Source organism: Marinobacter sp. V34 (assembly GCF_055524115.1).
The window spans coordinates 114,336-170,903 of record NZ_JBUPZY010000002.1 but is presented as its reverse complement, the minus strand read 5'-3'; the positions used below and the strand labels follow the sequence as shown (position 1 = coordinate 170,903).

Annotated in this window: 52 protein-coding genes and 1 pseudogene (2 of these 53 running past the window's edge); 30 read left to right on the top strand and 23 right to left on the bottom strand. The window is 57.6% G+C overall.

Features of this window, described 5'->3' with window-relative positions:
• A protein-coding gene (locus tag AC0B60_RS03910; protein WP_465084192.1) for a winged helix-turn-helix transcriptional regulator crosses the window boundary here: on the bottom strand, positions 1-325 show its 5' portion. 164 nt of this gene lie to the left of the window's left edge; the window shows 325 of its 489 coding nt (coding positions 1-325); its start codon is at positions 323-325; its stop codon lies beyond the left edge, outside the window.
• 62 nt (positions 326-387) lie between these two features.
• Between AC0B60_RS03910 and AC0B60_RS03905 the strand changes: the two genes are divergently transcribed.
• From AC0B60_RS03905 to AC0B60_RS03890, 4 genes are all read left to right on the top strand, one after another.
• Positions 388-1,500: an NADH:flavin oxidoreductase gene (locus tag AC0B60_RS03905; RefSeq protein ID WP_465084190.1), complete on the top strand. Its 1,113-nt coding sequence runs from the start codon at positions 388-390 to the stop codon at positions 1,498-1,500.
• A 129-nt stretch (positions 1,501-1,629) separates the two neighbouring features.
• Positions 1,630-1,941 carry an outer membrane protein assembly factor BamE domain-containing protein gene (gene bamE, locus AC0B60_RS03900; protein ID WP_465084189.1) on the top strand — a complete coding sequence of 104 codons (312 nt, stop codon included), beginning with the start codon at positions 1,630-1,632 and terminating at the stop codon, positions 1,939-1,941.
• Positions 1,942-2,051: 110 nt separating this feature from the next.
• Positions 2,052-2,594: a hypothetical protein gene (locus AC0B60_RS03895; RefSeq protein ID WP_465084187.1), complete on the top strand. Its 543-nt coding sequence runs from the start codon at positions 2,052-2,054 to the stop codon at positions 2,592-2,594.
• A 31-nt stretch (positions 2,595-2,625) separates the two neighbouring features.
• Positions 2,626-3,777, top strand: coding sequence for a patatin-like phospholipase family protein (locus AC0B60_RS03890; protein WP_465084186.1), 1,152 nt, complete (start codon positions 2,626-2,628; stop codon positions 3,775-3,777).
• Here the strand turns inward: AC0B60_RS03890 and pntB are convergent.
• The 3 genes from pntB to AC0B60_RS03875 all read right to left on the bottom strand — a co-directional run bounded on the left by pntB (position 3,766) and on the right by AC0B60_RS03875 (position 7,524).
• Positions 3,766-5,157, bottom strand: coding sequence for a Re/Si-specific NAD(P)(+) transhydrogenase subunit beta (pntB, locus tag AC0B60_RS03885; protein WP_465084184.1), 1,392 nt, complete (start codon positions 5,155-5,157; stop codon positions 3,766-3,768). The genes AC0B60_RS03890 and pntB overlap by 12 nt on opposite strands.
• A gap of 12 nt (positions 5,158-5,169) precedes the next feature.
• Positions 5,170-6,747, bottom strand: a complete 1,578-nt coding sequence (locus AC0B60_RS03880; protein WP_465084183.1) for a Re/Si-specific NAD(P)(+) transhydrogenase subunit alpha — start codon at positions 6,745-6,747, stop codon at positions 5,170-5,172.
• A gap of 144 nt (positions 6,748-6,891) precedes the next feature.
• On the bottom strand, positions 6,892-7,524 hold the full coding sequence (locus tag AC0B60_RS03875; protein WP_465084182.1) for a TetR family transcriptional regulator: 633 nt from the start codon (positions 7,522-7,524) through the stop codon (positions 6,892-6,894).
• Positions 7,525-7,726: 202 nt separating this feature from the next.
• Here AC0B60_RS03875 and AC0B60_RS03870 point away from each other — a divergent pair, with 202 nt between their 5' ends.
• Entirely contained in the window at positions 7,727-9,304 is a 1,578-nt protein-coding gene (locus tag AC0B60_RS03870) for a flavin-containing monooxygenase (RefSeq protein WP_465084181.1), read from the top strand.
• A 45-nt stretch (positions 9,305-9,349) separates the two neighbouring features.
• On the opposite strand, the pseudogene AC0B60_RS03865 reads toward AC0B60_RS03870, so the two are convergent.
• Together AC0B60_RS03865 and AC0B60_RS03860 are read right to left on the bottom strand one after the other, a co-directional pair.
• Positions 9,350-9,726: pseudogene (locus tag AC0B60_RS03865) on the bottom strand (transposase); the annotation flags it as partial.
• Between the two features lie 221 nt (positions 9,727-9,947).
• Positions 9,948-11,093: an NADH:flavin oxidoreductase/NADH oxidase gene (locus tag AC0B60_RS03860; RefSeq protein WP_465084179.1), complete on the bottom strand. Its 1,146-nt coding sequence runs from the start codon at positions 11,091-11,093 to the stop codon at positions 9,948-9,950.
• Between the two features lie 593 nt (positions 11,094-11,686).
• Here AC0B60_RS03860 and AC0B60_RS03855 point away from each other — a divergent pair.
• The 15 genes from AC0B60_RS03855 (at position 11,687) to AC0B60_RS03785 (ending at position 28,904) form a co-directional block, all read left to right on the top strand.
• Entirely contained in the window at positions 11,687-12,856 is a 1,170-nt protein-coding gene (locus AC0B60_RS03855; protein ID WP_465084178.1) for an iron-containing alcohol dehydrogenase, read from the top strand.
• Between the two features lie 237 nt (positions 12,857-13,093).
• Positions 13,094-14,065, top strand: coding sequence for a thiamine pyrophosphate-dependent dehydrogenase E1 component subunit alpha (locus tag AC0B60_RS03850; RefSeq protein WP_465084176.1), 972 nt, complete (start codon positions 13,094-13,096; stop codon positions 14,063-14,065).
• A gap of 1 nt (position 14,066) precedes the next feature.
• Positions 14,067-15,038 carry an alpha-ketoacid dehydrogenase subunit beta gene (locus tag AC0B60_RS03845; RefSeq protein WP_465084175.1) on the top strand — a complete coding sequence of 324 codons (972 nt, stop codon included), beginning with the start codon at positions 14,067-14,069 and terminating at the stop codon, positions 15,036-15,038.
• A gap of 13 nt (positions 15,039-15,051) precedes the next feature.
• The gene (locus tag AC0B60_RS03840) at positions 15,052-15,837 is read left to right on the top strand and encodes an enoyl-CoA hydratase/isomerase family protein (RefSeq protein WP_465084173.1); all 786 of its coding nucleotides are present in this window, start codon (positions 15,052-15,054) and stop codon (positions 15,835-15,837) included.
• A gap of 3 nt (positions 15,838-15,840) precedes the next feature.
• On the top strand, positions 15,841-17,076 hold the full coding sequence (locus AC0B60_RS03835; RefSeq protein ID WP_465084171.1) for a dihydrolipoamide acetyltransferase family protein: 1,236 nt from the start codon (positions 15,841-15,843) through the stop codon (positions 17,074-17,076).
• A gap of 2 nt (positions 17,077-17,078) precedes the next feature.
• Entirely contained in the window at positions 17,079-18,251 is a 1,173-nt protein-coding gene (locus AC0B60_RS03830) for an acyl-CoA dehydrogenase family protein (RefSeq protein WP_465084170.1), read from the top strand.
• A 77-nt stretch (positions 18,252-18,328) separates the two neighbouring features.
• Positions 18,329-19,828 carry an AMP-binding protein gene (locus tag AC0B60_RS03825; RefSeq protein WP_465084168.1) on the top strand — a complete coding sequence of 500 codons (1,500 nt, stop codon included), beginning with the start codon at positions 18,329-18,331 and terminating at the stop codon, positions 19,826-19,828.
• A gap of 25 nt (positions 19,829-19,853) precedes the next feature.
• Positions 19,854-21,197, top strand: coding sequence for an MmgE/PrpD family protein (locus AC0B60_RS03820; RefSeq protein WP_465084166.1), 1,344 nt, complete (start codon positions 19,854-19,856; stop codon positions 21,195-21,197).
• 62 nt (positions 21,198-21,259) lie between these two features.
• A complete protein-coding gene (locus tag AC0B60_RS03815) occupies positions 21,260-22,489 on the top strand; it encodes an ABC transporter substrate-binding protein (protein ID WP_465084164.1) in 1,230 nt (409 codons plus the stop codon).
• A gap of 52 nt (positions 22,490-22,541) precedes the next feature.
• Positions 22,542-23,447 (top strand): branched-chain amino acid ABC transporter permease, encoded by a 906-nt coding sequence (locus AC0B60_RS03810; RefSeq protein ID WP_465084162.1) that lies wholly within the window; start codon positions 22,542-22,544, stop codon positions 23,445-23,447.
• Complete coding sequence (locus AC0B60_RS03805) at positions 23,444-25,249, top strand: branched-chain amino acid ABC transporter ATP-binding protein/permease (RefSeq protein WP_465084160.1); 1,806 nt, start codon at positions 23,444-23,446, stop codon at positions 25,247-25,249. The genes AC0B60_RS03810 and AC0B60_RS03805 overlap by 4 nt, the downstream gene beginning before the upstream one ends.
• Positions 25,242-25,943 carry an ABC transporter ATP-binding protein gene (locus AC0B60_RS03800; protein ID WP_465084158.1) on the top strand — a complete coding sequence of 234 codons (702 nt, stop codon included), beginning with the start codon at positions 25,242-25,244 and terminating at the stop codon, positions 25,941-25,943. Before AC0B60_RS03805 ends, AC0B60_RS03800 begins: the two co-directional genes overlap by 8 nt.
• Before the next feature lie 9 nt (positions 25,944-25,952).
• On the top strand, positions 25,953-27,386 hold the full coding sequence (gene lpdA / locus AC0B60_RS03795; RefSeq protein ID WP_465084156.1) for a dihydrolipoyl dehydrogenase: 1,434 nt from the start codon (positions 25,953-25,955) through the stop codon (positions 27,384-27,386).
• Positions 27,387-27,399: 13 nt separating this feature from the next.
• A complete protein-coding gene (locus AC0B60_RS03790) occupies positions 27,400-28,134 on the top strand; it encodes an SDR family oxidoreductase (RefSeq protein ID WP_465084154.1) in 735 nt (244 codons plus the stop codon).
• Between the two features lie 125 nt (positions 28,135-28,259).
• Positions 28,260-28,904 (top strand): TetR/AcrR family transcriptional regulator, encoded by a 645-nt coding sequence (locus AC0B60_RS03785; protein ID WP_465084152.1) that lies wholly within the window; start codon positions 28,260-28,262, stop codon positions 28,902-28,904.
• Positions 28,905-29,054: 150 nt separating this feature from the next.
• On the opposite strand, the gene AC0B60_RS03780 is transcribed toward AC0B60_RS03785, so the two are convergent.
• From AC0B60_RS03780 to AC0B60_RS03760, 5 genes are all read right to left on the bottom strand, one after another.
• Complete coding sequence (locus AC0B60_RS03780; RefSeq protein WP_465084151.1) at positions 29,055-29,180, bottom strand: hypothetical protein; 126 nt, start codon at positions 29,178-29,180, stop codon at positions 29,055-29,057.
• 19 nt (positions 29,181-29,199) lie between these two features.
• Entirely contained in the window at positions 29,200-30,348 is a 1,149-nt protein-coding gene (locus AC0B60_RS03775; RefSeq protein WP_465084149.1) for an acyl-CoA dehydrogenase family protein, read from the bottom strand.
• A 13-nt stretch (positions 30,349-30,361) separates the two neighbouring features.
• Positions 30,362-31,549 carry an acyl-CoA dehydrogenase family protein gene (locus AC0B60_RS03770; protein ID WP_465084147.1) on the bottom strand — a complete coding sequence of 396 codons (1,188 nt, stop codon included), beginning with the start codon at positions 31,547-31,549 and terminating at the stop codon, positions 30,362-30,364.
• A 251-nt stretch (positions 31,550-31,800) separates the two neighbouring features.
• On the bottom strand, positions 31,801-32,982 hold the full coding sequence (locus AC0B60_RS03765) for an acetyl-CoA C-acyltransferase (protein WP_465084145.1): 1,182 nt from the start codon (positions 32,980-32,982) through the stop codon (positions 31,801-31,803).
• 73 nt (positions 32,983-33,055) lie between these two features.
• A complete protein-coding gene (locus AC0B60_RS03760) occupies positions 33,056-35,152 on the bottom strand; it encodes a 3-hydroxyacyl-CoA dehydrogenase NAD-binding domain-containing protein (protein ID WP_465084143.1) in 2,097 nt (698 codons plus the stop codon).
• Between the two features lie 192 nt (positions 35,153-35,344).
• Between AC0B60_RS03760 and AC0B60_RS03755 the strand changes: the two genes are divergently transcribed.
• Positions 35,345-35,965 carry a TetR/AcrR family transcriptional regulator gene (locus AC0B60_RS03755; protein WP_465084141.1) on the top strand — a complete coding sequence of 207 codons (621 nt, stop codon included), beginning with the start codon at positions 35,345-35,347 and terminating at the stop codon, positions 35,963-35,965.
• On the top strand, positions 35,955-36,764 hold the full coding sequence (locus AC0B60_RS03750) for a hypothetical protein (RefSeq protein ID WP_465084139.1): 810 nt from the start codon (positions 35,955-35,957) through the stop codon (positions 36,762-36,764). Before AC0B60_RS03755 ends, AC0B60_RS03750 begins: the two co-directional genes overlap by 11 nt.
• 4 nt (positions 36,765-36,768) lie before the next feature.
• Here the strand turns inward: AC0B60_RS03750 and AC0B60_RS03745 are convergent, their stop codons facing one another.
• Positions 36,769-37,641, bottom strand: a complete 873-nt coding sequence (locus AC0B60_RS03745) for an alpha/beta fold hydrolase (RefSeq protein WP_465084138.1) — start codon at positions 37,639-37,641, stop codon at positions 36,769-36,771.
• Positions 37,642-37,707: 66 nt separating this feature from the next.
• A complete protein-coding gene (locus AC0B60_RS03740; RefSeq protein WP_465084136.1) occupies positions 37,708-38,616 on the bottom strand; it encodes an alpha/beta hydrolase in 909 nt (302 codons plus the stop codon).
• Positions 38,617-38,726: 110 nt separating this feature from the next.
• On the opposite strand from AC0B60_RS03740, the gene AC0B60_RS03735 reads away from it, so the two are divergent.
• The 5 genes from AC0B60_RS03735 to AC0B60_RS03715 all read left to right on the top strand — a co-directional run bounded on the left by AC0B60_RS03735 (position 38,727) and on the right by AC0B60_RS03715 (position 42,594).
• Positions 38,727-39,731: a GlxA family transcriptional regulator gene (locus AC0B60_RS03735; RefSeq protein WP_465084134.1), complete on the top strand. Its 1,005-nt coding sequence runs from the start codon at positions 38,727-38,729 to the stop codon at positions 39,729-39,731.
• 21 nt (positions 39,732-39,752) lie between these two features.
• Complete coding sequence (gene rluF, locus AC0B60_RS03730; RefSeq protein WP_465084132.1) at positions 39,753-40,709, top strand: 23S rRNA pseudouridine(2604) synthase RluF; 957 nt, start codon at positions 39,753-39,755, stop codon at positions 40,707-40,709.
• A gap of 79 nt (positions 40,710-40,788) precedes the next feature.
• Positions 40,789-41,421: a MarC family protein gene (locus AC0B60_RS03725; protein WP_465084130.1), complete on the top strand. Its 633-nt coding sequence runs from the start codon at positions 40,789-40,791 to the stop codon at positions 41,419-41,421.
• Positions 41,421-41,975: a gamma-glutamylcyclotransferase gene (locus AC0B60_RS03720; protein ID WP_465084128.1), complete on the top strand. Its 555-nt coding sequence runs from the start codon at positions 41,421-41,423 to the stop codon at positions 41,973-41,975. Before AC0B60_RS03725 ends, AC0B60_RS03720 begins: the two co-directional genes overlap by 1 nt.
• A 184-nt stretch (positions 41,976-42,159) precedes the next feature.
• Entirely contained in the window at positions 42,160-42,594 is a 435-nt protein-coding gene (locus tag AC0B60_RS03715; protein ID WP_465084126.1) for a hypothetical protein, read from the top strand.
• Here AC0B60_RS03715 and AC0B60_RS03710 read toward each other — a convergent pair.
• Positions 42,567-43,472, bottom strand: a complete 906-nt coding sequence (locus tag AC0B60_RS03710; RefSeq protein ID WP_465084124.1) for a DMT family transporter — start codon at positions 43,470-43,472, stop codon at positions 42,567-42,569. The genes AC0B60_RS03715 and AC0B60_RS03710 overlap by 28 nt on opposite strands.
• Before the next feature lie 237 nt (positions 43,473-43,709).
• Between AC0B60_RS03710 and AC0B60_RS03705 the strand changes: the two genes are divergently transcribed.
• Positions 43,710-44,657 (top strand): LysR family transcriptional regulator, encoded by a 948-nt coding sequence (locus AC0B60_RS03705; protein WP_465084122.1) that lies wholly within the window; start codon positions 43,710-43,712, stop codon positions 44,655-44,657.
• 14 nt (positions 44,658-44,671) lie between these two features.
• Here AC0B60_RS03705 and AC0B60_RS03700 read toward each other — a convergent pair whose 3' ends face one another.
• The 7 genes from AC0B60_RS03700 to AC0B60_RS03670 all read right to left on the bottom strand — a co-directional run bounded on the left by AC0B60_RS03700 (position 44,672) and on the right by AC0B60_RS03670 (position 53,024).
• Positions 44,672-45,598 carry a branched-chain amino acid ABC transporter permease gene (locus tag AC0B60_RS03700; RefSeq protein ID WP_036211493.1) on the bottom strand — a complete coding sequence of 309 codons (927 nt, stop codon included), beginning with the start codon at positions 45,596-45,598 and terminating at the stop codon, positions 44,672-44,674.
• 4 nt (positions 45,599-45,602) lie between these two features.
• Positions 45,603-46,493, bottom strand: a complete 891-nt coding sequence (locus tag AC0B60_RS03695; RefSeq protein WP_465084686.1) for a branched-chain amino acid ABC transporter permease — start codon at positions 46,491-46,493, stop codon at positions 45,603-45,605.
• Between the two features lie 45 nt (positions 46,494-46,538).
• A complete protein-coding gene (locus AC0B60_RS03690) occupies positions 46,539-47,756 on the bottom strand; it encodes an ABC transporter substrate-binding protein (protein ID WP_465084120.1) in 1,218 nt (405 codons plus the stop codon).
• A 31-nt stretch (positions 47,757-47,787) separates the two neighbouring features.
• The gene (locus AC0B60_RS03685) at positions 47,788-48,507 is read right to left on the bottom strand and encodes an ABC transporter ATP-binding protein (RefSeq protein WP_465084118.1); all 720 of its coding nucleotides are present in this window, start codon (positions 48,505-48,507) and stop codon (positions 47,788-47,790) included.
• A complete protein-coding gene (locus AC0B60_RS03680) occupies positions 48,497-49,285 on the bottom strand; it encodes an ABC transporter ATP-binding protein (protein ID WP_007155128.1) in 789 nt (262 codons plus the stop codon). The genes AC0B60_RS03685 and AC0B60_RS03680 overlap by 11 nt, the downstream gene beginning before the upstream one ends.
• A 204-nt stretch (positions 49,286-49,489) precedes the next feature.
• Positions 49,490-51,997, bottom strand: coding sequence for an acyl-CoA dehydrogenase (locus tag AC0B60_RS03675; RefSeq protein WP_465084116.1), 2,508 nt, complete (start codon positions 51,995-51,997; stop codon positions 49,490-49,492).
• 139 nt (positions 51,998-52,136) lie between these two features.
• On the bottom strand, positions 52,137-53,024 hold the full coding sequence (locus AC0B60_RS03670) for an AEC family transporter (RefSeq protein ID WP_465084115.1): 888 nt from the start codon (positions 53,022-53,024) through the stop codon (positions 52,137-52,139).
• A 206-nt stretch (positions 53,025-53,230) separates the two neighbouring features.
• Between AC0B60_RS03670 and AC0B60_RS03665 the strand changes: the two genes are divergently transcribed.
• Complete coding sequence (locus AC0B60_RS03665; protein WP_465084113.1) at positions 53,231-54,403, top strand: MalY/PatB family protein; 1,173 nt, start codon at positions 53,231-53,233, stop codon at positions 54,401-54,403.
• Between the two features lie 5 nt (positions 54,404-54,408).
• Here AC0B60_RS03665 and AC0B60_RS03660 read toward each other — a convergent pair whose 3' ends face one another.
• Together AC0B60_RS03660 and AC0B60_RS03655 are read right to left on the bottom strand one after the other, a co-directional pair.
• Entirely contained in the window at positions 54,409-54,948 is a 540-nt protein-coding gene (locus AC0B60_RS03660) for a carbohydrate-binding protein (protein ID WP_465084111.1), read from the bottom strand.
• Between the two features lie 47 nt (positions 54,949-54,995).
• The gene (locus tag AC0B60_RS03655; protein ID WP_465084109.1) at positions 54,996-55,919 is read right to left on the bottom strand and encodes a DMT family transporter; all 924 of its coding nucleotides are present in this window, start codon (positions 55,917-55,919) and stop codon (positions 54,996-54,998) included.
• Positions 55,920-56,168: 249 nt separating this feature from the next.
• Between AC0B60_RS03655 and AC0B60_RS03650 the strand changes: the two genes are divergently transcribed.
• A protein-coding gene (locus AC0B60_RS03650; RefSeq protein WP_465084107.1) for a PEP-CTERM sorting domain-containing protein crosses the window boundary here: on the top strand, positions 56,169-56,568 show its 5' portion. It continues 206 nt past the right edge of the window; only the first 400 of its 606 coding nucleotides appear in the window; its start codon is at positions 56,169-56,171; the stop codon falls past the right edge of the window.

Here is a 56,568-nt window from a genome sequence, read left to right as displayed (position 1 = left end):
GATCTGGCGCGGGGTTCCATTTGTCGCCCCACTGGCGAAGGGCGATAACGATCGGAAACAGGTCCCGGCCTTTTTCGGTTAGCCGGTACTCGAATCGTGAGCCATGCTCGCCCACATCCACCTTCTTCAATACCTCGTTGTCCACCAGCCTTGCCAGCCGGTCGCAAAGAATGTTGCGGGCAATACCCAGCTCCTGCTGGAAGTCCACAAAGCGGCGGGTGCCATACATCGCGTGCAGCACGACAAGCAGAGACCACCAGTCACCTACCTCATTGAGGGCGCGGGCGACGGAGCAGTTGGAATCATCAAAACGTTTTCTGGCCATGTTTCGGAGTGTACCTAATAGGGTTGCATTTTAAAACCAGATTAGTAAGGTTGCGATCTACCATGAGCATGAATCTTGGCCCTTTGTTTGAACCCTTTGAACTCCACAACCTGACCCTGCGCAATCGCGTGGCGATGGCCCCGATGACCCGAAATTTCTCGCCGGGTAATGCCCCAAGCCAGGAGGTGGTGGACTATTACCGCCGCCGTGCCGAAGGTGGCGTTGGTTTGCTGATTACTGAAGGCACCACCGTGAATCACCCCGGTGCCAATGGCTATCCGAATGTGCCGTTCTTCCATGGGGACACAGCCCTTGCCGGGTGGAAAGAGGTTGTCGATGCGGTTCATGAGGCTGGCGGCGCCATCTTCCCTCAGTTGTGGCACGTCGGTGCCGTGCGTAAGGAAGGCACGGAGCCAGACCCATCGGTCCCCGGTTACAGTCCGTCCGGCCTGTTTGCCCCCGGCAAGCCTAACGGCAAGGCGATGAGCAAGGACGATATTGACGACGTCATCACGGCGTTTGCGGATGGTGCCCAGGATGCCAAGGCATTGGGCTTTGACGGTGTAGAGATTCACGGCGCCCACGGCTATTTGTTGGATCAGTTTCTGTGGGAAGGCACCAATCAGCGTGATGACGAGTACGGCGGCAGCATGGAAAACCGCCTGCGTTTCGTCGTCGAGATCGTTGAGGCGGTCCGTCATCGTGTAGGCCCGGACTTCCCCATCATGCTGCGTTTCTCTCAGTGGAAACAGCAGGATTACGAAGCGAAGCTGGTGAATACACCCGAGGAACTGGAACAGTTCCTGAAACCGCTGGTGGACGCCGGAGTGGATATTTTTCACGCCTCCACGCGCCGTTTCTGGGAGCCGGAATTCGAGGGCTCGAACCTGAATTTGGCAGGCTGGACCCAGAAGCTGTCCGGCAAACCGACCATGTCGGTTGGCAGCGTAGGCCTGACCGAGGACTTTATCAGCGGCACCTTTGCCAGCAAGAAGGAAGCCGTGGAGCAGTCCGGCATCGACGAACTGGTTGAGCGTATGAACAACAACGAGTTCGAGCTGATTGCCGTGGGCCGGGCGCTGCTGCAGGACCCGGAGTGGCTGGTGAAAGTGAAGGACGGCCGTATCGGAGAGGTGGAGCCATTTGCAAAGAAATCGCTGGCAAAGCTGTTCTGATCAGGCAAGGCGTTGACGATGAGCCCCGGCAAAGTACCGGGGCTTTTTTGTGTCTGTCCGGGCTGTAATTTAACCTGTTACCAAAACCCGTATGATTGATGGTCTTGTTCTCAACAGAAGGGATACACCATGAAGCCTGTTAGTTCTCTTTCAGCCATTGTCCTGCTCGCGGTGACTCTGGTTATGGCTGGCTGCGCTACCGTCGGCCAGGAATTTGCTACCCATAACGTTGACCAGATCGAGATCGGCGACACCACCCGCGCTGATATCCAGGAGATGTTTGGCGAGCCTTGGCGCACCGGTATCGAAGATGGCAAGCGCACTTGGACCTACGGTAAGTATCGTTGGTCTGCTTTCGGTGAAGCCGAAACAACGGACCTGGTGGTACGATTCAACGAAGATGGCACGGTGTCTTCCTACGTCTACAACACCACCGAGTAAAAAGCCGGTTGAAGCACAGGGTAGAGGGCCAGATTACGTAAAGTCGGGGATTTTGAACTAAATTGTCAGTAGAAGAACGCCTCATTCACAGGCGAAAGAGGAGAAACACCATGATACGTTTATTCTATCTGGTATCTTCGATTGACAGTGCAAAAGAAATCTCCGACGACCTTCACGAGCACGACGTCACTGACTGGCGCTTCCACATTGTCAGCAAGGACGAAGCCGGCTTGTACACCCACCAGTTGCACACCGCGTCCATTCTGGACCGAACGGATCTGCCCAGGTATGTGGAGCGTGGCGCCATTGCCGGCTTTGTGCTGGCTTTGGCTTTCCTCGTTCCAATGGCCTTACTGGAGGTTCTGAGCATGCCGGCGGCCGCCTGGATTGCCCTGTTCATCTTTGTGGTGGTAGCGGGCGCCTGGGTCGGTGGCTTTGGTGGTATCCAGAGTGAAAACTACCGTATCGAGCCGTTCCATCATGATATTGAGGCAGGGAAGTACCTGATCATGGTGGACGCCCCGAAGGACCACATTCCCAAGGTCAAGGAATTGATGGTGAAGAACCACCCCGAAGCCAAGTTGCAGGGCAAGGATTCCAGTATTAACAATCCGTTTGCCGGCCGGCGTCGGCATAAGATCAAACAGGCCTGATGAGAGGCACTGTTCATAACGGAATGGCTTCATGACTAAAAACGGTGTGATTCTCACCGGAGGTGGCGCGCGGGCGGCGTATCAGGTCGGCGTGCTTCGCGCTATTGCTGACATGTATCCGGACTGGAGCCACCCGTTCAACGTCATTATCGGAACCTCTGCCGGGGCGATCAATGCCATGGCTCTCGCCGGTAACCGGGGGCTGTTCCGCCATAATATTGATCATCTCGATAAAGTCTGGTCGGAACTGACCATGGATCGGGTGTTCCGGGCCGATACTTTTAGCCTGATGCGCAGCTTCAGCGCCATCGCCCGCAAGATGATCAGTCGCCCCATTGAGAGCGGGCCGGTTTCCTTTCTGGATAATTCACCACTGCGGGAATTACTGGAGCGGGAGATCGACCTGCAGAGCATTCGGCTAACGATCCAGGAGGGGCACATCGATGCAGTGGGCCTGAATGCCTGCGGTTACGCGACGGGCCAGAATGTCTGTTTCTTTGAAGGGGTTGAAGGGCTGCAAGGCTGGTCGGTCGGACAGCGTGGCGGCACCCGTACAGAGCTGGCAGTGGACCACATCATGGCGTCTGCGGCTATTCCCACTCTGTTTGCGCCGGTGAAGATCAACCGCGAGTACTTCGGTGACGGTGTGACCCGCCAGATGGCTCACATCAGTCCGGCATTGCGACTGGGTGCGCGCAAGGTGCTGGTGATCGGGGTTAGTGCCAACGTGATGTGTCCATCCAAGCGTCCTGAAAAACCTGGTATGCCAACGCTGACCCAGGTACTGGCCCACGTATTCAACGGCATGTTCCTGGATACACTGGACTACGACATCGATCGCTCGCGGCTGATCAACCAGTTGCTGGAACTGATCCCCGAGAAGAAACTGAAGGAATCCGGGCTGGACCTGAACCCGGTGGATATTCTGGAAATTTCCCCGTCCGAGCCGATCAATGAAATCGCCATGAAATACATTGATGCCATGCCGCTGGTGTTGCGACGATTGACTGGTGCTTCAGACAGAGCACCTATATCCAGCGCCAACCTCGCCAGTTTCCTGCTGTTCGACAAACGTTTCTGTCGCGATTTGATTGAGCTGGGCTACCGGGACGGTCAGAGCCAGTCCCGGCAGATTGAGCGGTTTTTTGCTAAGGAATCCGGGGCTGAAGAATCAGCCCCTTAACCCACCAACCAGCTTGTCGATGCTTTCCTTGGCATCGCCAAACAGCATGCGGGTGTTGTCTTTGAAGAACAGCGGGTTCTCCACCCCTGAATAACCCGTGGCCATGCCCCGTTTGAGGACAACCACCTGTCGTGCTTTCCACACCTCCAGTACCGGCATACCTGCGATGGGGCTGCCAGGGTCTTCGGCGGCGGCCGGGTTCACGGTGTCGTTGGCACCGATTACCAGCACCACGTCGGTACTTGGAAAGTCGTCATTGATTTCGTCCATTTCCAGCACGATGTCATAGGGCACATGGGCTTCTGCCAGCAACACATTCATGTGTCCGGGCAGGCGACCGGCCACCGGATGAATGCCGAAACGTACGTTGACGCCACGGTCCCGCAGGATTTTCGTCATTTCGCTGACGCCGTTCTGGGCCTGCGCGACCGCCATACCGTATCCCGGCACGATGATTACTGACTCCGCGTTGCGAAGCTCGTCGCACACGTCGTCGGCACTGGACTCGTAGACCGTCTGGTCAGGGTCTGCCGCGCTGGCGCTGCTGGTGGTTTGCCCGAATCCACCCAGAATGACGCTAATGAAGGAGCGGTTCATGGCCTTGCACATGATGTAGCTTAGGATGGCACCGCTGCTGCCTACCAGAGCACCAACCACAATCAGCAGGTCGTTACCCAGCATGAACCCGATGGAGGCCGCCGCCCAACCAGAGTAGCTGTTGAGCATGGACACCACTACCGGCATGTCGGCGCCGCCAATGGCCATGATCAGGTGAATGCCGAGCACCGAAGCAATGACCGTCATGATGACAAGGGAAATCAGCCCCAGTGCCATGCTGTCGGTGCCGAGGAACCAGGCACCCAGCAGAACGCAGGCAATGATGGCCACCAGGTTCATCAGGTGTCGGCCCGGCAGGGTCAATGCCTTGCTGTCGATGCGGCCATCCAGTTTGCCGCAGGCCACCAGCGACCCGGTGAAGGTCACGGCGCCAATAAAGATACCGACAAACACTTCCACCAGTTTGATGGTGTGTTCGGCGCCAGTGGTGGCTACTAGAGGCTCAATATAGCCTGAGAAGCCGACCAGCACCGCCGCCAGGCCCACGAAACTGTGCAACAGGGCCACCAGCTGCGGCATCTGGGTCATTTCCACCTTGTTGGCGATGGGGATGCCGATGCCGGCGCCCAGTAGCACCGCAATCACAATGGCCGTAACGCCACCGTCCACACTGGCAAGAGTGGCACCAACGGCGATGATGATGCCGGCGACCCCAAAGAGGTTGCCCCGCCGGGCGGATTCCTGATGGCTAAGGCCACCCAGACTAAGGATAAAACAGATACTTGCGACCACGTAGGCCACGCTCACCAATCCTGTGCTCATATCGGGCGCCTCCTACTTGCGAAACATTTTGAGCATACGATGGGTGACCCGAAAGCCGCCCCCCACGTTGATGCTGGCAATCAGCACCGCGAAAAAGGCCATGATGCCAACGGCAAGGTTCTCCGCCTGGGCCAGATGCAGAATGGCACCGATAACGATAATGCCGCTGATGGCATTGGTTACGCTCATTAGGGGCGTGTGCAGGGACGGGGTCACGTTCCAGATAACCTGCCAACCGATAAAGCAGGACAGCACAAACACCGTGAAGTGCTGCAGGAAGCTTTCTGGTGCGTGGGCACCAACACCATAGAGCGCCAGTGCGGTCACTACTAGCAATGCGCCTTTACCGAACAGGCTGCGGCGCTCGGCGTCTTGCCTTGCCGCCTCCTTATCGGCAGCCGTGGGTTCTTCAGTGCCAGGGGCCGGCTTGGGGCTGACTGGTGCTTCCGGTTGCGGTGGTGGCCAGGTAACGTCGTTCTCTCGTACCACCGTCAGGCCACGGATAACATCGTCTTCCATATTGACCTGGGGTTGGCCGTCTTTCTCCGGAGTCAGTTCAGTAAGCAGGTGCACCAGGTTAGTGGCGTAGAGATCGCTGGCCACCTTGGCCATGCGGCTGGGCAGGTCGGTATAACCGATCAGCGTGACACCGTGCTGATGGGAAACCTTGCCCGGCTCCGTCAGTTCGCAGTTGCCCCCACGCTCTGAGGCCAGATCCACGATCACGCTGCCGGGCTTCATGGATTTCACCATGTCGGCGGTAATAAGCTTGGGCGCGGGCTTGCCAGGAATTAGGGCGGTGGTGATGATAATGTCCACCTCCTTCGCCTGCTCTGCGAACAGCGCCATCTCCGCCTTGATGAACTCGTCGCTCATCTGCTTGGCGTAGCCGCCGCCGCCACTGCCGTCCTCGTCGTCGAAATCCAGCACCAGGAACTCGGCGCCCATGCTTTCAACCTGTTCTTTCACTTCCAGACGGGTGTCAAACGCCCGCACGATGGCACCCATGCTGTTCGCGGCGCCAATCGCAGCGAGGCCTGCGACGCCGGCCCCGATCACCATGATCTTAGCGGGTGGCACTTTGCCGGCTGCTGTGACTTGCCCAGTGAAAAAACGCCCGAAATTGTTGGCGGCTTCAATAACAGAGCGGTAGCCGGCAATGTTGGCCATTGCGCTCAACGCATCCATCTTCTGGGCGCGACTGATACGGGGCAGGCTATCGATGGCAAAGGAGGTAATCTTTTTGGCCGCCAGCTTCTCCAACAACTCGGGATTCTGCGCTGGCCACAGATAGCTGACCAGGAACGCCCCCTCCTTCATCAGGTCCACTTCGTGTTTCTTGAGCGAAGGGTGTTTCATCGGTGCACGGACCTTGAGGATAAAATCCGCGTCCTGCCAGAGTGCTTGAGTGTCCGCCGCAATGGTGGCGCCCACTTTTTCGTAGGCGTCGTCCGTGTAATTCGCGGCCTCACCCGCGCCAGCTTCAACCATCACCTCATAGCCAAGGCCGACGAGCTTATGCACCGAGGGCGGCGTTGCCGCTACCCGTCGTTCATCCTCGAAAATCTCCCTGGGGATACCGATCTTCATTGTAAGTACGTCCTCCGGAATGACCGATTCGCTGAAAGTCTCGGTTTTTACTTATAGGTAGACGCTAACAGATTTACAAAGGTTTTCCTAAAAACGAACAAAGCGAAAAAACGGAAAGGTAAAACGAAAAAAATAATAAGCCCGTTAGAGGTCCTTCTCTAACAGTGCCTGTACCTCACTTTCGGCCAGCCCATCCAGCATCGCTCCCCGAAACTGGCGGTTGATAAACCGCTCGGTTTCATGTTGGATCATTGCCCGCTGCGACGGTTTCTCGATGTAATCCATTGCCCTGAAAAGGATATAGCGAATGGTCATGCGGGAAATCTCATGAATCGTCTCCGGCGGCACGGAACTGACCAGCTGGCGCTCGATAATGTCCTCTGCCATCTCCCGCGCGCTGGCGTCCAACTGCGCCTCAAGCGCCCTGCGCAACAAAGCCGACGGCCCGTGAAGCTCCCGCACCGCCACAGTAGTTGCCGCCGGATTGGCCAGAAAGTAGTGGTAAACAAACGTCACCGTATCGTGGGACGCCTGCTCCGACGACTCCGCCATCCGCCGCAACTCCCGCACGCCAGCTTTCATGTCCTCGGCAATGTACCCAAGTACCTGCAGACCGAACTCGTCCAGATTCTTGAAGTGCCGATAAAAAGTATTGGGATTCAGTCCGGCCTCACGGGCCAGTTCCCGGAGACCGAGAGAAGTCAGGCTGCGGCTCTGGGTAATCAACCTGAGCGCCGCCTGAATCAGCTTCAGTTTTCCACCGGTAATCATGTTCATTGAGCGTGCACCTAAAATATGCGGACAAGTTTGGTATGAGGGACAGTTGCTTATCAAACCAGGCCAAACGGTCAAATTCTGCAGATCAAAAGTATACAGCTGTCTACTTTGTTGGGTATACATGTGTATACCGTCAGTCATCATGGCGAAACAGACAACAACAGGCAAGGCCAGAAGGCCAGCGAACAACGAGGTGGAAAACATGAGCCAGACAGCAAAAATTGCCATCATCGGCACCGGATTCTCCGGCCTGGGCATGGGCATCAAACTCAAAGAAGCCGGATACGACAACTTCGTTATCCTCGAACAAAGCGACGACGTCGGCGGCACCTGGCACGAAAACCACTACCCCGGCTGCGCATGCGACGTCCAATCCGCCCTCTACTCCTTCTCGTTCGAACAGAATCCCAATTGGACCCGCATGTTCGCCCGGCAGAAAGAAATCCAGGCCTACCTGCGAAGCTGCGCCGAAAAATACGACCTCATGAAACACGTGCGACTGAACACCCACGTGGCGGGTGCCCGCTTTGATGAGAAGACCCAAAGCTGGACCGTCGAAACCTGCGACAGCCCCAAGCTCTGGGCCTACATGCAGAAAAAAGGCCTGAACCCCGGCGACAAGCTCAACCGTAGCGACAAGGAACTGCCAGAATTCAGCGCCTTCAAGGCGGATGTCGTTGTCTCCGGCATGGGCGGCCTGAGCACGCCGGCCTACCCCAACATCAAGGGCATCGACACCTTCACCGGCAAAAGCTTCCACTCCCAGGACTGGGACCATGACTATGACTTCAAAGGCAAGCGCGTTGCCGTGATCGGTACCGGCGCCTCAGCCATCCAGTTCGTCCCGGAAGTGGCCAAAGAGGCGGGCCACCTGGACCTGTACCAACGCACCCCGCCCTGGATCGTCCCCAAGCCGGACCGTGAGATCCGCCCGCTGGAAAGCATGATGTTCCGTAAGTTCCCGCAAAGCCTCAACGCTTTCCGCCAGAGCATCTATTGGATGCTGGAAGCACGGGTTCTGGGTTTTGTGGGCAACCCGCGCATCCTCAAAATCGGAGAGCTGCAGGCTCGTCGCCATATCCGCAACCAGATCAAGGACAAGGAGCTGCGTAAGAAGGTGACCCCGGATTTCCACTTCGGCTGCAAGCGGGTACTGATCTCTAACAACTATTACCCGGCCCTGGCGCAGGACAACGTCGACGTGCTCACTGACGGCATCCGCGAAGTGCGCGGCAACGTTATTATCGATAATAACGGCAATGAGCGGGAAGTGGACTGCATCATCTACGGCACCGGCTTCAAGGCCCAGGACCCGGTGCCTGCAGGCATGGTCCGTGGTCGTAACGGACAGGATCTTCTGGATGCCTGGAGAGACGGCGCGGAAGCCTACAAGGGCAGCGCCATAGCCGGCTTCCCCAACTTCTTCATGCTCATGGGCCCCAACACCGGCCTGGGGCACAGCTCCATGGTTTACATGATCGAAAGCCAGATCATTTACGTGCTGGACGCCTTGAAGAAGATGGACAAGCATGGCTGGAAGAGTGTGGAAGTGAAGGAAGATGCCCTGAGCAAATACAACGCTTCCATCCACGCCAAGCTCGGCGACTCCGTGTGGCAGACGGGCTGCAAGAGCTGGTATGTGAATGAGAGCGGTAAAAACACTACGCTTTGGCCGGGCTTCACTTGGCAGTTCCGTCAGCAGACAAAGCGGTTTGATGCGGGGCAGTATGTGTGTGTGCCGGGTGCTATGGGACTAGGCGAAGCTGCAGCCACGACTTGATAGCTGAGCCAAGTGGAGCCATGGTGTGGTTATGTCAGTGGCGCCCTGAAGCGCCGCAATCACCGGTTCGTCCCGGGAGGGATCCGGTCGATACCGGTACACTGAGCCACTGAGGCTAGCGATTCGGCAGGCTCTAAGGATACTGACACCGTGAGCCTGCTTGAGGTAATCCACCAGTTCTCGTTGAACGGCCGGCTTTACAGTTTTTTTTCGATCACGTCCTTTAGCAGTTTGTGATCCAGGCTCAGCTCCGCGTACATCTGCTTCAGGCGGCGGTTTTCTTCTTCCAGTTCCTTCAGGCACTTCACATCAGAGGCTTCCATGCCGCCGTACTCCCGGCAGACTTCCTTGACCAGGCGACCGCCCTCAAGCTCCTTCAGAATCTTGACGATCTGGGACTCGCTGTACCGTGACTTTTTCATGTCGCTCTCCGTTTGCCTCATTGTAGGCCGGAGAACTCTAATTACGCATGCACCGATTTTAGGGGATGGTTACATCTCGTGACGCGGGCAACGTTTGGGTTATTGATCACTAGACATGATGTTTTGACCCGCCCTCCTCAACGTGGCTCTGTTCAGGTGTTGTTTGTCCATTCCCAACAATAACTCACGATCATTGAGGAGGGCGGGTCAAAACATCATGTCTAGGATTTGGTAAGTTTTTTTAGTGTACGAGCGCGATTGGCGAGCCACCAACCGACCTGCTCAGGCCATTGATTGAAGTCAGCTTCGGCGCGCAAAGCCTGCTCCGCGTGCAATGCCCAGTTCGGGTTATTAAGGGCCTCGCGCGCGATAGCAATCAGATCCGCCTGTCCTCGGCGAAGAATCATCTCAGCTTGCCGCGCCTCAACGATCAAGCCCACGGCCAAAGTCGGTATGTCGGCCTGTCGGCGGATAGTCTCAGCGTAGGGAACTTGAAAACCGAACCCTCGAGGAACGCCGCTGGCGGTTGCAGCCCCGCCTAGCCCGCCGCTGGAACAGTCGATTAAATCTACACCTCGATCTTTCAGCTCCCCGGCGAAATACAAGCTGTCCTCCAAGCTCCAGCCATCCTCCAGCCCGTCCACCGCGGAGATTCGAACCAACAATGGCTTGTCTTCGGGAATTGCTGCGCGCAAGGCCTCTACCACCTCTAGCGGATAGCGACAACGTGACTCCCGATTGCGACCGTAACAGTCCTCGCGCTTGTTGCTTAGGGGGGAGAGAAATTGGTGAAGTAGATAACCGTGGGCACAGTGCAGTTCGATTACATCGAAGCCCGCGTCCAGGGCACGTTGGGCGGCAGCCACGAAGGCTTGCTTTAGAGACTGCATTGCGGTCGTGTCTAGGGCCTCCGGAGCCGGAGCGTCGTCACGCAGGGGCAGTGCGCTGGCCGATACGGTAGGCCAAGCACTTTCCTTACAGGATGGGTCGTGGTCGAGCGGGGCGCCGCCGTGCCACGGGCGTTGAGCGCTACCCTTGCGCCCGGCGTGATTGAGTTGGATACCGGCCACGGCACCGTGGGTGCGGAGAAATTCGGCCAGCCGCCGTAAACCGGGGATATGTTCATCGGACCAAATGCCCAAGTCCCCGTGGGTAATGCGGCCTTCACGACTTACCGCAGTGGCTTCGGCAAAAACCAGGCCGGCCCCGCCAAGGGCGTAACGCCCAAGTTGTACTAGGTGCCAGTCGTTGACTAGGCCATCGTCATCGGCCGAGTACTGGCACATGGGCGATATGACCACGCGGTTGCGCGCCTTCACACTTCGCAGTTGGAAGGGACTGAACAGCTTTGGGTTGGCGTCGATCACGGCGTAATTCCTTTGATTTTCTTTTCAGGCAACTCGGGCAGCCGTTGTCTAGCATGATTAAGTCGCATTTCATGGGCTCGCCCTAGCTCGACTCTACCAATCCAGGCCCTCTTTGGCCGTCTCGATCCTGGCAGCAGATTTGGAAAATGGGAGAAAACCGACTATACAGTAAGTAAATTAACCGTACAGTAATAAGGCAGCAAATCCGGAACTCTCAGATTGTCCCGCATTTGGTCGAAATACATGCGAGGTGAGCATGAAAATTGTGGTCGCCTTGGATATTTACAGGAATAAGCAGGTGGGGCCGCGATTGGTCATATCTTTGGCTCCCAACTCTAAATTGCTGACTATATCGTTGGTGCCATTCAGCAGTTGGTGGGAATGACTGACGTCAATGCCATCGTTGACGCTAATTGGGAGGAGGGTACGCCTAACTTTGAGGTTGTCGACTAGAGGCTTATGTAGACCCTGTTCAAATCCGTGCAGATTTATTTCAGGCGCAGGATAAACCAAGGTGAACGTTTAGCTATTCATAATGAACTCCGGGCGGTAGACATATAACGTTTCCGGGGCCGTACAAGAGGAGAGTAATAATGAGTATAGCAGGGCAATATGAGTTCCTGGCCCAGGATCGGGTAGTGTTCGGTGTCCCTGCGGCACGGGCCGTGGCGGAGCAAGCCGAGCGGATGGGCGCGAATAGGGTTTTTCTGGTTTCTAGCCAAACGCTGAGTCGCAAAACTGACGAAATCGACCGTATTAAGGACGCGTTGGGCGAGCGATTTGTTGGTCTGTTCGATGAATGCGTGCCCCATGTGCCTCGGGATAGTGTTCTGTGTGCTGCCGCTGCAGTGCGAAAAGCGGAGCCAGATCTCATCGTTACTGTGGGGGGAGGCACCCCAGTCGATACGGTGAAGGTTTTACTGATCTGCCTCGCTCATGACCTGCAAACCTCCGAAGAGCTAGACAGCTACCGGGTTAGGGTCAGCGAGGACGGCGCGAAGGTGGTACCGGAGGTGGGGACTCCGCCGTTGCGCCAGATTATCGTGCCCACCACACTCTCCGGTGCGGAGTTCAGCAAAATTGGCGGTGCGACCGATCCGGTGCGTGAGGTCAAGGATCTCTACATTGGGCGGGAGATAGGCGGTCAGGCGGTGATTTTGGACGCTTCGATCACCGTGCATACCCCTGATTGGTTATGGCTCTCGACCGGGCTGCGGGCGATCGATCACGCTGTCGAGACCATTTGCTCCCGCGGACCTCAACCCTTCACTGATGCCACTTGCCTACATGGTTTGCGCATGCTTAATGAATCGTTGCGCATAAACCAGGAGCGACCGGAGGACCTGGATGCGCGCTTGCAAAGTCAACTAGGTGTTTGGTTGGCTTCAACTGGCCTGGGGCGGGTAGATTGGGGCGCAAGCCACGGAATCGGTCATCAGCTGGGTGCTGTAGCCGAGGTGCCACACGGTTATTGTTCCTGCGTGATGCTACCCAGCGTGCTTCGCTATAACCAAAAGGTGAATGCGGACCGACAGCGTTTAATCAGTGAGTCTTTGGGGCAGTCGGAAGTTTCGGCGGCGGATCTGGTGGCGGGGCTGATCAAGAATCTGGGTCTCCCAAGCAGGCTGAGGGATGTGGGGGTGAAGCGGGAGCATTTCGAAGCTATTGCTCTGGGAGGTATGCAGAACATGATGGTTCGCAGCAATCCGCGTCCTGTGGATCGCCCTGAGGACATACTCGAGATTCTCGAACTCGCTTGGTAGGCCCTTATTTGTTAATCGATGCCATCTTCTGATGGCGCTGAGAGTCTGAGAAATCCAGCTTTCCAGAACCTCTCTGGGCCACCGCATATCTGGTGAAAATTTCAGTTTAGGTGGGTTCGTGGTTGACATAAGCGAAGGCCTATTCTAAATTCTACTGAACGGTTAGTTAAATAAACCACCAACCATTCAAGCTAGGCTTTCTGTGGCGCTTGCCCAGTTAGCGGAAGGAGTAACAGTGTGACGACGCGCAAGACCGCCAAACTGCTTGAGCTCTATGAACAGATGTATCTGATCCGGCAAGTAGAGCTTCGCCTCGGTCGCCTGTTCGCTGATGGCGAAGTGCCCGGTTTCATACACCTGAGCATTGGTCAGGAGGCGGTCGCCACTGGCGTCGCTAGTGTCCTGCGCCCCGAAGATAGCGTGGCATCGACCCATCGCGGTCATGGTCATGCACTGGCTAAGGGTGTGGATGTTGAGCGGTTCTTCCTCGAGTTGATGGCGAAGGAGGAAGGTATTTGCAAGGGCCGGGGCGGCTCCATGCATGTGGCGGACCTGTCCATCGGCATGCTGGGGGCGAACGCCATAGTCGGTGCCAGCATTCCCATTGCCCTGGGTAGTGCGCTCGCACACCAAGTGCGCGGTTCCGACGCGCTGGCGGTAGCTTTCTTCGGTGACGGGGCAATGGCCGAGGGTACTCTCCACGAGAGCCTTAACATGGCTGCCCTCTGGCAGTTACCGCTGATTTTCGTTTGTGAGAACAACGGCTGGGCGGAGTTTTCCCCTACCTCTCGACAGTTCGTGGCCTCCCTGGAAAAGCTCGCTGGCGCCTTCGATATTCCCTACGCCAAGGCGGACGGCCGTGACGTGCAAGCTGTTGCCAAGGCTAGCGATCGGGCTGTGGTTGCCGTGCGTGCCGGCAAGGGCCCGCGGGTACTGGAGTTCAGTACCCATCGCTTTCGCGGCCATTATGAGGGAGACCCGCAGAAGTACCGCGATGCCGATGAGTTATCAGGCCTGGGTGAGCATGATCCTTTAATCCTGTTAGAGCCGCGGCTTGCCAAGGCGGGCGTCGCCGATGCGCAGCTGCGAAGCCTGCAGGAAGCGGTGGGTGCGCGGGTAGATGCCGCGGTGGATCGTGCCCGAAAGGGCAGTGCGCCGGACTTCGAAGCCGGGCGTGCGGATGTGTACACACAGACAGGAGTTGCCTGAGATGGCGGAAATACGGTTCGGGAAGGCAATCAATCTAGCATTGGCAGATGCGTTGGAACAGGATCCAGCTGTATTCCTGTTCGGTGAGGACATCGCCGACGCAGGCGGACCCTTCGGTGCCACGCGTGGCCTGAAGGAGCGTTTCGGTGATCGGGTACGGGATACGCCGATCTCCGAGGCGAGTATGGCGCATGCTGCGGTAGGTGCGGCTCTCTCCGGGCTCAAGCCGGTGCTCGAGATCATGTTCATGGACTTCATGACCCTGACCATGGACGCTCTGGTCAATCAGGCCGCCAAGGCCCGCTATATGTTTGGTGGCCAAGCCTCGGTGCCCATGGTAGTGCGGACACCACATGGCGGCGGAATAAGCGCCGGACCCCAGCATTCTCAGTGCCTGGAAGCGTGGTTCGCCCATGTACCGGGGCTTAAGGTCATCTGTCCGAGCAATCCCGCCGACGCATACGGTTTGCTGCGAGCAGCTATCGCTGATCCGGACCCAGTGGTATTCGTGGAGAACAAGACGCTGTACACCATGAAGGGCGAGCTGGACGAAGGCGCTGGACCAGAGAGTATTGGCAAGGCGCGCTTGGTGCGTACCGGCCGCGATGCCACAGTGGTGGCGTACGGGGCGGCCGTACACACAGCTGAGCGGGCAGCCAGACAGCTTGCCGAACAGGGGCTGGAAGTAGAGGTTTTGGATCTGCGCAGCATTCAGCCCTGGGACGAGGCATCGGTGATGGAGTCACTGGCTCGAACCCACCGTTTGCTGGTTGTGCATGAAGCAGTAGAAGCCTTCGGCGTGGGCGCAGAAATTGCCGCGCGCATCGGACAAATCGGCTTCGATGAGCTGGATGCACCGATTATGCGAGTCGCCTCGCCCTTTGTGCCGGTGCCATTCGCTCCCAGCTTGGAAAAGGAATATCAACCTGATGCGGAGGCCGTAATAGCAGCCGTTCGCAAACTTTGTGCTTAGGAGAAACAGGCCGATGAACGATAATGCAATACTCAGTGAGGTGCGCGGTCATGTGGGTCTGCTCACCGTCAACAGGCCCAAGGTCCACAATTCTCTGAGCACTCCAGTGCTACTTGAACTGGAGCAAGCCTTCATCGAGCTCGAGAACAATCCCGAGGTGAGGGTGATCGTGTTTACCGGTGCTGGCGACAAAGCTTTTGTGGCTGGCGGGGATTTGTCGGAAATGGCGAGCAGGGACGGTATCGCCCACTATCAGGAGTTTGCCGAGGACATCCATCGAGTGTTCCGCCGATTCGAGGTCAGCGACAAGCCGACCATCGCTGCGGTAAACGGCTATGCTCTCGGCGGAGGGACCGAGTTGCTTCTGAGTTTGGATATACGCTTGCTGGCCGATAGCGCCAGCCTAGCACTGCCCGAGATCGGCTTGGGGGTGTTTCCCGGTGCCGGTGGTACCCAGCGCATGATTCGCCAGGTGCCCGCCTGCGTCGCCAAGGAGCTGATGTTTTCTGGCCGGCGCTTCGACGCCGAGGAAGCCGTGAGGATAGGCCTGGCCAACCGCGTATTTCCCCAGTCTGAACTGCTGGATGAAACTCTGGCAATGGCAGAAAAGATCGCCGCTAAGTCACCTCTTGTACTGAAGTTAATGAAGCGCGTTCTACGCGATGGCGCTGATATGCCCCTCGCCATGGCCCTTGCCCATGAACAGGCGATGATTGGTCTGGTGTTCGACACCCAGGACGCCCACGAGGGCATGACCGCTTTCCTTGAGAAGCGTAAGCCGAGCTTCACCGGACGTTAAATTATGAGCGAACTGAACGACATGCTGATGCCCAAACTGGGCCTGACCATGACTGAGGGTACGATTTCGGAGTGGTCGATTGCACCGGGCGACCGGGTAAGTCCTGGCGATCTTATGTTCGTGGTAGAAACCGACAAAGTGGCCACCGATATCACTGCTGAAGCGGAAGGGGAACTGCGAGAAATTGTGGTGCCTGCTGGCGAGACTGTACCGGTAGGTACCGTGGTGGGTCGCTGGACCGGCCCCGGCCAAGGTGTGCCCCAAGACGAGGAGGTCCAGGACGAATCGCCAGCCGAGGCTTCAGCGGACCCGCAGCTCAACACACCGGTGGCAAAGGCTGTCGATGAGACAAGGGTTGTTGCGACCCCCTTGGCCCGGCGCTTAGCGCGGGAGCACGGATTGGAGCTTGTGGGCCTCACGGGTAGCGGGCCCCGCGGTCGTATCAAAGCGGAGGATGTGCGCGCCGCCGCTCAAGCAGGCGCATCCAACACTGGGGCGGTTCAGCCTCAGCCGGATACGGCCCCCAATGATCCCGGTCAGAGCATCCCGGCATCAGCGATGGCTCAGGCCATGGCCAGGCGCATGGTCGAAGCGAAGCAACAGGTGCCGCATTTCTACCTAGCGGCTGAAGCTGAGGTTACTGAATTACTGGAATTGCGCGGTCAGCTCAATGCTCAGGAGGGGTACGACAAGCTAACCCTCAATGACATGGTGTTGGTCGCGGTGGTGCGGGCACTGGAGGTTACGCCTGAGCACAATCGCATCTTCCTAGACAACCAAATTGTCCAGTTTCAGGAGGTTGATGTGGGTATGGCTGTGAGTACTGATCGCGGCCTGCTGGCGCCGGTGATCAAGGATCTGGCCGGTCGTAACGTAGACGAAATCGCTGGTCGGGCCCATTCCCTGCAACAGCAGGTGGTGGAGGGTTCCGTCCGCCGCGAGGACATGCAGGGTGGGGCAATCACTGTCTCCAATGCCGGCATGTTCAATGTCAGCTACATGACGCCCATCATCAACCCGCCCCAGTCAGCCATCCTCGGTGTCGGTAGCATTCGCGAGGTATTCCGCCCCGACGATAACGGTCAGCCGGAGCTGCGCCGTGAAATGGGCTTGGTATTGGCGGCTGATCATCGGCTGCACGATGGCGCCGGCGCACTGGTTTTTCTCAATCGCATCATTGACGCGCTTCAGCAGCCGCATCAATTGCTTCGCCCCCGAACGCTTTTACGTAGAGGTTAATCATGGATTTTGCACTCACCGAAGAACAACAGATGATCGTTGATACTGCCCGCCGCGTGGGTAAGGATTATGGTCTGGAGTATTGGGCAGCGCAAGACAAGGCCAAGACCTTTCCGAAGGATTGTTGGAGCGCAATCTGCGAGACTGGTCTCGCCAATGTGCTTTTGCCCGAGAAGTACGGCGGCGCGGGTCTGGGCATGCTGGAGATGGCCTTAGTTGTTGAGGCATTGGCCGAGGGAGGTGGTGGCAGCACGCTTGGACAGATGTTCATGATCAACCCTATCTTCGGTGGGGTCTCGGTGGCGCAATTTGGCACCGAGGAAATGAAGGCTGATTTGATACCAAAGCTTGCGGCCGGTGAACTGAACTTCTGTATGGCGCTCACCGAGCCGGATGCCGGCAGCAACACCCTCAACATGGACACCTTTGCTGCTGCAGACGGTGAGGGTTGGCGACTACGTGGCCAGAAAATCTGGATAACCGGAGTGAGTACCGCTGGCAAGATGCTGGTAGTGGCACGCACCCAGAAGGCCGACGAGGTAGAAAAACCCACCCAGGGCCTCTCCATGTTTATGATCGATACCGACCGCGAGGGTTTGAGCCATACGCCGATCGAGAAGTTGGGCACTCACACCTTGAGCGCCAGTTCTGTGTTCTTCGACGATGTAAGGGTCGAGCCTCACGAATTGGTGGGTACCCTGCATGGTGGCTGGCGCGAGCTGTTACAGGTGCTCAACACTGAGCGCGTTGTCACCACCGCTGGTTTGATCGGTGCTGGCAAGCTAGCCACACGCTTGGCTGTGGACTATGGCAATGAGCGCAAGGTGTTCCGTAATCGCCCGGTGACCGCCTACCAGGGTGTGCAATTTCCGCTAGCCGAATCCCACGCCGAGCTGGAATGTGCTCGCATGATGAATTTGCGCGCGGCTGCCCAGTGTGATCTTGGTCAGCCTTACGGCAGCGAGGCGAACATGGCAAAGCTGGTTGCGGCCCGCGCGACGATGCATGCCATCGAACGCAGCATGCAGACCATGGGGGGCATGGGATATGCCCGCGAGTACCACGTCGAGCGCCTATGGCGAGACGCGCGGTTGTTCAAATTCGCGCCGGTCTCTGAGGAAATGATCCTCAACTTCATCGCGACACACGACTTGGGTATGCCTAAATCCTATTAATTTGGCTACCGTAGGGTAAGGGTCAGCTCGACGCTATCGTCAGAGTTGCGCGGGTTTGTAAAGAAGGAGTGAACAAAGTGGTTAACCTGAGCTCTTTTATCGCGTTTCATGCCCGACAGCGGCCAGATCACACAGCGATCATCTACGGCGAGTGCCAAGTAAGTTATCGCGAGTTCGATAAACGCATTCGCCGCCTGGCTGCTCTGCTCGCCCAGCGAGGCGTTTGCGAGGGTGACGTGGTAGCGCTGTTTATGAAGAACAGCCCCGCCTTCCTCGACATCGCCTTCGCCGCCAGTTACCTAGGGGCGGTGTTCCTGCCGGTGAACTTTCGCCTAGCCCGCGAAGAAGTGCGCTACATCCTCGCCGATGCAGGCGCCAAGCTGCTGTTTGTGGATGATCAGTTTGACGAGGTATGTAATCTTTACGATGACGCGATCGTGGTGGACACTGCCGCTCAAAAAGATAGCCAGATATTATCGGATTCCACTTGGCCCGTCCCCGAGCCTTGCCCTCGGCGCAGCGACCAGATGTTTCGACTGATGTACACCTCCGGCACCACGGATCGTCCTAAGGGCGTGATCCACAGCTACGAAAATTTCTATTGGAAGTGTATGGATCACGTGATTGCCGTGGGCCTTACTGGCGAGGATCGGTTGCTTACCGTGGGTCCACTCTATCACGTAGGCGCTTTCGATTTGCCTGGTGTGGCCCTCCTGTGGCTGGGAGGGACTCTCTGCTTGCATAGGGAGTTCGATGCCGAGGCAGCACTGTTGAGCATTGAGCGCCACCAACTTACTTGCGGCTGGACCGCACCCGTAATGCTCAACCAAATACTGGCGATGGATAACCCGCAGCGTTTCGATCTGTCCAGTTTTCGCTGGTGCATAGGCGGGGGCGAGAAGACCCCGGAGAGTCGCATTCGCGACTTCACGAGGGTGTTCAGTGCCGGGCGTTATATTGATGGCTACGGTCTTACCGAGACATGCAGTGGTGACACGCTGATGGAGCCAGGCATGGAGATCGAAAAAATTGGCTCCACTGGCCGACCGCTTGCTCACGTGCAGGTCTGCATCCGCGATGAACAGGGCCGTGAGCTACCAGCCACTAAAGAAGGCGAGATCTGCCTGCGCGGGCCCAAGGTTACCCGCGGCTACTGGAACGCTCCGGACAAGACCGAAGAGAGCTTCTTCGGCGACTGGTTTCGTAGCGGCGATATTGGGTATCTCGACGAGGATGGCTTCCTCTATGTTACTGACAGACGTAAGGACATGATCCTCACTGGTGCAGAAAATGTAGCCTCCTCCGAGGTGGAAAATGTGATCTACCAATTACCGGAGGTGGCCGAAGCCGCCGTGATTGGCCTGCCCGATGAGAACTGGGGTGAGCGCGTGGTGGCGGTGGTTGTGCCTCGTGAGGGTGCGGAACTCAACTACGAAATGTTGGAAGCTCACTGCCGGAAGCATCTAGCAAACTTCAAGGTGCCCAAACAGCTACTGCTAAGTGACGCACTGCCCCGAAACCCCTCCGGCAAGATTCTCAAGCGTAAGCTGCGTGAGGCCTATGCAGGTGGTGAGTAATATTGGAACGCTAAGGAGAAAAACCATGAGTCTGGCGAATGCGATGGCGGTCTTTGTCCACAGCCTGGATATAGAAACATTGCCTACAGAGGTTGTAGAGAAGGCTCGGGCCTGTGTGCTTAACGGTTACGGTATCGCATTGGGCTCACATGCTACACCCTTTTTCCCGGTTGCCGCCGAGTCGGTGCTTGCTATGGACGGAGAGCGCACAGAGGGCGCAGCCCTTCTGTGCGATGGTCGTAAGACCACCGTGGCAGGCGCCGCCTTGGCCAACGCGGCCCTGTTTCATGGGCGCGCCCAGGAAGACACATGCGGCGTGGCCCATTTCGGTGCGGTGCTGCTGCCGCTCCTCACCGCGCTGGTGGAGGCGGAAGAAGGTCCGGTGGAACGGCTTTTGCCGGCGCTGATCGCCGGTTACGAAGTGGGCGGCCTATTGGAGACGGCGTACTCGGCCACCACCACTAGCAAGGGCCTGCGGGCATCGCCCTTGTACGGGACTATTGCTGCCGCAGCTTCAGTCGCGAAGTTCCGGAACTTGAGTGCTGAGCGCACCGCTGCTGCGCTGTGCAACGCAGCGTCATTCACCGGAGGTATACTGCAATCTTTCGGTGATGGCACCGATGAGTGGAGGTATCAGGTAGGTATTGCTGGCCGCAACGGGCTCGCCGCCGCCCGCCTAGCGGAAGCCGGTTCGGTCTCCGCACCGGAAGCTTTCGAAGGGCGTAGCGGTTTCGTACGTACTTATGTCGGTACGGACTGCGATGTTGATGCTCTGGTTACCAAACTGGGCCGGGAATGGTCGGTATCCAAGGTGACCTTTAAACCCTACCCGGTCTGCGCGCTTAACCAGACACCGGTAACCGCTGCGCTGGCCCTGCGCGAACGGCTGGCAGGGCGCGAACCGACTGCCGTGCGCATTCACATGAATCCCACCTGTGTGGGTTACGCGGGTATGGACAGCGTCGGCCCTTTCAGTTCGCTGTCGGGTAGCCTGATGAGTATCCAGTTCTGTGTTGCCACTACCCTGGTTCACGGGCATCCAACTGTCGCGAGAATGAACGACTTTGATGACATCAAGGTGAATGCACTGATGCCCCACGTCGAGCCCATCGCCGATGCTGACTATGGTCTGCTTGCTTGCTATATCGAGGCGGACGTGGACGGCGAGACGCGTCCTTTGGGTGTGGAGCAACGCACCGATCATACCGAGTACAGCTACGACCGCTCCCAGGTGTCGGCACTGATTCGCCGCATCGGAGAGGAAACGGGCGTACCCGGGCACGCCTACGATTGTCTGGAGCGCTTCAGTGAAGCCTTGCCCCGGGCGGATATTGCGGACGTGCTCGAGGCTTTCAGGGAAATCCAATAAGAGAGTCGTACCCCACCATGGGACATATAGTTGCCAACAACAAGAATGTGAGGAGAACCACTATGAACTGGCACAACAAGACTGGAAAGAACCTAGTAAAGATCGCTCTTGGGCTAGCCGCTGCGGCAATGATAGCAAGTCCAGCGCTGGCCGAGGAAGACACTGTCAAGATCGGGATGACCTCGGCCCTGACCGGGCCTTACAACGAATTTGGCGAGGGCAATCGCCGCGCAGTGGAGCTCGCCATCAAGGAATGGAATGAAAACGGCGGCATCAACGGCAAGAAAATCGAACTAGCAATGCTGCTGGATGACCAGCTAAATCCGGATCGCGCAGTGCAGAACATACGTCGAATTCTGGATAATGAGGAAATTGTCGGCATCATAGGACCCGCCGGCAGCGGTCCGACCTTGGCGGTGATCGATATGGCCGAGGCGGACGGCCGGCCCTATATGAACCCCATCGCCCAGACGCCGACGGTGACCTACCCAAACGGGACCGGTAATGCGCCGCGCAAGAATGTGTTCTCCTTTGCTCTGCAAAACGACGTGGAAGCCAAGGCCATGGGTGAACACTTGGTGAACAAGTTCGAGCGGGTCGGTGTGGTTTATGAAAGCACGGCCTACGGTGTGTCCGGCTTGGAATATCTCACCGAAGCAATGGAGGCGGCCGGTGGTAATGCGCCGGTGGCTGACGATAGCTACAACCAGGGCACTCAGGACATGACCGCCCAGGTGGCGCGCATGAAGCGTTCCAATGTGGATGCTATTGCGGCCATCGGTCTGGGACGTGACCTGGCAGTGCTGCGCCGGACTATGGCCCGTTTGAATATGACTGTGCCGCTGGTGGCCTCCAACGGTGCACTGGGTCAGCCATTCCAGGAGGGGGCCGGCGATCTGGTGGAAGATGTCCAGGGGACCATGATCGGTGCTTTCGGTCAACGACCGATGCGCGAGGCCACCCAGAAGTTCGTTGACGCCTACAAGGCCGAGTACGGCACCGACCGCTGGTGGGGTGATGACGAAGAAAATCCGGAGTTGTTCATGGCGATTTCGGTATCGAACGGCTACGACGCGGCAAATATTCTTTTCGAGGGTATCAAGCGTGCTGACTCCACCGATCCAGATGCCATCAACCAGGCCATCGAGTCCATTCAGGGATACGAAGGGGTCAATGCCGTCTACAACTTCTCCGAAGATCGTCACCACGCCATCGAGGCGGACGGCCTCGAGGTCTTCGAATACGTCAAGAACGGTGACAAGTTCTCGCTGGTACCGGTGAGCGAGCAGTAATCGCCAGGGTTCAGTTGTGTATGGCGGGCCCTGTGGGTCCGCCCCAATCTTCTTGGCAGAGAGCATTAAGACCATGGTTTTCTTCCTGCAAATGGTTTTCGCTGGCCTTAGCGTGGGCGCGGTATATGCGTTGATTGCGTTGGGGTTGAATCTCACCTTCTGGACTACACGGGTACTGAATTTCGGACAGGGCTCGGTGTTGATGATAGGAGCTATGCTCAGTGCGGTGCTGATTGGCTACGGCGTGAACTTGCTGTTAGCAGTGCTGATTGCCCTCGTGGCAACCTGCCTGGTGCTGATCGTAACTGAGATGGTAGCAATACGCCCGTTGCTTAAGGCGGGCGGTAGCATGGGTTGGGTGGTTTCGACTCTGGGTGTGGGTGTGTTTCTGCAAGGTTTGGCTAGTTTGGTATTCGGCACTCAAGCGGTGGCTTTCCCAGACGTGTTGTTCAGCAGTTCTGCCACTCTCCAGATCTTCGGTGCCTGGGTTTCAGTGCAGTACATAGCCGTGTTCGTAATCTGCGTCGTCATCGTCGGGCTGATGGAGCTTTTTCTTCGCCGTTCCACATGGGGATACGGCGTACGCGCGGTGGCTCATGACCGGGAACTTGCCTCCCTGATGGGCATCCCCGTGCGCAAGGTGGTGCTGTTGTCTTTCGCAGTCAGCGGTCTTCTCGCTGGTGTTGCCGGAATCTTGGTTAGCCAGATTTCCGGCACCGTGGACCCGGGCTTTGGCTTGCACCTGCTGATACTCGCTTTTGTCGCGGCCGTCGTGGGCGGGATGGGTAGCGCCGTAGGTGCGTTAATAGCCGGACTAGGCCTAGGTGTGCTAGAGAAGCTGATAGCCGGTTACTACTCTCCAGCGGCAGCGCAGACCGTCGCCTTCGTCCTGCTGGTCGCTGTACTGGCTATGCGACCCCAGGGGCTATTAGGTAAAAAGGAAATGGTGAAAGTATGAATCCACTGCATATGCTCGGCAAAGCGATCAGCAGCCCCTGGCTAGTGGGCGGTGTGTGTATTGCTGCTGCGGCTGGCGCGAGCTTCGCGGATCAGGGCACAGTACAGATGTGGTGCTTCTTGATAGTCAACATCATGCTCGCCCAAAGTATCAACGTGCTCACCGGAGTTGCTGGTCAGATATCACTGGGGCACGCGGGGTTTCTCGCCATTGGATCCTACGCGGCCGCGATTCTCCTTAAAGATTATGGTCTGTCTTTTCCCGTGGCCGTCGTGGCATCGGTATTGATTTCGGCGGCGGTGGGCTATCTGCTGGCGATACCCTCGGGGAGGGTACGCGAGTTCTATCTAGCAATGATGTCTCTTGCTTTCGGTCTGATTGTTTATGAGTTGGTTCGAGAATGGCGCGGTATGACCGGCGGGGTGATGGGCATGCGAGGCATTCCGTCACCTGGGCTAGGCACGTTGGAGGTGTTCGGTTGGGGGGTCAGCCCGGAGTGGTACTTCCGCATCATGTTGGTTAGTTTGATAGGAATGATGATAATGCTGCGCAATTTTATCAAGAGTCACTTCGGACGGGCATTCTATGCCATCCATGTGAGCGAGATCGCCGCCGGCAGTTTGGGAATTCCCTCAGGCGGCACAAAGCGCTTCGCCTATGCACTGAGCGGTGGAATTGCCGGTCTGGCGGCGGGTTTCTATGCTTTCCTTGTAGGTTACATCACCCCCGAAAGTTTCACCTTGATGCGCTCGGTGGAGATATTGGTCATGGCGGTGGTGGGTGGACTAGGATCTCTTGTCGGTCAGGTGCTGGGTGCGGGGTTGTTCACATATCTGCCCCAGCAATTGCAGGCTTTCAGTGATTATCAGTATATCGTGTACGGATTGATTTTGGTGTTCTCGTTCACCGTCTTGCCCCGGGGCTTGGCCGGTTTGCTGGGTAGCCAAACTCGCTACAGTAAGCATGATCAGCTGAGTGGTCAGGGATTGGGGCTTGATTCGGTTCTGAGCCAACGAAGCGGGAGTGGGCAGGCGCTAGTGGAGGTGTGTGATGTTGTCATGAGCTTCTCGGGTTTGCGCGCTTTGGATGGGGTCAGCCTGACAGTACGTCGCGGTACGGTAACAGGCTTGGTGGGCCCCAATGGCTCGGGCAAGAGCACCTTGGTAAACGTCATCAGCGGCATGTATACCCCTACCGTTGGTGAAGTCTACTTCAAGGGCGAAAAAATCTCTGGATGGCCGGCTCATCGGGTAGCCAGGGCAGGTGTTACTCGCACTTTCCAGGATCCTCGAAATGTGCCGAGTTTTAGTGTTCGGGAAAATATTCTCATGGGTGCGCACCGGCTCTATGCTCATGGTGCTTTTGCCGCCTCGGTTAACAGCACCGGGGCACAACGCGAAGAGCGCCGTTTCCTCGCCTGCACCCAAGGACTTATGGAAGCGGCCGGCTTAAGTGTTTATGCCGATGAGCCGGTCGGTGACCTACCCTACGGGATTCAGCGTCTGGTGGAAGTGGCCCGAGCATTAGCTTCCGACCCCGAACTGCTGCTGCTCGATGAGCCAGCAGCAGGTTTGTCTGACACCGAGGCCGAACGGCTGATGGCATTGATTCGCATGGCGCGGGATCATGGTGTGGGCGTGATGCTAATTGACCATCACATGGATTTCCTTGAGGAACTGGTAGATGAAGTAGTGACTTTCGACGCGGGACAGGAAATCTATCGCGGCGACATGGCGGGCATGCGTGACGATCCCTCTGTGATCGAGGCTTATCTGGGCAAGGAGGAAACGAGTCATGCTTGAGCTGCGCGATATTTCGGTGAGCTACGGTGCGATCGACGCGGTGAAGTGCGTTGATCTTAGCGCCGCGCCCGGCACCATCACGGCGCTAATTGGAGCCAACGGCGCTGGCAAGTCTTCGCTACTAAAAGCCGTTTCCGGACTAGTTACGCCCAAGGCTGGCCAGATCCTGCTGGACGGTTATGACATCAGCGCACTAAAGCCTCACGAACGGGCGCGTCTGGGTATCGCCCATGCTCTCGAAGGGCGCCGGCTGTTCCATCAGCACACGGTGGAGGAAAACCTGGTTACTGCCTGGCACTTTCGACATCCGAGCGGTGATTTCAAGAGCGCTGTGGATCAGGTCTATGCCAATTTCCCAATCCTCGCCGAGCGTCGTCGTTTGAAGGCTGGCACCCTCAGCGGGGGGCAGCAGCAAATGTTGATCCTGTCCATGGCTACGTTACATGAGCCACGGCTGGTGTTACTGGATGAGCCCTCTCTTGGCCTGGCGCCGATCATTGTCAGCCAGATCTATGAGTTTATCCGTGGATACTGTGACGAAGGCGGACACACCGTTGTGCTCAGTGAGCAGATGGCGAGTCTTGCCCTCAAGGTGGCGGACCAGGGGTATGTGTTGCGCCAGGGCGAGGTAGTTCAGTCCGGAGAGAGCTCGCAATTAAAAGGCAACGGCTTAGCCGGCGCCTATTTAGGCTAAGTGGAATCTATGAATAATCGTGAACAAAGCAAGCCGGAAGAGGTGCAACTTTTGGTGCTGGGCGGCGGACCGGGTGGCTACACGGCAGCTTTCCGCGCGGCGGATCTCGGTCTGGACGTGGTGCTGGTTGAACGTGACGCCACGCTTGGTGGCGTTTGCCTGAACGTCGGCTGTATCCCCTCCAAGGCACTGCTGCACACTGCCCACATCATGGATCAGGCCCGAGGCCTGACTGCGCAGGGCATCGACTTTGGCGAGCCGGAATTGTCCTTGGATAAGTTGCGTGGCTGGAAGGAGTCGGTGGTAAGCAAGCTCACTCAGGGTCTGGCGGGGTTAGCGCGCCAGCGAGGAGTGCGGGTGCTGCGGGGCGAGGGTCGATTTACCGGCCCCGACAGTCTCGTCGTGCATTCCAAAGATGGTAGGCGAGAACTGCATTTCAGCAAAGCAATTATCGCTGCCGGTTCACGCCCGGAACGTTTGCCATTCCTACCCGAGGATTCGCGCATTCTCGACTCCACCGCGGCGTTGGAACTGGAGGATATCCCGAAGCGTCTATTGGTCCTCGGGGGCGGCTTCATCGGCTTGGAAATTGCGTCGGTGTATGCGGCATTGGGATCCCGGGTCACTGTTGTGGAGCAGGCCGAGGACCTGCTGCCGGATTGTGACCGTGATCTGGTGGAACCGCTGCGAAAGGAGCTGGAGCAGCGCTACGAGGCATTGTACACCGGCACTCGCGTGGCTAGCGTGCAATCACAGGCAGGTGGTTTGAAGGTGAGCTTCGAGGGTGACCGCTTGCCGGAGATTTTTGACAAATTGTTGTGTGCAGCCGGTCGCCTACCTAATGGCAGCCTGCTGGATGCCGACAAAGCCGGTGTTCGAGTGGACAACCAGGGTTTTATCGTAGTTGATGAGTTTCAGCGTACCAATGTGGCCCATGTGTTTGCCATCGGTGATCTGACCGGTGGGCCCATGCTGGCCCATAAAGCCACGCATGAGGGCAAGGTGGCCGCTGAAGTGGCAGCCGGTCTGCCAGTAGCCAATGAAGTGAAGGTGATTCCGTCGGTGATTTACACTGATCCGGAAGCGGCCTGGGTGGGGCTGACTGAGATTCAGGCACAGCGGGAGAATCGTCGCTATGAGAAGGCCAGCTTCCCATGGATGGCCAGCGGCCGAGCGCAAACGATGGGTGCGGGAGCGGGACTGACCAAAATTCTGGTGGACCCCGCCAGTGGGGTGCTCATCGGCGCAGGTATCGTCGGCCCCAGTGCCGGAGATCTAATCGCCGAGGCTACACTAGCAATCGAGCTGGGCCTGGAACCGGCGGAGATCGGCTTGACGATACACCCACATCCGACGCTGGCGGAGACGCTAGCCTTCGCCGCCGAAGCCTACGAGGGCACCCTAACGGAGCTTTACCTCGGTGGTAAGGCATCAGATACCTGAGCCGGAGAGTGGTATGCAACTACGTGATTTAAGCGATTTGACGGCGGTTGTCACCGGTGCTTCGAGTGGTATAGGGGCAGCCGCGGCAAGAGCGCTGATTGCAGAGGGCATGAACGTGGTGCTCAGTGCACGCAGCGTCGATAAGCTTAATGTACTGGCAGAGGAACTGGGCGAGCGGGCGAGCGTGATGGTTGCTGACGTGGCTGACAGGGGGCAGGTCGCACGCCTGTTTTCCTTCGCGAAGGAGCGCTACGGGGGGGTGGACCTGTTGTTCAACAACGCAGGTGTAGGCTATGCCGGGCCTTTCGCCGAGAGTGATCCTGCGGATTGGCAGCGTACTTTCGAGGCCAATGTGTTCGGAGTTTTCAACTGCACGCAAGAGGCCATTCCTCTGCTTCGAGGTCGTTCTGGGGCGATGATCAGCAGCGTCGCCAGTGTTGCCGGGAGGCGTGGAGTAGAGGATTTGGCTGTATACAGTGCGAGCAAGTTCGCGGTGGTCGGTTTCCACGATGCCTTGCGCAAGGAACTTGGAAACGAAGGTATACGCGTGTCACTGATCGAGCCTGGTGCTGTGTATACCAATTGGGGTCATGGCTTCGCCGAGGGCGCGTTGAAGCAGCGACGTGACGAGCTGCAGGCCTTGAGCGCGGAGGACATTGCCCGTTTGCTGGTATTCGGTTTTGCTCAGCCGGCGAACGTGAACTTGCAGGAAATATGTGTGATGCCCACGCGTCAGCTCCAGCCGTGAGTTCGCCAAGATATTTCCAAAGTCAGAAGAGCTTTAGCACCTCGACTCATAATTTGATAAACTTACTCATCAGTTAGTCGTCGCGGGGCGTCTGCAAGAGTTACACATTACGGGAACTTTGAACTGTGTCTATCTGGAAGGATGTCATTCCCAGCCGAGATCAATTGTATAAAGCCAAGCGTGATGCTTTGCTTCGCGAGGCAGTGAACGCCTTCAACCAAAGGGGCTTTCATGGCACATCCATGGAAGATATCGGTAAGAGCCTTGGGGTGACCAAAGCATCGCTTTATTATTATTTTCCGAACAAGCAGTCTCTGTTGGCTGCCGCCTTTGAACACGTATTGGAGGTGGCTTTCGAGAGCCTCGAGAAAGCTAAACTTCACCCTGGCACGGGCTTTGAAAAGCTGCAACTGACCATACGCGGTTATTTGGAGTCGACGCTTAGCGAACTGAGTCGCTGCGTCATTCTGGCCGAGGAACACGCCTTGCAGCCTGAGCAGCGGGCACCTATTGTTGAGAAGCGCGATCGGTTTGAGGCAGAATTGCGTGAGCTAGTATGTGAGGGCATGGCCGATGGCAGCATCATCGCCTGTGATCCCAAACTCGCTATCTTCGCTATTTTCGGGGCGGTCAACTGGGTGCCGAAATGGTTCTCCAACGACGGGAACTGGAACAGTACACAATTGGCATATGCTATGTCCGAGCTGATATGCCGTTCGATCGCGGCCAACCCGGTGCCTGCTCTAGCTCAGGACATATCGGCGCTGTAAGTACCCCAAGGTTTTCATCGTAGAGCTTTTTTCAAATGTTGTGGATGGTTGGTTGAGCGGCAGTCTTGGTCATCATCTTGAGCTCCCTGCCTTAGAACTTGACGTTTTTCACAACGAGCCTAGCTTCCTGATGGTTTTGATTCATTGATGTTACTTGCAGGCACTGACGGCAATTTTCGCGCCCAGCGCCTCGGCCATTTGCAGGCCGAGGCCCCGGGAGCCGCCGGTAATGAAGGCGACTTTTCCGGACAGGTCCAGTAGTTGTTTCACGCTCATAGTGTTAATCCTTTTCCATTCAGGCGCTGGCGCCCAGCAGGCTGTCGCTGACTCTTGCCAGGTGATGGTCTGCGTCGCCAAACAGCAGGTTGATGGTGGTCAGCCGCTTGAACAGGTGGGCGGCAAACATTTCGTCGGTCACGCCCATGCCGCCGTGCAACTGCACGCCTTCTTGGGCGACATAGCGGGCACCCTGGCCCACAAGCGTTTTGGCCATGGACAGCGCGTTGCGGCGCTCGGCCCTGTCGCCCGAATCGGCGGAGTTGGCCGCGAGAATGGCCATGGATTTGGACTGCTCGGCCTGAATGAACATGTCCGCCATACGGTGCTGAAGCACCTGGAACTTGCCGATGGGCACGCCAAACTGCTTGCGGGTCTTGATGTAGTCCAGGGTGGTTTCGTTCATCGCTTCCATGGCGCCCACGGCTTCTGCGCAAACGGCGGCGATACCCAGATCCACGGCCTTCTCAATGTGAGGAAACGCCTGGTCCAGTTCGCCCAGCAGGTTGTCTGCGCTAACGGTGACATTGGAGAGGCTGATGTCTGCAATCCGGTAGCCGTCGTGGGCAGCGTAGTCGTCAATCTTCACGCCTTTAGCATTGGCATCAACAATGAACAGGGAGAGGCCCCGCTCGTCATTGGCGTTGCCACTGGTGCGCGCTGACACCACCAACTGATCTGCCTGACCACCATGGATCACCGCCGTCTTCTGGCCGCTGACCATAAAGTGGTCGCCGTCCTTGCGGGCAGTGGTCTGTATCTGGCTCAGGTTGTACCGTGCACCGGGCTCGTAATGGGCCAACGCCATTTTCCGCTCGCCGGTGGCAATGGCTGACAGGCACTCGTCTTTCTGGGCATCGTTGCCCACGTCCCGAATGAGACCGCCGGCCAGAACCACGGTGGCCAGATAGGGTTCCGCCACCAGTCCGCGACCAAAGTTTTCCATCACCACCATGGTGTCCACAGCGTTGCCGTCCAGGCCGCCAAAAGCTTCCGGGAAGGTGAACGCCAGCAGGCCCATATCCGCCAGGGCGGACCAGGTCTGCGGATCGGAGCCTTTGCCGGATTCTATGAAGGTGCTGCGCTTTTCAAAGCTGTATTCGTTGGTCACAAAGCGGCGCAGCGAGTCGTTCAGCATTTGCTGTTCGTCGGTAAGGTCAAAATTCATTTGAACGCCTCCTTTAAAGACCAAGCACGAGCTGGGCGATGATGTTGCGCTGGATCTCGTTGGACCCGCCAAAGATCGACAGCTTGCGCATGTTGAAGTAATCGCCAGCCGCCGGTGTGGCATCGATCGAACCGGTGCGTGGGCCGTTGTAGTCCAGTTCCAGAGCGTCCGGAACGTGCGCAATGGCATCCTGGCCGGTGGCTTCCATCAGCAGTTCGAACAGCTTCTGGCCGATCTCGGTACCACGGATTTTCAGGATGGACGCCTGCGGCCCCGGGCCTTTCTTGTCAGCGAGTACCCGCAGAACCGTCAGCTCCAGTGCGCGCAGCTCGATGTCCAGTTGCGCCAGACGATCCCGGAAACGGGTGTTTTCGATCAGCGGGCGCTGGCCGTCCTGTTCCTCGTTAGCGACAACTTTCAGGCGTTTCATCAATGCTTTCCACTGCCCGACATTGGCCAGACCAGTACGCTCGTGGCCCAGCAGGAACTTGGCGTACGTCCAGCCCTGGTTTTCCTCGCCGATCAGGTTCTCTGCGGACACTTTGACGTTGTCGAAGTAGACCTCGTTAATCTCGTGCTCACCGTCGAGCATGATGATGGGCTTAACATCGATGCCCGGATCGTTCATGTCGATTAGCAGGAAGGAGATGCCCTGTTGGGGCTTGCCTTCGGTGCTGGTACGCACCAGGCAGAAGATCCAGTCGGCGTGCTGGCCGAGGGTGGTCCAGGTTTTCTGGCCGTTGACGATGTAGTGGTCGCCTTCGCGTTTGGCGGAGCAGCGCAAGGAGGCCAGATCGGAACCGGAACCTGGTTCGGAGTAGCCCTGACACCACCAGTCTTCACCACTGAGAATGCCCGGCAGAAAGCGTTGTTTCTGCTCGTCGTTGCCGAAGGTCATGATCACGGGGGCGACCATGCGCAGGCCGAAATCGAGCTGGCGGGGGGCACCGGCGAGGGCACATTCTTCTTCAAAGATGATCTGTTCAATCGGGCTCCAGCCCGGGCCGCCGAATTCTTCAGGCCAGGTGGAGGCGCCCCAGCCTTTGTCGAAAAGTATTTTCTGCCAGCGCTGCGTCATGTCTTTGTCGTGGCGCAGGCGTTTCTGGACGCGCTCGCGGATGTCGTCGGGGAGGTTGTCGTCCAGGAACTGGCGAACGTCGGCGCGGAAGGCCTCTTGTTCGGGGGTGTAATTTAGATCCATGTTGCACCTCTTGTCTGATGGCTGAGGTAGATGGTTTAACTTCTGAGTGGCCTAATGTCTGGCCTAAAACTTTTGCGGAGGCGTCGAATGGGTATCCCCTTTCAAAACACGCTCCTTCGGCCCATCCCTGGGGCGCTTGGACTCCGCCATCCATGGCTTCGTACAGTTTTGAAAGGGGATACCCATCCGACGCTTCGAGTCAGTGCGCGCCTGCTTTAATTTACTGAGCTAGACCGCTTCCACCCAAGGTCTCAGGCGACCTCAAACAACCCGGCAGCACCCATACCAGTGCCGACGCACATGGTGACCACTACGTATTTTACGCCCCGGCGCTTGCCTTCGATCAGGGCGTGGCCGACCAGGCGGGAACCGGTGGTGCCGTAAGGGTGGCCGACTGCGATGGCGCCGCCGTTGACGTTCAGGCGATCCATGGGAATGCCCAGTTTGCGCTGGCAGTACAGAACCTGGACGGCGAAGGCTTCGTTGAGCTCCCACAGGCCGATGTCGTCGACGGTCAGGCCGGCGCGCTTCAGCAATTTGGGAACGGCGTACACCGGGCCGATGCCCATTTCGTCGGGTTCGCAACCGGCGACTGCAAAGCCACGGAAGATACCCAGCGGGGTGGCACCGCGCTGTTCGGCGGTTTTGCTGTCCATCAGCACGCAGGCAGAGGCACCATCCGAGAACTGGCTGGCGTTGCCGGCGGTAACGACGCCGCCTTCCATCGCGGAACGAATTTTGGTGACGCCTTCCAGGTTGGTGCCGGGGCGGATGCCTTCGTCCTGGCTGACGGTGACTTCCTGGCTGCTGAGCTGGCCGGTGGCCTTGTCGGCCACACCCATGGTGGTGGTGATGGGCACGATTTCGTCGTCGAACTTGCCGTCTTCCCGTGCCTGTGTGGCCAGGTTCTGGCTGCGGACGCCGTATTCGTCCATATCCTCTTTCTTGATGTCGTAACGCTTGGCCACGGTTTCTGCGGTGTCGAGCATGGACCAGTAAAGCTCCGGCTTGTGTTTCGCCAGCCAGGGTTCCATGAAGTAGTTCTGGTTGACGTTGGCCTGCACGGTAGAAATCGACTCTACGCCGCCAGCGACCATTACCGGAACCTTATCCACCGCGATGTGGTGCGCGGCCATGGCGATGGCCTGCAGGCCAGAGGAGCAGAAACGGTTGATGGTGGCGCCGCCGACGGTGACGGGCAGGCCAGCACGGATGGCACCCATGCGGGCTACATCGTTGCCGGTGGAGCCTTCGGGCAGGGCACAGCCCATGAGCACGTCTTCGATTTCGTTCGGGTCGACTTTGGAACGTTCAACCGCGTGCTGGATGGCGTGACCGGCCAAGGTAGCGCCATGGGTCATGTTGAGGCCGCCGCGCCAGGATTTGGCCAGCGGGGTACGAGCCGTGCTTACGATGACAACATCATTGGACATAACAATTCTCCTTCGTTCGGAGCGCCTGCCTGTTTAAAAGGGATTGGGCGCCCCGAGGGTATTTGTGATCCGGTTATTTGGCGTCGAAACCTTTGCCTTCCTCGGCACGTTTGGCCAGCAGGGCGGCAGGCTCCCAGAAACCAGGCTGGGTATGACGGTCTTCGGTGAAGGCCTGCATGGCGCGAACCACGTTCGGCAGCCCGACTTCTTCGGCGTAGTGCATGGGGCCGCCGCGGAATACGGGGAAGCCGTAACCGGTCAGGTAGACCATGTCGATGTCAGAGGCGCGCTGGGCGATGCCTTCGTCCAGAATCTGGGCACCTTCGTTCACCAGGGCGTACACGCAACGCTCAACGATTTCCTGGTTACTGATCTTGCGCGGGGTGATGCCCAGTTCGGCGCGGACCTCTTCCACCACCTTGTCCACTTCCGGATCGTGCAGGGCGTTGCGGTTGCCCGGCTCGTAGCGGTAGAAACCGGCGCCGGTCTTCTGGCCGTAGCGGCCCATTTCACAGATGTGGTCGGCCAGCACCATCTTCACCATGTCCGGGTTTTCTTCATACTGGCGCTTGCGGATGGCCCAGCCGATGTCGCCGCCGGCCAGGTCGGCCATACGCAGCGGGCCCATGGCAAAGCCGAACTTCTCGATGGCCTTGTCAATCTGCTGCACGCTGGCGCCTTCTTCCAGCATCAGCAGGGCTTCGCGCTGGTACTGGTTGATCATGCGGTTGCCGATGAAGCCGTCGCACACGCCAGAAACCACGGCGGTCTTCTTGATCGCCTTGGCCAGTTTCATGGCGGTGGCCAGAACGTCTTTGGCAGTCTTCTCACCGCGCACCACTTCCAGCAGTTTCATGATGTTCGCGGGGCTGAAGAAGTGCAGGCCGATGACGTCTTCCGGGCGCTTGGTGAAGCTGGCGATCTTGTTCACATCCAGCGTTGAGGTGTTGGAGGCCAGAATCGTGCCTTGCTTGCACACCTCGTCCAGCTTTTCGAACACGGACTGTTTGACGCCCATTTCCTCGAACACGGCTTCGATCACCAGGTCTGAGTTGTTCAGGTCGTCATAAGTAAGCGACGGAGTTAGCAATTCCATTTTGGCTTTGGCGTCGTCCTCGCTCATGCGGCCTTTCTTGACCCGGCCTTCATAGACTTTGCGAATGGCCTCCACGCCCCGGTCCAGGCCTTCCTGCTTCATCTCCACGAGGGTGACCGGAATACCGGCGTTCAGGAAGTTGATGCTGATGCCGGTGCCCATTGTGCCGCCACCTATCACGCCCACCGATTTGATGTCGCGGGTCGGGGTGTCTGATGGCACATCGGCGATCTTGCTGGTCAGGCGCTCGGAGAAGAAGGCGTGGCGCAAGGCCCGGGATTCGGGAGTCTGCATCAGGTTCAGGAAGGCTTCCCGTTCCACTGCCATACCCTTGTCGAAGGGCATAGTGACTGCAGCTTTCACAGCATCCACGCACTTCAGCGGGGCCGGGTAGTTCTTGGCCATAGCTCCCACGGTATTGCGGGTGAACATGAAGAAGCCTTCCGGGTTGGGGTGCTTGGCTTTCAGGTCGCGGACTTTCTTCAGCGGTAGGTTTTCGCTGATTACCTTGGTGGCATAAGCAATAGCGGCGTCAAACAGTTCGCCGTTGACGATCTCATCAAACAGTGCACTGCCCTTGAACTGTTTGGCTGGAACCACGCTGCCGGAGACGATCATGTTGACGGCGTGCTCGGCGCCGATCAGGCGCGGCAAACGCTGGGTGCCACCGGCGCCCGGCAACAGGCCGAGTTTTACTTCTGGCAGGGCAATCTGGGCATCCGGCTTGGCAATGCGGTAGTGACAACCCAGCGCCAGTTCCAGACCACCGCCCATGCAGGCGCCGCTAATGGCGGCTATAACCGGTTTGCGGCTGCTTTCCACGTAATTGACAACGGTGAGCAGGTTCGGCTCAGCGGTGGCTTTTGATGAGCCAAACTCACTGATGTCAGCACCACCGGAGAAAGCGCGATCGGAGCCGATCAACACCACAGCCTTGATGGCAGTGTCGGCTTCCGCCTGGCGAATGCCGTTGACAATACCCTGGCGCAACGCCAGGCCCAGACCGTTGACTGGTGGGTTGTCCAGCCGAATGACGGCGGTCGTGCCGTGTACATCGTAGTGGGCGGTACTCATGTGGCAGCTCCCTGATACTGACAGTGGATTAGGTAAATGGTGCATGGATGGCGTATTGAATTATCCATACACTGGTGTATTGTTTATCCATACACTAATGTATGTTCAAGGTAGGGTCAACGCTTTCAAACACGGCGACGCCGTTGATGTAGAATTCACACCAAACAGCCAGTAGCAGGATCAGAATCCACTATGACGGATGCCAAACCCATAAACCGCCGCAGAGGCAAGACGCCGGAAAAACCGCAGCTTACACGCGACAAATGGCTGGATGCGGCCGCCGGGGAGGTGGCCACTGGTGGATTCGGGAACCTCAGAGTGCTGACTCTGGCGAAAAAGTTGGGTGTGACCCGTGGCAGTTTTTACTGGCACTTCAAGGACCACGAAGATCTGGTGGTCCGTTTCCTGAATCGGTGGCGGGACCGACGCCTGCACGAACTGCAGTACTGGAAACCCAAGGGTGGGGATGTTGAAACCGAATTGCGTCAGATACTGGAGCTGCTACTTACCGATGCCTCCCGTAACATCCGGCGTCTGCAGGTGGAGTTGGCAGTGCGGGATTTTGCGCGGCGGAATGACTACGCGGCTGATCTGGTCACGCAGGTGGACGAAGCGCGCATCAACCAGAACTGCGAGCTGTATGAACGGCTGAGCAGCGATCCCCAGCGTATTCGTGACCTGTCACTGCTGATGTATGTCGCCACCATTGGATCGCAGGTGGTGCTTACCGGGAAGAAGGGCGACGCTGAAACCATACGCCGGGTGGAAGACCTGATGGCACGCGTGGCGCTGGGGCAGCGTGATGACAGCTAGGTGGCTGGTTGCGCTATTGCTGAGTGCTTACGCCGGAGGTCTTCATGCCACCGGAGACGGGTGCCTGGAAAGCGCGAAAACCGATCTGGAAACATTGTACTGTACGGTGGTCAGCAAAGGTCAGGGTGCGGGTTTGCCGTCCTGGACGGATTTCAGGCGCAACGACCCGAAGGTTCAGGCATTACTTCTGCGACGTCCGGCTGGACGTTTGGGCCTGGTCGTACCGGAGGTAACTGCATCAGCGGAACAACCACCGCAGCCTAAACCGGCGCAGGAATCCGCCGATGCGGAACAGGAAGATACTCACAAACCCAGAAGAAAATTGGCAAGTTGTCGTCTTGAAGGGCCTCGTATCAGTTGCCCGCAGGGACGTTTTGATCTGATCTCGAATCTGCCCAACAGTAAGCTGAATAGTGGCGCTCTAGCGCCAGAGAACCGTCTCGGGCTTAGCTCGTTCGCGGGTGACCGGAACGATGAGGAAGCGGTTCGCCGCTACCTGTCCGATGCCTATGATCGATACATCCCCAAAATGGTGGAGATCGGTCTGGGCGCTAATACCATGAGCTTCACGGCATTCCACAACGCCTTTCATACCATGGAAGACGGCGGTGTCGACTTTGCCAGGCGTATGGAGCAAACCTTCACGTTGCTGAAGCAGGACAAGAAAAACCTAGCGGTGAAAGCCCGTTACCATGACAAGCTTCCGCAGGAGTTGTCTCTGTGTTCAGTGATTAATGCCGACATTGTGGTGTGCGATAACGTCGGCACCAATTGGGTCTACGTCAGCCCATCGAGGTAGTGGCTCAAGCGGAGTCCAGAAAATCGTTGAGATAGCCAGCTACCGCTTCGGGTTGCTCTTCTTGCAGGAAATGGCCGGCCTCCAGCTGTTCGACCTGAAGGTCTTCGAAGCATTCCCCAATGTGATTCAGGTACTCCGGAATAATCACCTTGTCCTTGTTGCCGTAGATATACAGGGCGGGCATGGGCCAGCGATGGCCGGCCATGGTAGTCCAGCGTTTGGCGTCCTCATGGAAAGTGCGGTAATAGTTGGAACTGGTGCGGGGTGTTCCGGGGATCTGAAAGGTACGCACGTATTCGTCGAATGCGTCCCGTGGAAACGGTTCACGGTTCCAGGTGCGCAGGAAATGCCCCAGCCAGGTCTCTTCAGCGCCCGGGATCATCGCTTCGGGCAGGTCGGGTGTCTGCATGAAGTGTTGATACCAGTAGGCCGAACCGCTTCCAGAGCGGACCTTCTCGATCACCTCCTGATTGCCCTTCAGGTTGTTGATGATGGCAATGTTCATGATCACCAGTTTTTTCACCCGTTGGGGAATGGCCAGGGCAACTTCCTGGGCGACGATGCCACCCCAGTCGTGGCCCACCAGTTGAAAATCTTCAACGCCAAGTTGGTCCAACAGGCTGATCACATCCTGTGCCATTTCCTGCTTGCGGTAGTGTTGTACGTCCGGGCTACGCTCACTGTCGCCCAACCCTCGCAGGTCGGGGGAGATGATGCGAAAGCCCGTCTTCAAATGCGCTGCCACATGCTCCCAACAGTAGGAACTTTCCGGCCAACCGTGGACCATCACCAGCGTCATGCCGCCGGGTGCGCCGCCTTCTCGCCAGGCGAAGCGTCCCCGGGGCGTTTGTAGCTGTTTTGGCTCGGACAGTTGCATGGCTGGACTCCGTGTTTGCGAATGGTACTACCGTCAGACCATAAACGGACCGACGCAAACGCGCAATCAGAGGGTATTCACCGGCCTGCCCAGATCCCGAAGCACGGTTTCTACAACCATGGGGCTCCAAAGCAGGCGGTGGTGGCCCAGGCCTCGGGTGCGCAGCACGTTGGCATTTTCCCAGTTGTTGAAAACCCGTTCGCTTTCGTCTGGCGAGATGGCGGTGTCATCGTCATCAATGACCATCAGGCCCCGCTGTGTGAGGGTCCGCGACAGGGCTTCCAGGTCCAGTTGCTCCCAGACGGATTTTCCGAAACGCTCCTCCATCAGTTGCAGGTGTACCGCCAAAACTTCCTTGCTCAAACCCAGTTGACGGCCCAGGTTTGCCATCACGGCTGTGAGGCTAACGGGGGGTGCCAGCATCACCAGGTAGTTGGGCTGGAGACCGTCCGCGATCGCGCGGGCAACGGCAATGCAGCCAACGGAGTGGGCCAGTACCCCATGGACCCGACCAACATTGGCTGCCACTTTCGCCGCAACCTCGCCCATCTCAAACAGGTTGGTGCTCTCTCCCTGGGCCCGCCCATGGGCGGGGGCATCGAACAGCACCACGCGATAGCCGGCTTCCACCAACGGGTTAACCCAGGCGCCGAACTGGATGCCGGCACCGGCCCAGCCGTGCACACCCAGAATCACCGGGCCCTGGCCCCACGAATACACTGGAATGGTACGAGCACCATGCTGAAGTTGGGTGTAGCTGTCGGCATTGTCCAGAAGGTATTCATACCGGGATGGCATGGGCAGGCGAGAGGGCCTGAAAGCCATGCGGTTGACCAGCCGACCGGCTTTCTGTGGTGACACCCGTCCGTAGAGTTGAAGCGCAAGCCGGGCAGCTGAAAACCCTGCCTTGCGTGGAGTTTTCCGGGTTACCGGACGTTGAAAGGCTTCTGATTGGACGTTCAGTTGTGAAGTCATGGTGAAAGTCCTTCTTCCTGTGGTAGTGGATGACAGATTCAGGTTAGGGCTTGCGGGTTGTCAGCAGGAGTGTCATATTTGACATATAAAGTGCTGAAAGGGCCATTTTCATGTTCAACGTCGCCATCATTGCCTTTCCCAACTGCCATGCGTCCGGTGTACACGGCATCATGGATTTCTTCACCGTTGCCAACTTTTGCAGCCGCGCTCCCGCTGGCCACAGCGAACCCCTGTTCAATTGCCAGGTGGTAACGGTGGACGACCAGCCGGTCCGTGGGTACAGCGGCGCTGTGGTGACACCAACGTGCAAGCGCGGGGATTTCGAGCCGGACCTGATCGTGGTGGGCTCCTCGGTGGAAGCCGTCGTGGGCGCGGAACGCCTGGAGCAGACCCTGGCACCTTCACGACCACTGTACGGATGGTTGCGGGAAGGGCTGGAGAGGGGCGCCGTGTTGGCGAGCGTCTGTACAGGCAGTTTCGTACTGGCGGAAGCGGGTTTGCTGGACGACCAGGTGGCCACCACCCACTGGCGGGCGGCGGCGCTGTTCCGTGCCCGATACCCCCATCTGCGTCTGGAGGAAGACCAGTTGCTGGTGGATAACGGTCAGATTATCTGTGCCGGTGGTGCCACGGCGTTTGTGGATCTGTGTATGTACTTGGTGGAACGTTTTGCCTCGCCCGCGGTTGCCCTGGCCTGCAGCAAGATGCTGGTACTGGACGGCCGCCGGGCGGAGCAAACGCCCTATATGGCCTTCTACAGCCAGAAAGCCCATCAGGATGATGCTATCCGCAAAGCGCAGTCCTGGCTTGAGCAGCACTATGCAGATGCACTGACCATCGACGAAGTGGCCACGGTGGCCGGCCTTGGCACCCGCACATTCAAGCGCCGTTTCAAGGAAGCCACCGGGGAGACGCCCATCGGATACCTGCAGCACCTGCGGATCGAGTCCGCCAAGCACCTGCTGGAATCCAGCCGCGAACAAACCGCGCGTATCATTTGGAGCGTGGGCTACGAAGACGCCAGTTCGTTCCGGAGGCTGTTTAAACGCACGGTAGGCTGTACCATGGAGCAATACCGCAAGCGTTTCAGCTATGTATCCCCCAAAGTGGCCTGATGCACCGACGACAGGACTCCCATGCCCGGTAAAAACTCCACCCGCCTCAACAAATACATCAGCGAGAGTGGCATGTGTTCCCGGCGGGAAGCCGATCGCTATATCGAGAACGGCAACGTTGCCATTAACGGCAAGGCCGCCCAGGTGGGAGATCAGGTTCTGCCCGGTGACAAGGTAACGGTAAACGGTCAGTTGATCGAGCCGCGAGACGAAGAGGACCTGATTTTTATCGCCCTGAACAAGCCCGTGGGCGTGGTCAGTACGACGGATCCGGCCGAGCGTCGAAACATCGTCAACCACGTAGGCCACGGCGAGCGGATTTTTCCGATTGGTCGGCTGGACAAGGACTCCCAGGGACTGATTTTTCTGACCAGCAATGGCGACCTGGTGAACAAGATCTTGCGGGCCGGCAACAACCATGAGAAGGAATATCTGGTTACCGTCAACAAGCCGGTAACGCCGGAATTCGTGCAGGGGATGAGCGCCGGGGTGCCGATACTCGGTACGGTCACCAAACGCTGCAAGGTCGAGAAAGTGTCCCGTTTCGTGTTCCGCATTACGTTGGTTCAGGGCCTGAACCGACAGATTCGCCGCATGTGTGAGTTCTTTGAGTACGAGGTGACGAAGCTCGAGCGTGTGCGCATCATGAATATCAGCGTCAGAGGACTCCCAGTGGGAGAGTGGCGGGACCTGGGCGCGAAGGAACTGGCGGGGTTGTTCGACCTAATCCGCGATTCGTCGTCGGAAGTGAGCGCCGACACCCGTAACGAAATGAAGAAGCCGGCGAGCAAGCGGCCGGGTAAGAAGCCTGGGACATCGTCACCGGGCCCCCGTGGGAAGGGTGCAAAGACGGGCCAGCCGGGCAAATCAGGAAAGCCCGCTGGAAAACACGGCAAACCTTCGCGCGCGGGAAAATCCGGCCAGCCGGGAAAACCACGAAAGCCACGGAAACCCAGACAGAGCAGCGTTAAGCGCTAGGATACGTTCACTTCCGTACGGCGCTACGGTGCGACTGTCGCTATGCTATGCCGTTTTTACCCTGGGCCGGATATTTCGAATGTTTGAAACCTTTGTCAGTACCTACATCAGCAGCACGATCCGTTTTATGTTCCTGCTGGCGCCGTTCTTTGTCGTAACCATGTTCCTGGCGCTCACTCGGGGCCTGCCTGCGGCTGAGAAGAGTTCCATCATCCGCCGTTCCACGGTGTCCGCACTGATTCTGGGGCTGGTGCTGTTCTTTGTCGGGCCACTGTTGTTCAGCGCGATCGGTATTACCCTGAACTCGTTTAGGATCGGCGCTGGCAGCCTGCTGTTCCTGACCGCCATCAGCCTGGTCACCAGCGGTACCCGCAACCATGCCACCGGGCTGCCGGAAGAGGATAGGGACGACATTGCCGTGGTGCCGCTGGCCATTCCAGTGATGATTGGCCCGGCTACCATCGGTGCCATTCTGGTCTACGGTGCGGAGCTGAACCGTGTCCCCGAAGTGGTCGGCGGGTTGTTGGGGCTGGTTTCAGGGTTGGTTATCCTGGCGGTATTGCTGCATCTGTCCGGATACCTGGAAAAGGCACTGGGTACCACCGGGCTGAATATACTCTCCAAGATCAGCGGCCTGATATTGTCCGCCATGGCGGCGGAAATTGTACTGACAGGCATTGCTGGATTCATTGCTTCCACGGCGACCACCTGATGTCTTTCGATACCGTAGCGCACAATCGCAGTCGCCAGCAGTTTGACGGAGTGTCCTCCGTGTGGCTGTTCGGCTATGGTTCGCTGATTTACAAGGTAGATTTTCCATTCCTTGAGCAGCAGGCGGCAACGATTGAAGGCTGGGCCCGACGTTTCTGGCAGGGTTCCCATGACCATCGCGGTACCCCGGCCGCTCCCGGCCGGGTAGTGACGCTGGTCAGCCAGCCGGGCGCACGGTGTAAGGGCATGGCCTATCGCGTGTCACCGGAGGTCTTCGAGCACCTGGATGTGCGGGAGAAGAACGGCTATCTGCGTTTCACGACCTCTATGGCATTTGATGATGGCAGTCGTGCAGATGGCCTGGTCTACATTGCCACTGAAGATAATGCCGCTTTTCTGGGGCCGGCGTCGCCCCTTGAGATTGCCAGCCAGATCGCGCGTTCCTCCGGGCCGAGTGGCCCTAACAGCGAGTATCTACTGAAGTTGGCTGAGGCTCTGAGAACCCTCGGTGATGACGACCCCCACGTGTTCGAACTGGAATCCCATCTGCTTTAATTCTGTTTGGAAGGTGAGCGGGCCATGGTGACTGTAAAGACCGCCCATGCCTACGTAAAAGAAGTGCAAAGCCGCCGCTGATCGCCTGACTTTCCCCGGCAATTCCGTACTCTTAAATCAGGGAGCACCCACACAGTGTTCGTGGATGCTGAATCCGGGATCTGAAAAGATCGGGAGAAGAACCATGAAAATGTATCTGATAGGCAGTTGTCTTGTTGGCTTAGTGATGGTTACCAGCCCGGCTGTGGCGGAGTCTGACAGGCGGGAAAACCACAGGGCAGGGTTCCACCAGAAAGTGGACCACGACAGGGGCATACCCCACCACAAGAAGCTTCTGTCATCCCGGCACCGCGATGCGGATGCGCACCACGGCCACCGGGATCGCAAGCATGGCTGGAAAAACAAGGCGCACAACCGACACAAACACGGTTGGAAGAATAAGAAGTACCACCAAAAAAAGCATGGTTACCATGGCCACAAACGCCATTGGAACAAACATCGTCACCATTACCGGGATGACGGTGGCACCCGTTTCCGGTTCTATTACAACAACGGCACCTACCCTATGGAGTATCAAGTGCTGCAGGGTGCTCAGCTACTGATTGACGTAACCCGTTGATTATCTGGGTTGAAGCCTCTCGCCGGCGCCTGTGAGCGGCGCCGGCTCTTCAGTCCAATCATTATCAGCGGCACGACGATCATGGTGCTGCCAGCCAGGAACCAGAGGTCCGGCACTTCGGAGAACCAGATCCAGCCAATGCCGACTGCCCAGATCAGTCCGGTGTACTCGGCGCTGGTGACCTGATTGGCATCCACCTGCTGGTAGGCCAGCAATACGGTGATGTTGTAGCCTAGGATAAACAGGGCTGATCCCAGGGCGCTGACGAGTATGGAGCTGTCCCAGGCAGCGCCTTCCCAGAGTGCCAGAGCACCGGCGGCGGGGATGATCAGTGCGTAGTTCAGAAATAGCTTATGAACGGTGGATTGCTGTTTGGGCAGCTTACGCACCATGACGGCGTTGATGGCCAGTGCGAAGGCGGAGGCCAGTGCTGCTATCGCGGCCCAGTTGAATTCCACTGGCCGGAGGATGACGACGATGCCGCCAAACCCGCTGAAGACGGCAAAGACGCTCAACGGGGTGAGTCTTTCCCAGAATATGAATACGGACAACACCATGACCAGGATGGGGGCGGCGTAGAACACGGCGTTGGCGGTGGCCAGTGGGAGGTTGCCAAGGGCAACGACCATGCACAGTATGCCTACGAGGTGCACGTGGGCCCGCACGGCGTGGACTTTGATGCCGGAAAACAGGTGCTTCCGGTTGAGTTGTCCGGCCAGGGGCAGCAACAGCAGCAGGGTGATGACGCAGCGTAGGAAGGCAAACTGGAACACGGGGGCGCCGGGTTCCAGCAGTTTGATGAAGACGTCGCTGATCAATGCCATGGCGTTGCCGATCACCAGCAGAAGAATTGCACTGTTTACGGTTTTGCCTGACATGATTTCGGCTCCTCTTGGTTTTCCTCCGATATTGGAGTTGTCGCCCTGCACACCACCCTTTCCAAAACACGCTCCTTCGGCACATCCATGTGACGCTTGGACTCCGCCATCCATGGCTCCGTACAGTTTTGGAAAGGGTGGTGTGCAGGGCTCCCTTAACCTTGTGATAATGAGTCTACTGCTGTATTAATATCCGATAAAATGATCTTTGATCACTTATCATTAGAAAATTAGATAATGAAACTTCCACCTCTCAAAGCCCTGCCCGTCTTCGAAGCCGTTGCCCGGCTGAACAGCTTTTCGCTGGCAGCGGAGGAGCTGGCGGTCAGTCAGAGCGCGATCAGTCATCAAATCAAGCAGTTGGAAACCTATCTCGGTGAGAAACTGTTCTGGCGCAGTGGCCGCACTCTGACGTTGACCGATGAAGGCCGGCAGTATTTGGATGGCGTGGGGTCGGCGTTGTTGCAGATTGAACGGGTGAGTGAGCAGTTACTGGGGCATGAGGAGTCGCGGTTGCGGCTGTCGGTGTTCAGTTCGTTTGCGGTGCGCTGGCTGGTGCCGCGGTTGCCGGACTTGCAGCGGGAGTATCCGCAACTGGATCTTTCCCTGGAGATGAGCAGTGAGAACCCGGTGCTGTCCGACCGGGTGGCGGACTGTTTTATCACTATCAAGCCGTCTTCCGCGGCATTCAGTTATGAGTTGCTGTATACCGAGCGGCTGTTTCCGGTGTGCAGCCAGGATTACTGGCAGCGTATACGCCGGGAACTGGGTCGGGATTCGGAGGTTGAGGGAAGGGATGAGCCAGAGCTGTCGTCGGAGGAGGTGTCACGGTTTCCGCTGCTTTCTACCCACAGCATTTTCGACAAGGCGGCCGGTGACTGGGAGGCTTGGTACCGGGCGGTGGATCAGAAAATTCCCGGTACGGCGCGGATACAGCACTTCAGCCACATGTTGCTGGCTCTGGAGGCGGCCCGGTTCCATCAGGGCATCGCGTTGACCAACGATTACATGCTGAGCACACGGCAGGATTCGGGGGATTTTGTCCGTTTACCCTGCCACTCGGTGATGACGGGCGACAAGTTCTATTTCGCCTGGAAAACCAGCCGGCGGCGCGAGCGTGGGCTGCAGGTGCTGCGGCGCTGGCTGGTGGACGAGGCCATTCGCGGTGGCTTACGAGGCGAGTGACCTGGCCCGGCGGCCTATTTATCCGCCTTCTTTTTCAGCAGCCGGTGTTGTATCTCACCGACGATGCCGCGGCGGAATACCATCACGCAGACGACGAACACAGTCCCCAGGATCACCTGTACCCAGGAGCCGAATGCCGACAGTTCATGGCTGAGTGCGCCGACGGTAATCGCACCCAGTACCGGTCCGAAGATGGTGCCAAGGCCTCCCACCAGTGTCATCAGGATGACTTCCCCGGAGGTTTGCCAGTGCGCGTTGGTTAATGCCGCAAACTGGAATATCACGGCTTTTGTGGCACCGGCGGTTCCGGCGAGTGTGGCGGAAATGATAAACGCCAGTAGCTTGAAATGGTCGACGTCGTAACCGAGCGAGAGTGCTCTGGATTCGTTTTCCCGGATGGCCTGGAGGACCTCGCCAAAGGGGGAGTTGATGGTTCGGTGGATAATGGCGAAACCGATCAGGAACACCGCAAACACAAAGTAGTACATGGCGATTTCGTTGTTGAGACTGATGAAACCGAAAAGCTCACCACGGGGAATGCCCTGCAGGCCGTTTTCGCCGCCTGTGAACGGCATCTGAAGCGCCAGAAAGTAGATGATCTGCGCCAGCGCCAGAGTCACCATGGCAAAGTAGATGCCCTGTCGGCGGATGGCGAGGAAGCCGAAGATCGTGCCGAGGATCAGGGCAAACCCGGTGCCGGCAAGAATGCCGAAAATCGGCCCGAATCCCCATTCTTTGGTCACGTAGCCAGTAATGTACGCGGCACCGCCGAAGAACGCGGCATGTCCGAACGAAAGCAACCCGGCGTATCCGAGCAGCAGGTTGAAGGCGCAGGCGAAGAGCGCGAAGCACAGCAGGTCCATCACAAAGACGGGGTAGGCGTAGAAGGGCGCGCCAAGGCCGGCGACCAGCATAATGATAAACAGAACGCGGTTGATCATGGCCTTACTTCTCCTTACCGAATAAGCCAGCGGGGCGGAACAACAGCACCAGCACCATCAGGAAGAAGATCACGGTGCTGGCCGCTGGCGGGTAAAACACTTTGGTAAGGCCTTCAATCAGGCCCAGCGCAAGCCCGGATAGAATGGCGCCCATAATCGAGCCCATGCCACCGATCACCACGACGGCAAACACGACGATGATCAGGTCTGCGCCCATCAGCGGGCTGACTGAGTAGATCGGGGCCGCGAGCACGCCCGCCAGGCCGGCGAGACCGGCTCCGAAGGCAAAGGTGAGGGTAATCATCAGCGGCACATTCAGGCCAAACGCCTGGGTCAGGTCCGGGTTTTCGACACCGGCCCGCAGCCGTGAACCCAGTTTGGTGTGTTCGATGAAGTACCAGGTGGCGAAACAGACCACCAGGGAGAAAATAATGGCAAACAGCCGGTAGGTCGGGAAATACATGAACCCAAGATTTACGACGCCACTGAGGCTCTCGGGTTGTCCTGGATACGGTGTGCCAGAGACATTGAAATAGTTGGCAAACAAGCCCTGAAGAATCAGCGTAATGCCGAAGGTCAGCAACAGACCATAGATGTGGTCGAGGTCATAGAGACGCTTGAGCATGAAGCGCTCAATGGTCACACCCAGAATGCCGACGATCAGGGGCGCCACCAGCAGTGACGCCCAGAATCCGATTTGAAGGCTGATACCGAACCACTGCTCCAACAGGGAGTAGCCAATCAGTGCGATGAAGGCGCCCAGCATGTACATGGCACCGTGGGCAAAGTTGATGATATTCAGTAACCCGAATATCACCGCGAGCCCGAGGCTCAACATGGCGTAGAACACACCCACATTCAGCCCAAGCAGAGCCTGGGCCAGTATGACCTGCATCGACACGTTGGCTATCTCCCCTGAAACAGTGGTTAATCGGCGTGGTTAGTTAACCAGCTGACACTTGGAGTCTTCCAGCGAGATGTAGGCCTGATCCGCGGGGATCTTCGAGACCACCCGCAGCAGGTCCCATTCCTCGCTGGCTTCGTCCGGTTTCTTCACTTCCACCAGATACATGTCGTGGAGCATGGAGCCATTGGGAAGAATCTTGCCGCCCTTGACGAACATATCGTTCAGGGTCATGTCACCCAACTCGGCGCGCACGGTGTCGCTGTTATCAGAGCCGGTTGCCTTGACCGCTTTCAGGTAGTTGGTAACGGCTGAGTAAACGCCAGCATGAACCATGGTAGGCATGGCGTTGTGGCGTTCATAGAAACGGCGGGACCAGGCTTCGGTCTCGTCATTCTGATTCCAAACGAATGCAGTGGTGAACTGCAGGCCCTGAGCAATATCCAGACCCATGCTGTGGACATCGGTGATAAACACCAGCATACCGGCGAGTTTCTGTCCGCCCTGAACGATGCGGAACTGGTTGGCCTGTTTGATGGCGTTTACGGTGTCCTGGCCGGCATTGGCCAGACCGATAACGTCGGCTCCGGAAGATTGGGCCTGTAGCAGGTAGGAAGAGAAGTCGTTGGTGGACAGCGGCGCATTGACGTTGCCAACCACCTCGCCACCGAGGCTTTCCACCACGGCGCCAGTGTTATCCCGCAAAGAGTGGCCGAAGGCGTAGTCGGCGGTAATGAAGAACCAGCTTTCACCGCCATTCTTGACCATCGCCGTTGCAGTGCCTACCGGCAGCGCGTGAGTGTCGTAGACGTAGTGAATACCGTAAGGCGTGCACTGTTCTTCTGTCAGTGCGGTGGTTCCGGCCCCGGTATTCATGGTGATGATTTTCTTGTCGTTAGCCAGCCCCTGAACCGACAGTGCAACCGAAGAGTTGTCGAGCGCAGTGATCATGTCGACCTCGTCCGCATCGATCCACTCACGGGCGGTGCTGGCACCGATATCCGGCTTGTTCTGGTGATCCGCTGAAATGATTTCGATCGGTTTACCCATCACCGAGCCGCCAAAGTCCTCCACCGCCATCTTGGCGGCGGTTACCGCGCCCGGCCCTTCAAGGGCCTTGTAAACGCCGGACATGTCACTGAGGACACCGATTTTAACTTTGCCCTCGGACAGCTCCGCGGCTGCGGTGAGAGGCATTGCCAGTGTGGCGGCTGCCACGGCGCCTGCCAGTCCTGATTTCCAGTGCTTGAACATGGTGGGATTCCTTTTGTTATTAGATTCGGGTTCAGACACTCAGGTGCCTGTTTAACTGCTCTTTCTTGGCCTCGAGATCGGCCGCTTCTATCTGCTCAACCACTCGTCCGTGCTCAATCACATAATGTCGGTCGGCCAGCGGAGCGGCAAAGCGGAAATTCTGTTCAACCAGGATGATGGTAAATCCCCTGTCACGCAGCTTGCGGATGACATCATCCAGGGATTTGAGGATAACCGGCGCGAGTCCTTCGGTTATCTCGTCCAACAACAGGAGATTGGCGCCGGTGCGAAGGATGCGGGCAATGGCCAGCATCTGCTGTTCGCCACCAGAGAGCTTGGAACCCTGGCTTTTGCGGCGTTCCTCAAGATTCGGGAACATTTTGTAAATCTCGTCCACAGACATCCCGCCATCGGCCACCACTGGGGGCAGTTCCAGGTTCTCGTCCACATTGAGAGACGCAAAGATCCCCCGTTCCTCGGGGCAATAGCCCAGCTTGCCAACGTGCGCAATGCGGTGGGTGGGCATGTTGATGATTTCGGTGCCGTGGATTTTGATCGAGCCGGTTCGTTTGCTGACCAGCCCCAGAATCGACTTGAGTGTGGTGGTGCGTCCGGACCCGTTGCGGCCAAGCAGGGTAATGACCTCTCCTTCCAGCAGAGTCAGATCAAGCCCATGAAGAATGTGGGATTCGCCGTACCAGGCGTGAAGATTCTCGATTCTGAGCATTTCCGGGCGTTGATCAGGCTGCATCGGTGGTCCCCATATAGGCTTCCATAACGGCGGGGTTGGTCGATACCGTGTCGTAGTTACCTTCGGCCAACACCTCTCCGCGGTTCAGAACGGTAATGGTGTCGGCCAGCGTGGAAACCACATTAAGGTTGTGCTCAACCATGACGATGGTTCTGCCATCCACCACCTTGCGAATCAGCTCGGTAACCGTGCCTACGTCTTCCGAACTCATGCCCTGGGTCGGTTCATCGAGCAACATGAGCCTGGGCTTAAGTGCAATGGTGGTGGCGATCTCCAGTGCCCGTTTCTGTCCGTAGGCGAGTTCCACCGCCTTGGTATCGGCAAAGGGGCCCAGGCCAACTTGTTCGAGGGTGGCCTGGGCCTCCTCATTCAGCTGGTCAAGAATGCGTACCGGCCGCCAGAAGTGATAGGAAATGCCCAGCTTGCGTTGCAGGGCAACCCGCACGTTTTCGCGGGCAGACAGGTGGGGAAATACCGCTGAAATCTGAAAAGAGCGAATCAGCCCCTGCTGGGCAATGCCCGCGGGGCGTGCGTTGGTAATGTCTTTTCCAGCGTAGATGATCTGCCCGGCGCTGGGCTTGAGAAATTTGGTCAACAGATTAAAGAACGTCGTTTTCCCGGCCCCATTCGGGCCTATCAACGCATGTATGGAGCCTGTCTTGACGTTGATGCTGACGTCACTGATGGCGGTAAAGCCTTTGAAATCCTTGGTCAGGTTCCTGGTTTCCAGGATGGTTGAGGATGGTTGTGTCTGCTCGCCTACAGCCTGCTCTTCCACGGAAAGACACCCCTTTCAATTCAGGTGAGCGGCGCTGATGCCGCGTGTTTTTATTCGTTGTTGTGACAGCTGGTTTCTTGAAAGGTCGCAAATACAGCTATTTGAACCGACATTCAGTAATAGTCGGCGAATGTGGATTCTGTCAAGAATGGGAGAGGGGAACAGTGGGGGAGACACGCCCCGTTGAGGGCGTGTCTTTAGTGGTTATTCTTCGTCACGTGGCGGGCGTTCGACCACTTTGCGCTTACCTTTGGCACACCGGGACAGGGCCTTCAGCCCGTCAGCTTCGAAGGCATCCACGCGGATGACGTCGTAGAGTGCTTCCAGTGCCTCCAGGAGTTTGTCGCATTCGTCTTTCTGAACAACGCCCTGCTCGCAGGCCCAGTCCACCAGTTCTTTACGCTGGTGCCCCATCAGCAGGTCGATGCCGCCCAGCTCGTCTTCATCACGATTGCGCAGGGCCTCATGGAGTCGATCACGCATGTCCTTGGTTTCATTGGCCAGCCGGTAGGCGTTCAGTACACGACCTAAAGGATCGTCCGGATCGGTATTGATGTAGCTGCCACGGCTGATGCGCTGGCGCAACGGTGTATCCTTGACGATGCTGGCGGCCACCTCCGTGCCCAGGGCGTCGTCTGGACCGTTGAGGCCGGTGGCGCCAAGCGGAAATACCAGCACCCGCAGAGGCCAGCGCAGCAGTGGAGCCGGGAAGTTGATGATCAGCTCGCGCATGGATGTCTTGAGGTCCCGCAGGCTGGTCTGGAGGCACCATTCCACCAGCGGGCGCTGGTCTTCGGGATACCCTTCCTCATGCCATTGCTTGATGACGGCGGTGGCGTAATACAGATGTACAAGGCAGTCCGCCATGCGGCCGGACAGACGCTGGCGTGCCTTGAGACCGCCACCTACCGTGAGCAGGGTAACGTCGGTCATCAGGGCGAACGCGGCCGAGAATCGGGCAAGCTGGCGATAGCTGGATTGAATCCCGCCCTGTCGTGGCACGGGTTCTAGCAAGCCGCCGGTAAGCGCCAGCAATAACGAGCGTAACGCATTGCGCGTGGTGTGAGCGATATGGCGGTAAAAGATGCCGTCGAACTTTGCGACGGCGGCCTTTTTATCGTCCATGCCCGCAGCTTCTATCTCTTCAACAATATACGGGTGGCAGCGGATAGCGCCCTGGCCAAACACCATCAGGCTGCGGGTGAGGATGTTTGCGCCTTCCACCGTGATGCCGATGGGCACCGCCTGGTATGCCCTGGCCAGGAAGTTGCGGGGGCCGGTAATAACACCGCGGCCGGCAACCACGTCCATGGCATGGTTGATCACCGTGCGCATGAGGTCGGTATTGCGGTACTTGAGTACCGCAGAGGGCACGGAGGGGCGTACGCCCCGGTCCAGCATGCCGGACGTCAGCAATCGGGCAGCATCCATCATATAGGTGTAGCCGGCGATGGGTTCGAGCGCCTCCTGAACCCCTTCAAACTGGCTGATGGACCGGCCGAACTGTTCCCGGGTCAGGGCATAGGAGCCTGTGGCCATGCTGGCCACTTTGCCAGCGCCGGTACCCAGTGCGGGCAGGGAGATGGAGCGGCCGATGGACAGGCATTCCAGCAGCATCTTCCAGCCTTTGCCCAACATGTCCTGGCCGCCAATCACCTGATCCATGGGGATAAACACGTCGTTGCCCCAGGTCGGACCGTTCATGAACACAGTATTCATGGGCAGGTGACGGGCGCCGGAGTGAACCCCTTCCAGGTCCTGTGGAACCATCACGCAGGTAACGCCGATCTCGTCGGAGTCGCCCAGCAGTTTGTCCGGGTCATACACCTTGATGGCCAGGCCAATCAGCGTCGCTACCGGTGCCAGGGTTATGTAGCGCTTGTTCCAGGTGACCTTCAGGCCCAGCACTTCCTTGCCATTCCACTGTCCCTTGCAGACGATGCCTTTGTCCGGGATGGCTCCGGCGTCGGAACCGGCGACCGGAGACGTCAGTGCAAAGCAGGGAATTTCCTCGCCACCGGCCAGTCGGGGGAGGTAATGCTCCTTCTGGGAATCCGTGCCGTATTCCATCAGCAACTCGCCCGGACCAAGCGAGTTTGGAACCATCACGGTCACGGCGGCGGACACGCTGCGAGTGGAAATCTTCATTACGATCTCAGAGTGGGCGGTGTGGGAAAAGCCCTTACCGCCCTGCTCTTTGGGGATCATCAACCCGAAGAAACCGTTTTCGCGAATGAACTTCCAGACCTTGTTGGGCAGGTCGTAGTCTTCGTGGGTAATTTTCCAGTCATCCAGCATGCCGCAAAGCTTTTCGACTGGCCCGTCAAGGAACGCCTGTTCTTCGCTGGAGAGGTGGGCCGGTTTGGCGTCGAGCAGTTTTGACCACTTGGGTTGTCCTGAGAAAAGCTCGCCATCCCAGTCAACGGTACCCGAACGCAGAGCTTCGGCTTCGGTATCCGAGAGTTTCGGGAGCCGGCCGCGTACCCAGTTCAGCAGCGGAGCACTGAGCTTTTCGCGCCGCAGATCACCTGGCAGAACCAGCACCAAGCTGAGGGCAAGCAGCCCGCCACCAAACAGTATACTGAGGATGTGCCAGCCATCCTGAAACAGCCCGACGACCGTTGCAATCACCAACACGGCGGCGGCAGTGGTGCCGCCTATACCAAGGTAGATCAGTACCAGCGCACTGATCAGCAGAAGCAGAACACTCATGGGCGGATCTCCATATCGAGAAGAAATTCAACCTGAATCGTTCTTACCTTCGGCCAAAGCCAGAGAGGTTGCAAGCGCTTGCGTTGGTGATCGTGATACGCCGGACAGGATTCCGGCATTATTCGTTATCGGAAAACGTTCATACGTAGCCTGCGGTAAAGACCAGGCCCAGCACTATGGGCATCACCACAAGGCTTCCGAGGTTACTGATAAGCACCAGTGACGCGACTTTATGAGGTTCCTGTTGATACTGCTCCGCCAGCATGTAGTTCAACACAGCTGAGGGCATGGCGGCGAAGACCCACAAAGCAGCTACCTGCAGGCCCGGTAGATCCAGAATCGCTATCATTGGCCAGGCAAGAATCAATCCGGATGCGGGCGCGGAAATAGCGCCCAGAACCCCGAGTTTCCAGTCGCTGAAATCTACGTCCAGCATGCGAACACCGAGAGTAAAGAGCATGAGCGGGATACACACGCCGCCTAGCATATTCAGGGTTTCCAGCAGCCATTGTGGCATGGGTACGCCACCGAAGTTGACGGTAAGGCCGGCGATGCTTGCAGCAATAACCGGTATGCGAAGCCGTTTTATGATCGACGTGTGCGGATCCAGCATGTAGATGCCCACGGTAAAGTGCAGCAGCATTTCCACGACGAATAGGACAACGGCCGCTGGCAGGGCGGCCTCGCCAAAGGCGAATACCAAAATCGGGATACCCATGTTGCCGGAATTGTTGAACATCATCGGCGGCAGGAAGGTTTTAAGGTTCAGGTTCAGAACCCTGGCCAACGGATAGAGCACGATGCCGGAGCCGAGCACCACCACCGTTGCCGCCAGAGCCAGGCTGGTGTAATCCTGAAGTGGCGCCTGTTGGTCGGCCAGAACCGCGAACACCAGCATGGGCACGAACAGCTCCATATTAAGGGTGTTCAAGCCTTTTATGTCTGGAGTGCGATATCGGCCGTAAAGGGTGCCACAACCGGCGATCAGAAAGACCGGCAACATCGTGGACAGGATCTGGGCAAGCATTCAAAGGCTCCGGGGTTGGATCAGGATGAGCGGATAACTCGTTAGGTTCGCAATTATACCTGGGTTCCAGGCAAGTAAAACCTGTGCCTCTGTGACCAACGCTGAATCTCTCCTGAAGCCGGTGGAACGGCGCCTGGCTTGCACGAATTACGACGACTGCCACAGAATGGCCTTTCGTAACTTACCATCCTAGCGGAGAGCCCCTCGTGCCCGAGACCTTTGACCAGCCTGTCCAGCGGGAAAACACCTGTTCAGTGAAGTTTGATGCCCGCAATGCGGTATTCGGCAGGGATGACATTATTCCCCTGTGGGTAGCGGATATGGACTTTCCGGGACCGGAATCAGTGACCAAAGCTCTGGAAGAGCGGGCAAGGCACCCGATATACGGCTATACACTGTTTCCGGAGAGCCTGTACCAGTCGGTCATGGACTGGTTTGAACATCGGCATGGCTGGGTCATCGAGCGGGACTGGCTATTGATGGCACCGGGCGTGGTCCCTTCGCTGCACGCCTCGGCATTGGCATTTGCCGGGGAGGGCGAAGGGGTGATTATACAGCCTCCGGTTTACCCGCCTTTCTTCAGCGCCATTCGAAAAACCGGTCGTGTGGTGATTGAAAGCCCGCTGGACCAGGTGGATGGCCGTTATCAGATGAATCTTGAGCACCTTGAGGCCTGTGCGGCGAGGGATGATGCCAAAGTTTTGTTACTGTGCTCGCCCCACAACCCGGTCGGGCGGGTGTGGAGCGAAAGCGAACTCAGGGAGGTACTGGCGATTGCCCGGCGCCACAACCTGGTGGTGGTGTCGGATGAAATTCATTGTGACCTGACCTACCCGGACAAGCCTTCCCATCAGGTACTGGCGACGCTGGCCGACGAAGAGGACGCCCTGATCACAACGATAGCACCCAGCAAATCCTTCAATATGCCCGGCCTGGGGTTGTCGGCACTGGTTGTGAGGAATGCAGAGCATAGGACGTTATTGAAAGACGTCTTCGACGCCATGCACATGAACCAGTGCAATCCATTCAGCATCGCCGGCTTTGAGGCCGGGTATCGCCATGGTGGCCCGTGGCTGGACGAACTCATGATTTACCTACAAGGCAATCGTGATCGGGTGATGGATTACATCCGCCAGTACTTGCCCGCCATCCGGGTAACGGAGCCGGAGGGCACTTATTTGTTGTGGCTCGACTGCCAGGCCCTGGGCATGAGTGATGCGGAGCTGAAGCGGTTTTTTGTGCAGGAAGCGGGTATTGGCATGAACCCGGGCATCACCTTTGGTGAACCCGGCAGCGGGTTCATGCGCATGAATATTGGTTGTCCGCGCCGGGTTCTCGAAACGGCCCTGGAGCAGATACGGCAGGCGCTGACTGAATAACCGGATTAGTCGGCGTTTTCAGCGCCGTTACTGCAGGGATCGTCTACCGGCTGCCAGTGAGGCGGCTGGCTCATGCCGGGCATCTGGCCGTTGCTGGGGCGGATGGCGCGGTAAGTCTGCCCTTCATGGACGGCCATCTGGCCCACGGTATAGCTGCCGCCAAAGCTCCATCGCCCGCGTTCTTTGCAGGTCTGTGGGCGCTCGTTGGACGCTTTTACGTGCGGTTGGCCGGCGTCGGCCTGTGCCTGCGGTTGACGGTTCACCCCACCTTCCGGTTTGCGCTCAGCGACGTTGCTGTCATCACGACTGATGTCGCAATCCGGCACTGACGCCAGTCTTTCCCATTCGAAATCCGCGCCCGGTGTTTTACCCTCGTGGAGTTCGCGGGATTGGTACCAGTCACCCTGGTGAAACACCGTCTGTCCCGGCGGGTAATAGCGGCTCGGTATCCAGGTATTCTCCTTGGGGTCGCAGGGGGCGGCAAACGCTGCGGTGCTGAAAGCCGCTAATATCAATATACCGCCCCATTTGAAGAACCCTGTCATGCCATTGACCATGAATGTCTGCCTTGTCGATATTGGTTGTCGGGTGCTCAACGGTATTTGCGGCGAAGCTCGGTCGTTCGAGTGGCCAGGAACAGTCCGGCCAGAATCAGAAGGCCGCCAATGACATGGAACGTGCCCAGGCGTTCCCCGAGGAAAATGCCCGCCATCACAGATGCAAATACCGGAGTGAGGTACATGAAGATGGCCGCTTTTGCAGGACCAATCCGGTGCACCCCATGATTCCAGAACGCGTAAGCCAGAATACCGGGGAAAATCGCAAAGTACATCATGGGCAGGGCGGTTGATGCGTTCAGTTCGAACCCACCAGAGAAGAACAGCAGGTCCACCAGGAAAAACGGCAATATCACCATGGTACCGCAGGCGATCTGGACGGTCAGAAAGGTCAGTGGCGGCAGCGGTACCGCTTGGCGGCGAAGCAGTACTGAGAACAGGCCCCAACTGGTTACCGCCAGTACCATGATCAGGTCTCCGGGTTGCGCCCGCAAACCGGTCAGCACTGAGAGGTCCCCTCGCGCCACAACCGCCAGGATGCCCAGTACCGCCAGCCCGATTCCGAGAGCCTGAATGGGGCGTGTGCGATTTCCCAACAGTAACCAGGCCAGTAACGCCACCATGATGGGTATGGTGGCGTTAATCAGCGCGATATTGGTGGCCGTGGTGGTCACCGCTGCAAAATAAAGCAGCGAGTTGAACGCACCCACACTGAACGTGGCCAGAGCCAGTATCGACAGCGAATGTTCGCGGATAACCCGGCGTTGGCGCCACACCCCCGGTAGCCCGAAAGGCAGGAGTATGGTCAGGGCAATCACCCAGCGCCAGAAGGACATGGACAGTGGAGGAATCTCGCCAACGACACTTTTGGCCACCACGGCGTTACCGGCCCAGAACAGCGGGGTCAGGACCAGGCCGGTGTAGGCCAGCCATAGCGGTTTTGACGTTTCTGAAAACATGCCGGATCCTGTCTGCGTGAGGGGCTCTCTCCCGGTGGAGGGGCAGAAACAGGGCAGGATACTACAGAAGGGGCATAGGGTCGCCGTCGTTACTGTCGGGGTTTTTTACATAAGCGCCAAATTCTATGTCTTTATATTTATACAAGGCATTGATTTATTGTTAAAAATAACTGAATGGCATTGTGTGTGCCTAAGGTTCGTCTCGGTATTAACCAAGAATACTTGAGAACAATCCAAGGAGTAGTAACCATGCGGCATCTCAAGCTCACAATAGCATTGCTGGTTTCAATGTGTCTGCCGGCCATGGCCAGTGCAGCGCTAATTTCGGCCAGCTATGCGGTCAACCTGAATGATTCGGACCCTGGACTGGTTGTTGATTCTGCAGACTACGCAGCGAATCCGTTTTCTTTTGATTTGAATGCGGGTGAAAGTGTGACCTTTAACCTGTTCAAGATCTGGACAACCGAAGGCGCCGTTAACAGCGACGACGAAGTGCCCCAGCCGATTTCGGTCGATTTCAACTTCACCTCGCCGGGGCTGATGAATGGTTCCGTAAACGGAAACACTTCGGGTGACACCGAGCTTTTCGGTTTTTTCCAGGAAGGCATCCTTTCCTGGGGGGCGCCTCTCCAGCTTGCCTTCGGAGCGC

What these genes read in the sequence shown, in the direction of transcription:
- AC0B60_RS03675 (WP_465084116.1), bottom strand. Translation starts at nt 51,997, where the DNA reads ATGAGTGTTCTGCTTCTGCTGATCAGTGCGCTGGTACTGATCTACCTT.
- AC0B60_RS03735 (WP_465084134.1), top strand. Translation starts at nt 38,727, where the DNA reads ATGTTCAACGTCGCCATCATTGCCTTTCCCAACTGCCATGCGTCCGGT.
- AC0B60_RS03695 (WP_465084686.1), bottom strand. Translation starts at nt 46,493, where the DNA reads ATGCAGGTCATACTGGCCCAGGCTCTGCTTGGGCTGAATGTGGGTGTG.
- AC0B60_RS03870 (WP_465084181.1), top strand. Translation starts at nt 7,727, where the DNA reads ATGAGCCAGACAGCAAAAATTGCCATCATCGGCACCGGATTCTCCGGC.
- AC0B60_RS03805 (WP_465084160.1), top strand. Translation starts at nt 23,444, where the DNA reads ATGAATCCACTGCATATGCTCGGCAAAGCGATCAGCAGCCCCTGGCTA.
- AC0B60_RS03855 (WP_465084178.1), top strand. Translation starts at nt 11,687, where the DNA reads ATGAGTATAGCAGGGCAATATGAGTTCCTGGCCCAGGATCGGGTAGTG.
- AC0B60_RS03770 (WP_465084147.1), bottom strand. Translation starts at nt 31,549, where the DNA reads ATGGATCTAAATTACACCCCCGAACAAGAGGCCTTCCGCGCCGACGTT.
- AC0B60_RS03685 (WP_465084118.1), bottom strand. Translation starts at nt 48,507, where the DNA reads ATGCAGCCTGATCAACGCCCGGAAATGCTCAGAATCGAGAATCTTCAC.
- pntB (WP_465084184.1), bottom strand. Translation starts at nt 5,157, where the DNA reads ATGAGCACAGGATTGGTGAGCGTGGCCTACGTGGTCGCAAGTATCTGT.
- AC0B60_RS03705 (WP_465084122.1), top strand. Translation starts at nt 43,710, where the DNA reads ATGAAACTTCCACCTCTCAAAGCCCTGCCCGTCTTCGAAGCCGTTGCC.
- AC0B60_RS03660 (WP_465084111.1), bottom strand. Translation starts at nt 54,948, where the DNA reads ATGACAGGGTTCTTCAAATGGGGCGGTATATTGATATTAGCGGCTTTC.
- AC0B60_RS03750 (WP_465084139.1), top strand. Translation starts at nt 35,955, where the DNA reads ATGACAGCTAGGTGGCTGGTTGCGCTATTGCTGAGTGCTTACGCCGGA.
- AC0B60_RS03800 (WP_465084158.1), top strand. Translation starts at nt 25,242, where the DNA reads ATGCTTGAGCTGCGCGATATTTCGGTGAGCTACGGTGCGATCGACGCG.
- AC0B60_RS03725 (WP_465084130.1), top strand. Translation starts at nt 40,789, where the DNA reads ATGTTTGAAACCTTTGTCAGTACCTACATCAGCAGCACGATCCGTTTT.
- AC0B60_RS03880 (WP_465084183.1), bottom strand. Translation starts at nt 6,747, where the DNA reads ATGAAGATCGGTATCCCCAGGGAGATTTTCGAGGATGAACGACGGGTA.
- AC0B60_RS03655 (WP_465084109.1), bottom strand. Translation starts at nt 55,919, where the DNA reads ATGTTTTCAGAAACGTCAAAACCGCTATGGCTGGCCTACACCGGCCTG.
- rluF (WP_465084132.1), top strand. Translation starts at nt 39,753, where the DNA reads ATGCCCGGTAAAAACTCCACCCGCCTCAACAAATACATCAGCGAGAGT.
- AC0B60_RS03845 (WP_465084175.1), top strand. Translation starts at nt 14,067, where the DNA reads ATGGCGGAAATACGGTTCGGGAAGGCAATCAATCTAGCATTGGCAGAT.
- AC0B60_RS03700 (WP_036211493.1), bottom strand. Translation starts at nt 45,598, where the DNA reads ATGATCAACCGCGTTCTGTTTATCATTATGCTGGTCGCCGGCCTTGGC.
- AC0B60_RS03780 (WP_465084151.1), bottom strand. Translation starts at nt 29,180, where the DNA reads ATGAGCGTGAAACAACTACTGGACCTGTCCGGAAAAGTCGCCTTCATT.
- AC0B60_RS03755 (WP_465084141.1), top strand. Translation starts at nt 35,345, where the DNA reads ATGACGGATGCCAAACCCATAAACCGCCGCAGAGGCAAGACGCCGGAA.
- AC0B60_RS03745 (WP_465084138.1), bottom strand. Translation starts at nt 37,641, where the DNA reads ATGCAACTGTCCGAGCCAAAACAGCTACAAACGCCCCGGGGACGCTTC.
- AC0B60_RS03820 (WP_465084166.1), top strand. Translation starts at nt 19,854, where the DNA reads ATGAGTCTGGCGAATGCGATGGCGGTCTTTGTCCACAGCCTGGATATA.
- AC0B60_RS03720 (WP_465084128.1), top strand. Translation starts at nt 41,421, where the DNA reads ATGTCTTTCGATACCGTAGCGCACAATCGCAGTCGCCAGCAGTTTGAC.
- AC0B60_RS03830 (WP_465084170.1), top strand. Translation starts at nt 17,079, where the DNA reads ATGGATTTTGCACTCACCGAAGAACAACAGATGATCGTTGATACTGCC.
- AC0B60_RS03905 (WP_465084190.1), top strand. Translation starts at nt 388, where the DNA reads ATGAGCATGAATCTTGGCCCTTTGTTTGAACCCTTTGAACTCCACAAC.
- AC0B60_RS03715 (WP_465084126.1), top strand. Translation starts at nt 42,160, where the DNA reads ATGAAAATGTATCTGATAGGCAGTTGTCTTGTTGGCTTAGTGATGGTT.
- AC0B60_RS03840 (WP_465084173.1), top strand. Translation starts at nt 15,052, where the DNA reads ATGAACGATAATGCAATACTCAGTGAGGTGCGCGGTCATGTGGGTCTG.
- AC0B60_RS03775 (WP_465084149.1), bottom strand. Translation starts at nt 30,348, where the DNA reads ATGAATTTTGACCTTACCGACGAACAGCAAATGCTGAACGACTCGCTG.
- AC0B60_RS03690 (WP_465084120.1), bottom strand. Translation starts at nt 47,756, where the DNA reads ATGTTCAAGCACTGGAAATCAGGACTGGCAGGCGCCGTGGCAGCCGCC.
- lpdA (WP_465084156.1), top strand. Translation starts at nt 25,953, where the DNA reads ATGAATAATCGTGAACAAAGCAAGCCGGAAGAGGTGCAACTTTTGGTG.
- AC0B60_RS03835 (WP_465084171.1), top strand. Translation starts at nt 15,841, where the DNA reads ATGAGCGAACTGAACGACATGCTGATGCCCAAACTGGGCCTGACCATG.
- AC0B60_RS03790 (WP_465084154.1), top strand. Translation starts at nt 27,400, where the DNA reads ATGCAACTACGTGATTTAAGCGATTTGACGGCGGTTGTCACCGGTGCT.
- AC0B60_RS03765 (WP_465084145.1), bottom strand. Translation starts at nt 32,982, where the DNA reads ATGTCCAATGATGTTGTCATCGTAAGCACGGCTCGTACCCCGCTGGCC.
- AC0B60_RS03710 (WP_465084124.1), bottom strand. Translation starts at nt 43,472, where the DNA reads ATGTCAGGCAAAACCGTAAACAGTGCAATTCTTCTGCTGGTGATCGGC.
- AC0B60_RS03760 (WP_465084143.1), bottom strand. Translation starts at nt 35,152, where the DNA reads ATGAGTACCGCCCACTACGATGTACACGGCACGACCGCCGTCATTCGG.
- AC0B60_RS03740 (WP_465084136.1), bottom strand. Translation starts at nt 38,616, where the DNA reads ATGACTTCACAACTGAACGTCCAATCAGAAGCCTTTCAACGTCCGGTA.
- AC0B60_RS03815 (WP_465084164.1), top strand. Translation starts at nt 21,260, where the DNA reads ATGAACTGGCACAACAAGACTGGAAAGAACCTAGTAAAGATCGCTCTT.
- AC0B60_RS03875 (WP_465084182.1), bottom strand. Translation starts at nt 7,524, where the DNA reads ATGAACATGATTACCGGTGGAAAACTGAAGCTGATTCAGGCGGCGCTC.
- AC0B60_RS03895 (WP_465084187.1), top strand. Translation starts at nt 2,052, where the DNA reads ATGATACGTTTATTCTATCTGGTATCTTCGATTGACAGTGCAAAAGAA.
- AC0B60_RS03890 (WP_465084186.1), top strand. Translation starts at nt 2,626, where the DNA reads ATGACTAAAAACGGTGTGATTCTCACCGGAGGTGGCGCGCGGGCGGCG.
- AC0B60_RS03670 (WP_465084115.1), bottom strand. Translation starts at nt 53,024, where the DNA reads ATGCTTGCCCAGATCCTGTCCACGATGTTGCCGGTCTTTCTGATCGCC.
- bamE (WP_465084189.1), top strand. Translation starts at nt 1,630, where the DNA reads ATGAAGCCTGTTAGTTCTCTTTCAGCCATTGTCCTGCTCGCGGTGACT.